This window comes from Leptothrix sp. (in: b-proteobacteria) (assembly GCF_965250675.1).
GTDB lineage: Bacteria > Pseudomonadota > Gammaproteobacteria > Burkholderiales > Burkholderiaceae_C > Sphaerotilus.
The window spans coordinates 834,559-890,981 of record NZ_CBDFPH010000001.1; the positions used below are offsets into that span (position 1 = coordinate 834,559).

The 56,423-nt window shown below is 67.1% G+C and carries 50 protein-coding genes (2 of these 50 only partly in view); 24 read left to right on the plus strand and 26 right to left on the minus strand.

Going from position 1 to position 56,423, the window contains the following annotated elements:
- From AC5IG3_RS03750 to AC5IG3_RS03780, 7 genes are all read right to left on the minus strand, one after another.
- Nucleotides 1–227, minus strand: partial view of a phenylacetate--CoA ligase family protein gene (locus AC5IG3_RS03750; RefSeq protein WP_491904937.1) — the 5' end (the start) only. 1,048 nt of this gene lie to the left of the window's left edge; only the first 227 of its 1,275 coding nucleotides appear in the window; the start codon lies at nt 225–227; the stop codon falls past the left edge of the window.
- Nucleotides 228–261: 34 nt separating this feature from the next.
- The gene (locus AC5IG3_RS03755; RefSeq protein ID WP_491904938.1) at nt 262–1,074 is read right to left on the minus strand and encodes an ABC transporter ATP-binding protein; all 813 of its coding nucleotides are present in this window, start codon (nt 1,072–1,074) and stop codon (nt 262–264) included.
- Between the two features lie 35 nt (nt 1,075–1,109).
- Entirely contained in the window at nt 1,110–2,438 is a 1,329-nt protein-coding gene (locus tag AC5IG3_RS03760) for an ABC transporter substrate-binding protein (RefSeq protein WP_491904939.1), read from the minus strand.
- 28 nt (nt 2,439–2,466) lie between these two features.
- On the minus strand, nt 2,467–3,531 hold the full coding sequence (locus AC5IG3_RS03765; protein ID WP_491904940.1) for a branched-chain amino acid ABC transporter permease: 1,065 nt from the start codon (nt 3,529–3,531) through the stop codon (nt 2,467–2,469).
- Nucleotides 3,532–3,676: 145 nt separating this feature from the next.
- Nucleotides 3,677–4,606, minus strand: coding sequence for a branched-chain amino acid ABC transporter permease (locus AC5IG3_RS03770; protein WP_491904941.1), 930 nt, complete (start codon nt 4,604–4,606; stop codon nt 3,677–3,679).
- 15 nt (nt 4,607–4,621) lie between these two features.
- Nucleotides 4,622–5,404, minus strand: a complete 783-nt coding sequence (locus AC5IG3_RS03775; RefSeq protein ID WP_491905039.1) for an ABC transporter ATP-binding protein — start codon at nt 5,402–5,404, stop codon at nt 4,622–4,624.
- Between the two features lie 11 nt (nt 5,405–5,415).
- Nucleotides 5,416–7,383, minus strand: coding sequence for an AMP-dependent synthetase/ligase (locus AC5IG3_RS03780; RefSeq protein ID WP_491905040.1), 1,968 nt, complete (start codon nt 7,381–7,383; stop codon nt 5,416–5,418).
- A gap of 129 nt (nt 7,384–7,512) precedes the next feature.
- Here AC5IG3_RS03780 and AC5IG3_RS03785 point away from each other — a divergent pair, with 129 nt between their 5' ends.
- On the plus strand, nt 7,513–8,241 hold the full coding sequence (locus AC5IG3_RS03785) for a Crp/Fnr family transcriptional regulator (RefSeq protein ID WP_491904942.1): 729 nt from the start codon (nt 7,513–7,515) through the stop codon (nt 8,239–8,241).
- A 9-nt stretch (nt 8,242–8,250) separates the two neighbouring features.
- On the opposite strand, the gene AC5IG3_RS03790 is transcribed toward AC5IG3_RS03785, so the two are convergent.
- The gene (locus AC5IG3_RS03790) at nt 8,251–10,173 is read right to left on the minus strand and encodes a PHA/PHB synthase family protein (protein WP_491904943.1); all 1,923 of its coding nucleotides are present in this window, start codon (nt 10,171–10,173) and stop codon (nt 8,251–8,253) included.
- A gap of 71 nt (nt 10,174–10,244) precedes the next feature.
- On the opposite strand from AC5IG3_RS03790, the gene AC5IG3_RS03795 reads away from it, so the two are divergent.
- Nucleotides 10,245–10,670 carry an HI0074 family nucleotidyltransferase substrate-binding subunit gene (locus AC5IG3_RS03795; protein WP_491904944.1) on the plus strand — a complete coding sequence of 142 codons (426 nt, stop codon included), beginning with the start codon at nt 10,245–10,247 and terminating at the stop codon, nt 10,668–10,670.
- Nucleotides 10,660–10,965, plus strand: coding sequence for a nucleotidyltransferase family protein (locus tag AC5IG3_RS03800; protein WP_491904945.1), 306 nt, complete (start codon nt 10,660–10,662; stop codon nt 10,963–10,965). Before AC5IG3_RS03795 ends, AC5IG3_RS03800 begins: the two co-directional genes overlap by 11 nt.
- Before the next feature lie 44 nt (nt 10,966–11,009).
- On the opposite strand, the gene AC5IG3_RS03805 is transcribed toward AC5IG3_RS03800, so the two are convergent.
- Nucleotides 11,010–12,038: an AAA family ATPase gene (locus AC5IG3_RS03805; protein ID WP_491904946.1), complete on the minus strand. Its 1,029-nt coding sequence runs from the start codon at nt 12,036–12,038 to the stop codon at nt 11,010–11,012.
- Nucleotides 12,039–12,249: 211 nt separating this feature from the next.
- On the opposite strand from AC5IG3_RS03805, the gene AC5IG3_RS03810 reads away from it, so the two are divergent.
- Nucleotides 12,250–13,434, plus strand: a complete 1,185-nt coding sequence (locus AC5IG3_RS03810; protein ID WP_491904947.1) for a WD40/YVTN/BNR-like repeat-containing protein — start codon at nt 12,250–12,252, stop codon at nt 13,432–13,434.
- A gap of 14 nt (nt 13,435–13,448) precedes the next feature.
- On the plus strand, nt 13,449–13,706 hold the full coding sequence (locus tag AC5IG3_RS03815) for a MoaD/ThiS family protein (protein WP_491904948.1): 258 nt from the start codon (nt 13,449–13,451) through the stop codon (nt 13,704–13,706).
- 18 nt (nt 13,707–13,724) lie between these two features.
- On the opposite strand, the gene gspF is transcribed toward AC5IG3_RS03815, so the two are convergent.
- From gspF to gspG, 11 genes are all read right to left on the minus strand, one after another.
- Nucleotides 13,725–14,945: a type II secretion system inner membrane protein GspF gene (gene gspF, locus AC5IG3_RS03820; RefSeq protein ID WP_491904949.1), complete on the minus strand. Its 1,221-nt coding sequence runs from the start codon at nt 14,943–14,945 to the stop codon at nt 13,725–13,727.
- Between the two features lie 103 nt (nt 14,946–15,048).
- Nucleotides 15,049–16,464 carry a type II secretion system ATPase GspE gene (gene gspE / locus AC5IG3_RS03825; protein WP_491904950.1) on the minus strand — a complete coding sequence of 472 codons (1,416 nt, stop codon included), beginning with the start codon at nt 16,462–16,464 and terminating at the stop codon, nt 15,049–15,051.
- A 13-nt stretch (nt 16,465–16,477) separates the two neighbouring features.
- Nucleotides 16,478–18,553: a type II secretion system secretin GspD gene (gene gspD, locus AC5IG3_RS03830; RefSeq protein WP_491904951.1), complete on the minus strand. Its 2,076-nt coding sequence runs from the start codon at nt 18,551–18,553 to the stop codon at nt 16,478–16,480.
- Between the two features lie 80 nt (nt 18,554–18,633).
- Entirely contained in the window at nt 18,634–19,566 is a 933-nt protein-coding gene (gene gspN, locus AC5IG3_RS03835; protein WP_491904952.1) for a type II secretion system protein N, read from the minus strand.
- 11 nt (nt 19,567–19,577) lie between these two features.
- Nucleotides 19,578–20,144, minus strand: a complete 567-nt coding sequence (locus AC5IG3_RS03840) for a type II secretion system protein M (RefSeq protein WP_491904953.1) — start codon at nt 20,142–20,144, stop codon at nt 19,578–19,580.
- Complete coding sequence (gene gspL, locus AC5IG3_RS03845; RefSeq protein WP_491904954.1) at nt 20,141–21,508, minus strand: type II secretion system protein GspL; 1,368 nt, start codon at nt 21,506–21,508, stop codon at nt 20,141–20,143. Before gspL ends, AC5IG3_RS03840 begins: the two co-directional genes overlap by 4 nt.
- Nucleotides 21,509–21,559: 51 nt before the next feature.
- A complete protein-coding gene (gene gspK / locus AC5IG3_RS03850; RefSeq protein ID WP_491904955.1) occupies nt 21,560–22,573 on the minus strand; it encodes a type II secretion system minor pseudopilin GspK in 1,014 nt (337 codons plus the stop codon).
- Nucleotides 22,570–23,253 (minus strand): PulJ/GspJ family protein, encoded by a 684-nt coding sequence (locus AC5IG3_RS03855; protein ID WP_491904956.1) that lies wholly within the window; start codon nt 23,251–23,253, stop codon nt 22,570–22,572. The genes gspK and AC5IG3_RS03855 overlap by 4 nt, the downstream gene beginning before the upstream one ends.
- Complete coding sequence (gene gspI / locus AC5IG3_RS03860) at nt 23,250–23,636, minus strand: type II secretion system minor pseudopilin GspI (RefSeq protein ID WP_491904957.1); 387 nt, start codon at nt 23,634–23,636, stop codon at nt 23,250–23,252. The genes AC5IG3_RS03855 and gspI overlap by 4 nt, the downstream gene beginning before the upstream one ends.
- On the minus strand, nt 23,620–24,123 hold the full coding sequence (locus AC5IG3_RS03865; RefSeq protein ID WP_491904958.1) for a pilus assembly FimT family protein: 504 nt from the start codon (nt 24,121–24,123) through the stop codon (nt 23,620–23,622). Before AC5IG3_RS03865 ends, gspI begins: the two co-directional genes overlap by 17 nt.
- A 19-nt stretch (nt 24,124–24,142) precedes the next feature.
- On the minus strand, nt 24,143–24,580 hold the full coding sequence (gene gspG / locus AC5IG3_RS03870) for a type II secretion system major pseudopilin GspG (RefSeq protein ID WP_491904959.1): 438 nt from the start codon (nt 24,578–24,580) through the stop codon (nt 24,143–24,145).
- Between the two features lie 213 nt (nt 24,581–24,793).
- On the opposite strand from gspG, the gene AC5IG3_RS03875 reads away from it, so the two are divergent.
- Nucleotides 24,794–25,357, plus strand: coding sequence for a hypothetical protein (locus AC5IG3_RS03875; protein ID WP_491904960.1), 564 nt, complete (start codon nt 24,794–24,796; stop codon nt 25,355–25,357).
- A 21-nt stretch (nt 25,358–25,378) separates the two neighbouring features.
- Here AC5IG3_RS03875 and AC5IG3_RS03880 read toward each other — a convergent pair whose 3' ends face one another.
- Both AC5IG3_RS03880 and ilvA read right to left on the minus strand, forming a co-directional pair.
- Complete coding sequence (locus tag AC5IG3_RS03880; RefSeq protein WP_491904961.1) at nt 25,379–26,479, minus strand: nicotinate-nucleotide--dimethylbenzimidazole phosphoribosyltransferase; 1,101 nt, start codon at nt 26,477–26,479, stop codon at nt 25,379–25,381.
- A gap of 59 nt (nt 26,480–26,538) precedes the next feature.
- Nucleotides 26,539–28,131, minus strand: coding sequence for a threonine ammonia-lyase, biosynthetic (gene ilvA / locus AC5IG3_RS03885; RefSeq protein WP_491904962.1), 1,593 nt, complete (start codon nt 28,129–28,131; stop codon nt 26,539–26,541).
- 404 nt (nt 28,132–28,535) lie between these two features.
- On the opposite strand from ilvA, the gene AC5IG3_RS03890 reads away from it, so the two are divergent.
- Nucleotides 28,536–28,958 (plus strand): OsmC family protein, encoded by a 423-nt coding sequence (locus tag AC5IG3_RS03890; protein WP_491904963.1) that lies wholly within the window; start codon nt 28,536–28,538, stop codon nt 28,956–28,958.
- Nucleotides 28,959–28,965: 7 nt separating this feature from the next.
- On the opposite strand, the gene coq7 is transcribed toward AC5IG3_RS03890, so the two are convergent.
- Complete coding sequence (gene coq7 / locus AC5IG3_RS03895) at nt 28,966–29,613, minus strand: 2-polyprenyl-3-methyl-6-methoxy-1,4-benzoquinone monooxygenase (protein WP_491904964.1); 648 nt, start codon at nt 29,611–29,613, stop codon at nt 28,966–28,968.
- A gap of 253 nt (nt 29,614–29,866) precedes the next feature.
- Between coq7 and AC5IG3_RS03900 the strand changes: the two genes are divergently transcribed.
- From AC5IG3_RS03900 to AC5IG3_RS03910, 3 genes are all read left to right on the plus strand, one after another.
- On the plus strand, nt 29,867–30,886 hold the full coding sequence (locus tag AC5IG3_RS03900) for a porin (protein WP_491904965.1): 1,020 nt from the start codon (nt 29,867–29,869) through the stop codon (nt 30,884–30,886).
- Nucleotides 30,887–31,077: 191 nt separating this feature from the next.
- On the plus strand, nt 31,078–32,328 hold the full coding sequence (locus AC5IG3_RS03905) for a porin (RefSeq protein WP_491904966.1): 1,251 nt from the start codon (nt 31,078–31,080) through the stop codon (nt 32,326–32,328).
- A gap of 289 nt (nt 32,329–32,617) precedes the next feature.
- Nucleotides 32,618–33,247 carry a DUF3047 domain-containing protein gene (locus tag AC5IG3_RS03910; RefSeq protein WP_491904967.1) on the plus strand — a complete coding sequence of 210 codons (630 nt, stop codon included), beginning with the start codon at nt 32,618–32,620 and terminating at the stop codon, nt 33,245–33,247.
- 34 nt (nt 33,248–33,281) lie between these two features.
- Here AC5IG3_RS03910 and lysA read toward each other — a convergent pair whose 3' ends face one another.
- Nucleotides 33,282–34,550, minus strand: coding sequence for a diaminopimelate decarboxylase (lysA, locus tag AC5IG3_RS03915; protein WP_491904968.1), 1,269 nt, complete (start codon nt 34,548–34,550; stop codon nt 33,282–33,284).
- A gap of 269 nt (nt 34,551–34,819) precedes the next feature.
- On the opposite strand from lysA, the gene cyaY reads away from it, so the two are divergent.
- Nucleotides 34,820–35,158 (plus strand): iron donor protein CyaY, encoded by a 339-nt coding sequence (gene cyaY, locus AC5IG3_RS03920; protein WP_491905041.1) that lies wholly within the window; start codon nt 34,820–34,822, stop codon nt 35,156–35,158.
- Between the two features lie 7 nt (nt 35,159–35,165).
- Here the strand turns inward: cyaY and AC5IG3_RS03925 are convergent, their stop codons facing one another.
- Nucleotides 35,166–37,529 (minus strand): penicillin-binding protein 1A, encoded by a 2,364-nt coding sequence (locus AC5IG3_RS03925; RefSeq protein ID WP_491904969.1) that lies wholly within the window; start codon nt 37,527–37,529, stop codon nt 35,166–35,168.
- A gap of 235 nt (nt 37,530–37,764) precedes the next feature.
- Between AC5IG3_RS03925 and AC5IG3_RS03930 the strand changes: the two genes are divergently transcribed.
- The 9 genes from AC5IG3_RS03930 to AC5IG3_RS03970 all read left to right on the plus strand — a co-directional run bounded on the left by AC5IG3_RS03930 (nt 37,765) and on the right by AC5IG3_RS03970 (nt 47,937).
- Nucleotides 37,765–38,865 carry a pilus assembly protein PilM gene (locus tag AC5IG3_RS03930; protein WP_491904970.1) on the plus strand — a complete coding sequence of 367 codons (1,101 nt, stop codon included), beginning with the start codon at nt 37,765–37,767 and terminating at the stop codon, nt 38,863–38,865.
- Complete coding sequence (locus tag AC5IG3_RS03935) at nt 38,862–39,503, plus strand: PilN domain-containing protein (protein ID WP_491904971.1); 642 nt, start codon at nt 38,862–38,864, stop codon at nt 39,501–39,503. The genes AC5IG3_RS03930 and AC5IG3_RS03935 overlap by 4 nt, the downstream gene beginning before the upstream one ends.
- 11 nt (nt 39,504–39,514) lie before the next feature.
- Complete coding sequence (locus AC5IG3_RS03940) at nt 39,515–40,219, plus strand: type IV pilus inner membrane component PilO (protein WP_491904972.1); 705 nt, start codon at nt 39,515–39,517, stop codon at nt 40,217–40,219.
- Nucleotides 40,216–40,752: a pilus assembly protein PilP gene (locus AC5IG3_RS03945; protein WP_491904973.1), complete on the plus strand. Its 537-nt coding sequence runs from the start codon at nt 40,216–40,218 to the stop codon at nt 40,750–40,752. Before AC5IG3_RS03940 ends, AC5IG3_RS03945 begins: the two co-directional genes overlap by 4 nt.
- 14 nt (nt 40,753–40,766) lie before the next feature.
- Nucleotides 40,767–42,938, plus strand: coding sequence for a type IV pilus secretin PilQ (locus AC5IG3_RS03950; protein WP_491905042.1), 2,172 nt, complete (start codon nt 40,767–40,769; stop codon nt 42,936–42,938).
- 36 nt (nt 42,939–42,974) lie between these two features.
- Nucleotides 42,975–44,924: an Ig-like domain-containing protein gene (locus AC5IG3_RS03955; protein WP_491904974.1), complete on the plus strand. Its 1,950-nt coding sequence runs from the start codon at nt 42,975–42,977 to the stop codon at nt 44,922–44,924.
- Between the two features lie 98 nt (nt 44,925–45,022).
- Complete coding sequence (locus AC5IG3_RS03960; protein ID WP_491904975.1) at nt 45,023–45,574, plus strand: shikimate kinase; 552 nt, start codon at nt 45,023–45,025, stop codon at nt 45,572–45,574.
- Between the two features lie 25 nt (nt 45,575–45,599).
- On the plus strand, nt 45,600–46,724 hold the full coding sequence (aroB, locus tag AC5IG3_RS03965) for a 3-dehydroquinate synthase (RefSeq protein ID WP_491904976.1): 1,125 nt from the start codon (nt 45,600–45,602) through the stop codon (nt 46,722–46,724).
- 10 nt (nt 46,725–46,734) lie between these two features.
- The gene (locus tag AC5IG3_RS03970; protein ID WP_491904977.1) at nt 46,735–47,937 is read left to right on the plus strand and encodes a deoxyguanosinetriphosphate triphosphohydrolase; all 1,203 of its coding nucleotides are present in this window, start codon (nt 46,735–46,737) and stop codon (nt 47,935–47,937) included.
- 7 nt (nt 47,938–47,944) lie between these two features.
- On the opposite strand, the gene cysK is transcribed toward AC5IG3_RS03970, so the two are convergent.
- Nucleotides 47,945–48,868: a cysteine synthase A gene (cysK, locus tag AC5IG3_RS03975; RefSeq protein WP_491904978.1), complete on the minus strand. Its 924-nt coding sequence runs from the start codon at nt 48,866–48,868 to the stop codon at nt 47,945–47,947.
- 146 nt (nt 48,869–49,014) lie between these two features.
- On the opposite strand from cysK, the gene AC5IG3_RS03980 reads away from it, so the two are divergent.
- The 4 genes from AC5IG3_RS03980 to AC5IG3_RS03995 form a co-directional block, all read left to right on the plus strand.
- Nucleotides 49,015–49,737 carry a transposase gene (locus AC5IG3_RS03980; protein WP_491904979.1) on the plus strand — a complete coding sequence of 241 codons (723 nt, stop codon included), beginning with the start codon at nt 49,015–49,017 and terminating at the stop codon, nt 49,735–49,737.
- 161 nt (nt 49,738–49,898) lie between these two features.
- The gene (locus AC5IG3_RS03985) at nt 49,899–54,677 is read left to right on the plus strand and encodes a glutamate synthase-related protein (RefSeq protein ID WP_491904980.1); all 4,779 of its coding nucleotides are present in this window, start codon (nt 49,899–49,901) and stop codon (nt 54,675–54,677) included.
- 14 nt (nt 54,678–54,691) lie between these two features.
- Complete coding sequence (locus AC5IG3_RS03990; protein ID WP_491904981.1) at nt 54,692–56,173, plus strand: glutamate synthase subunit beta; 1,482 nt, start codon at nt 54,692–54,694, stop codon at nt 56,171–56,173.
- A 150-nt stretch (nt 56,174–56,323) separates the two neighbouring features.
- Nucleotides 56,324–56,423: the 5' end (the start) of an ABC transporter ATP-binding protein gene (locus tag AC5IG3_RS03995; protein ID WP_491904982.1), read on the plus strand. 752 nt of this gene lie beyond the right edge of the window; the window shows 100 of its 852 coding nt (coding positions 1–100); it begins with the start codon at nt 56,324–56,326; its stop codon lies beyond the right edge, outside the window.

Here is a 56,423-nt window from a genome sequence, read left to right on the forward strand (position 1 = left end):
TCGCGCAGGCGCTTCTGGCGCTCCAGCAACTCGCTCTTGCGCGTCACCGGCAGCGTGGCCAGGGCGGCTCGGCTGTCGATCTGCGCCGCCTCCACGCCCGCCAGCGCCTCGGCCAGGGCCGGGGCGTGCTGCTGCGCGTGGCGGATCTGATGGCGCAAGGCCGCCATCAGCGCTGCCTCGCGCACGGCGGGCGGGCGGGTTTCCAGGGTGTCGTAGAACTCGGTCATGGCCATCCTTGCAGGCTGCACGAAGGTAGAAAGCTCAGGCCAGCCAGCGCTTGCGGCGCTTGTAGCTCTTGTTGTCCTTGAAGCTCTTGCGGTCGCCGCCACCCATGCCGAGGTAGAACTCCTTGACGTCCTCGTTCTCGCGCAAGTCCTTCGCGGCGCCGTCCATCACGATGCGGCCGTTCTCCAGGATGTAGCCGTAGTCGGCGTAGCGCAGCGCGATGTTGGTGTTCTGCTCGGCCAGCAGAAAGGTCACGCCCTCGCGCTGGTTGAGGTCCTTGACGATCTCGAACACCTCCTCGACGATCTGCGGCGCCAGGCCCATCGACGGCTCATCGAGCAGCACCATCTTGGGCGCGGCCATCAGCGCGCGGCCGATGGCGCACATCTGCTGCTCGCCGCCCGACGTGTAGGCGGCCTGGCTGGTGCGGCGCGTCTTCAGCCGCGGGAAGTAGTTGTAGACCTTCTCCAGCGTCTGCGCCACGGCGGCCTTGCCGTCGGTGCGGGTGTAGGCGCCGGTCATCAGGTTCTCCTCGATGGTCAGGTGCGCGAAGCAGTGCCGGCCTTCCATGACCTGCACCACGCCGCGGTTGACCATGTCCGAGGTGGACAGCCGCTCGATGCGCTCGCCGCGCAGCTCGATGCTACCCTTGGTGACGTCGCCGCGCTCGCCGGCCAGCAGGTTGCTGACCGCGCGCAGCGTGGTGGTCTTGCCCGCGCCGTTGCCCCCGAGCAGCGCCACCACCTTGCCCTCCGGTACCTGCAGGCTCACGCCCTTGAGCACCAGGATGACGTGGTTGTAGATGACCTCGATGCCGTTGACGTTCAACAGGATATTGGGTGTGCTCATGGGTGTACTCACGGCGGCGCGGGCTCCGGGCAGGTTCAGCTCTGGCAGTCGGCCGGCGCGCGGCGCGTCAGCTTCTTGTCGCTGGCGTACTTGTCGGCGGCCGCCTTGACCATAGGCTTGAGGATCTGCTCATCGGCCTGGTACCAGTCGGAGCTGAAGTTCCACTTGGCGCCGTCCCAGGTGTGCACGCGCGCCCAGGTCGAGCCCATGTGGTCCTGGCACGAGGTGCTGATGGGGCGCATCACGCCGCTGAAGCCCAGCGCGTCGAGCTTCTTCTGGTCGAGTGCCAGGTTCTCCAGGCCCCAGCGGACCTGCTCGCCGGTCATGACCTTGCCCTTGCCGAAGCGCTCCTGCGCGCGGCGCACGGCCTCGATGCCCAGCATCTGGATCATCAGGCCGCGGGTGTACAGCACGGAGCCGACTTCATCGCGCGGCCCGGTGCCCTGGCCCTTGTCGTGCACCAGCTTCAGGATGTCCTGGATCACCTTCGGGCTCTGGCCCGAGGTGTTGAGCGCCAGCGCGTTGTAGCCCTTGGCGCCTTCGCCGACGTCCTTGACGTCCGGTTCCGCGCCGGCCCACCAGACGCCGTACATCTTGTCGCGCGGGAAGCCGGTGGCCTGCGCCTCCTTGAGCGCGGTGGAGTTCATCACGCCCCAGCCCCACAGCAGCACGAAGTCCGGGCGCTGCTGGCGCACCTGCAGCCAGGCGGATTTCTGCTCCACGCCCGGCGCCGTCACCGGAATCTTGACCAGCTCGAAGCCGTGCATCTTGCTGCGCTCTTCCAGCGCGGGCATCGGTTCCTTGCCGAACGGGCTGTCGTGATAGACCAGCGCGATCTTCTTGCCCTTCAACTTGTCGAGCCCGCCTTCCTTCTTGCCCAGGTGCTGGATCAGCATGTCGGCGGCGGTCCAGTAGCTGCCCATCAGCGGGAAGTTCCACTTGAAGACGCCGCCATCCTGCGCCGCCGACAGGCCATAGCCCAGCGTGATGAGCGGAATCTTGTCGGTCGCGACCTTCTCGGTCAGTGCGAAGGTGATGCCGGTGGCCTGCGGGTCGATCAGGCTGGCGCCCTTGCCCTTGAGGCGCTCGTAGCACTCGACACCCTTGTCGGTGGCGTAGCCGGTCTCGCACTCCTCGAAGGTGATCTTGACGCCGTTCACGCCGCCGTCACGGGCGTTGATCAGCTTGATGTAGTCCTGCTTGCCGTTGGCCCATGGCACGCCGTTGGGCGCGTAGGGGCCGGTGCGGTAGACCAGCAGCGGGAAGTACTGCTCCTTGGCCTGCGCCATTGCAGCGGTGCTGAAACCACCGGCGAGCGTGGCGGCGGCAAGCGTGGAAACCAGGGCGATGGACTTGAGGTTCATGGTTGTCTCCGGGGGTGAAGTCAGGGATTCAGTGGGGGAAGGGCCACAGCCGCAGCTTTTCCTTGGCGATCGACCACAGCCGGGCCAGGCCGTGCGGCTCGACGATCAGGAAGAACACGATCAGTGCGCCGAAGATCATCGACGTCAGGTGGGCCGCCAGCGCGGTGTCGATGGGGATGCCGAACCAGTACGGCGCGTTGTCCAGCACGATCGGCAGCAGCACGATGAAGGCCGCGCCGAAGAAGCTGCCCATGATCGAGCCCAGCCCGCCGATGATCACCATGAACAGCAGCTGGAACGAGCGGTCGATCGAGAACGCCGCCGGCTCCCACGAGCCCAGGTGCACGAAGCCCCACAGCCCGCCGGCCACGCCGACGATGAAGCTGCTGACCGCAAACGCGGTGAGCTTGGCGTAGATCGGCCGGATGCCGATCACCGCGGCGGCCACGTCCATGTCACGCATCGCCATCCACTCGCGGCCGATGTTGCCGCGCACCAGGTTCTTGGCCAGCAGCGCGAACACGCTCAGGAAGCCCAGGCAGAACAGGTACTTCTGTACGGGGGTGTCGATCGGCAGGCCCAGCACCTGCAGCCCCGCCACGCTCACCGAACCCGACGACGAGTCGTTCGTGAACCACTTGATGCGCAGGAACGCCCAGTCGGTGAAGAACTGCGCCGCCAGCGTCGCCATCGCCAGATAGAGGCCCTTGATGCGCAGGCTCGGAATGCCGAACAGCACGCCCACGGCGGTCGAGCACACGCCGCCCAGCAGCAGCGAGGCGATCAGCGGCATGCCCTCGATGCGCACCGAGAAGTTGTAGGCCGCGTACGCGCCCACCGCCATGAAGGCGCCGGTGCCCAGCGAGATCTGGCCGCAGTAGCCCACCAGGATGTTCAGCCCCAATGCCGCCAGCGACAGGATCAGGAAGGGAATCAGGATGGCGCGGAACAGGTACTCGGACGCTGCCAGCGGCACCACCACCGTCGCCAACACCAGCAGCAGGCCGAGGGCGATGCGGTCCTGGCGGATCGGGAAGATCTGCTGATCGGCGCGGTAGCTGGTCTTGAATTGGCCGTTTTCACGATAGATCATGGCGTTGCCTCATTGGCATCGAGTGCCGAAACACCTTTGGCAGGCGCGAAGTCTTTGGCGAGGTCCAGGCGTGGAGCCGGCTTTGCCGGTCCGCTGCCTGAGCCCCCTCGGGGGGCAGCGAGCGAAAGCGAGCGTGGGGGCTTCGTCATACGCGGTCGATGATCTTTTCGCCGAACAGCCCTTGCGGCCGCACGACCAGGAAGAACAGCGCCAGCACATAGGCAAACCAGATCTCGATGCCGCCGCCGAACATCGGGCCGATGTAGACCTCGCTGAGCTTCTCGCCCACGCCGATGATCAGCCCGCCGATGATGGCGCCGGGCACCGAGGTCAGCCCGCCCAGGATCACCACCGGCAACGCCTTGAGTGCCACCAGCGAGAGCGAGAACTGCACGCCCAGCTTGCTGCCCCAGATCACGCCGGCCACCAGCGCGACGAAGCCGGCGACCGACCACACGATCACCCAGATGCGCCCGAGCGGAATGCCGATCGACTGCGCCGCCTGGTGGTCGTCGGCCACGGCGCGCAGCGCGCGGCCGGTGGCGGTCTTCTGAAAGAACAGGCTCAGCGCGCCCACCAGCGCGGCGGCGATCAGCGCGGCGTAGAGGTCTTCCTGGCTGATCAGCACGCCGCCCTGGAACACGCTCTCGAACAGGAACATCGGGTCCTTGGGCAGGCCGACGTCGATCTTGTAGATGTCCGAGCCGAACAGCGTCTGGCCGAAGCCGTCCAGGAAGTAGGTGATGCCGAGCGTGGCCATCAGCAGCGTGATGCCTTCCTGGTTCACCAGCTTGCTGAGCACGAAACGCTCGATCACCCAGGCCACCACGATCATCACGCCCATGGCCAGCACGAAGCCGATCAGGTTGGCCAGCAGCTTGCTGTCGAAGCCCAGCAGTTGGGGCGCCCATTCGCTGAAGCGCGCCATGGCGAGCGCCGCAAACAGCACCATCGCGCCCTGCGCGAAGTTGAAGACACCGCTGGCCTTGAAGATCAGCACGAAGCCGAGCGCGATCAGCGAATACAGCATGCCGGCCATCAGGCCGCCGAACAGTGTTTCTAGAAAGAATCCCATGGCGATGTTCCTGGCTCAGTGGCTGGTGCCGAGGTAGGCGCGAATGACGTCTTCGTTCGCGCGGACTTCGTCGGGCGTGCCGTCGCCGATCTTCTTGCCGTAGTCGAGCACCACGACGCGGTCGCTGATGTCCATCACCACGCCCATGTCGTGCTCGATCAGCACGATGGTGGTGCCGAACTCCTCGTTGACGTCGAGGATGAAGCGGCACATGTCCTGTTTCTCCTCGACGTTCATGCCGGCCATCGGCTCGTCGAGCAGCAGCACCTGCGGCTCCATCGCCAGCGCGCGGCCCAGGTCGACGCGCTTCTGCAGGCCGTAGGGCAGGCGGCCCACCGGGGTCTTGCGGAAGGCCTGGATTTCGAGGAAGTCGATGATGTGCTCGACGAACTCGCGGTGCTCGCTCTCTTCACGCGCGGCCGGGCCCCAGCGCAGCGCCTGCATGAACAGGTTGCACTTCATCTTCATGTTGCGGCCGGTCATGAGGTTGTCGATCACGCTCATGCCCTTGAACAGCGCCAGGTTCTGGAAGGTGCGCGCCACGCCCATCTCGGCCACTTGCCGGCTGTTCATGTGGCTGAAGGTCTGGCCGCGAAACGAGATCTGGCCCTCCTGCGGCACGTACACGCCGTTGATGCAGTTGAGCATGCTGCTCTTGCCGGCGCCGTTGGGGCCGATGATGGCGCGCACCTCGTGCTCGCGCACGTCGAAGCTGATGTCGGTCAGCGCCTTGACGCCGCCGAAGCGCAGGCTGATGTTGCGCACGTCGAGGATGACGTCGCCCGTCTTTTTGCCCATCTCGTTAGCGCTCATGCTGCCCTCCGGACTGCGGGGAAGACCCGGGCATCACTGATCGCCAGCGTGGCCGAGACGCTGCCGCTGCGGCCGTCCTCGAACTTCACTGCGGTCTCGATGTACTGCTCGGTCTTGCCGCCGTAGAGCGCCTCGACCAGCACGCCGTACTTGTCGTTGATGAAGCCGCGCTTGACCTTGCGGGTGCGCGTCATTTCGCCGTCGTCGGCGTCGAGTTCCTTGTGCAGCACCAGGAAGCGGCTGACCTGGCTGCCGGCCAGCAGCGCGTCCTGCGCCAGGTCGGCGTTGACCTGCTCCAGGCAGTCGCGGATCAGCGCGTAGACCTCGGGCTTGCCTGCCAGGTCGGTGTAGCCGGCGTAGGGCAGGTTGCGCTTTTCGGCCCAGTTGCCCACGGCTTCGACGTCGATGTTGACGAAGGCACAGACGCGTTCGCGCTTGTCGCCAAACGCCACCGCCTCCTTGATGAAGGGGAAGAACTTGAGCTTGTTTTCGACGTACTTGGGCGCAAACATGGCGCCGTCGTTCGGGCCGCCCATCAGGCGGCCGACGTCCTTGACGCGGTCGATGATCTTGAGGTGGCCGCTGGCGTCGATGAAGCCGGCGTCGCTGGTGTGGTACCAGCCGTCGGCGGTCAGCACCTCAGCGGTGGCGGCGGGGTTCTTGTAGTACTCGCGCAGCAGGCCGGGCGACTTGACCAGGATCTCGCCGTTGTCGGCCAGCTTGACCTGCACGCCCTCGATCGGCACGCCCACCGTGTCGGCGCGGGCCTGGTGGTCGGGCTGCAGGCAGACGAACACGGCGGTCTCCGTCGAGCCATAGAGCTGCTTCAAGTTGATGCCGATCGAGCGGTAGAAGGTGAACAGGTCCGGCCCGATCGCCTCGCCCGCCGTGTACGCCACCCGCACGCGGGAAAAACCCAGCGTGTTGCGCAGCGGGCCGTAGATGCACAGGTTGCCCAGCGCGTAGTGCAGCCGGTCGAGCGTGCTCACGGTCGTGCTGCCGCCCTTTTTCCCATCCAGCAGCGCCGGGCCGACGCGCCGCGCCAGCGCCATGAAGTGGTGGAAGAGTCGCTTCTTGATCGCACCGGCGTCCTCCATGCGGATCATCACGCTGGTGAGCAGGCCCTCGAAGATGCGCGGCGGCGCGAAGTAGTAGCTCGGGCCGATCTCCTTCAGGTCGATGGTGACGGTGGCGGCCGACTCCGGGCAATTGACCACGTAGCCGCACACCAGCCACTGCGCGTAGCTGAAGATGTTCTGGCCGATCCAGGCCGGCGGCATGTAGGCCAGCACTTCTTCGCGGGCGCCGAGCTGGTCAAAGCGGGCGCCGGCGCCGGCGCGATCGATCAGGCTGGCGTGCGTGTGCACCACGCCCTTGGGGTTGCCGGTGGTGCCGGAGGTGAAGAACATCGCGGCCACGTCGCTGGCCTGCAGGCGCTGCAGCGCGGCGTCGAAGAAGCCGGGGTGTTGTGCGGCGTGGGCGCGGCCGGCATCGATCAGCGCATCCAGGCTGGCCAGGCCCGGCTCGTCGTACTTGCGCAGGCCGCGCGGGTCGTCGAACCAGATGCGGCCGGCGTCCAGCAGCGGGCATTGCGCGCGGATCTCCAGCAGCTTGTCGACCTGCTCCTGGTCCTCGACCACCGCAAACGCGACCTCGGCGTTGTTGAGCGGGAAGACGAACTCGGCGCCCACCGCATCCTGGTACAGCGGCACCGGAATGGCGCCCAGCACCTGCGCGGCAATCATGCTGGCCGACAGGCGCGGGCGGTTGTCGCCCACCACGATGACGTGCTGGCCGCGCTGCACGCCGGCTGCGGCCAGGCCACCGGCCAGGTCGCGCACCAGCGCAGTCAGCTGACCCCAGCTCAGGGTCTGCCAGATGCCGTAGACCTTTTCACGCAGCGCGGGGGCATCCGGTCGCTGGCGGGCGTGTTCTAGCAACAAGTCGGGGAAGGTGGACAGCACCAGGCGCTCCTGTATCGGTCTGCGTTGCATGCTAGGGCCATCTTTGACGCCGTCTTGTCATTCGGACGACAATCCTAGGGAGAGTCCCGGCCGGGCTTTCCCGTGCCTGCCGCCTACCGTGAAGCCGCCATGAGCGAATCCGCCTCACCCCGCCCGATCAACTTGCGCCAGCGCGCCCGCGCAGCCCACCCCGATGAACTGGCCGCCATTCCGTGGCTGCGCGTGCTGAACGCCGACGAGCGCGCGCGCGCTGGCGCTGAACTGCGCGTGGTCGAGGCCGAGGTGGGCGAGTTCGTCTGCAAGATCGGCCGGCCGGCCAATTACTGGTTCGGCGTCATCGACGGCCTGCTCAAGATGAGCAACGACAGCAGCGTCGGTCCGTCCATCACCTTCATCGGCGTGCCGCCCGGCGCGTGGTTCGGCGAGGGCACGCTGCTCAAGGGCGAGCCTTACCGCTACAACATCGAGCCGCTGCGCCAGAGCGTGGTCGCCGGCCTGCCGGTCGAGACCTTCCGGGGCCTGCTCGACAGCAGCATCGCCTTCAACCGCTACCTGATGAACCAGCTCAACGAGCGGCTGGGCCAGTTCATTGCCGCGCGCGAGGCCGACCGCCTCAACGATCCCGACACGCGGGTGGCCCGCAGCCTGGCGTCGCTGTTTCACCCGGTGCTCTACCCGAGCGTGGGCACGGTGCTGCGCATCACGCAGCAGGAGCTGGCCTACCTGGTCGGGCTGTCGCGCCAGCGTGTCAACGAGGCGCTGCGCGGCCTGCATGACGCCGGTCTGATCCGCATCGAGTACGGCGGGCTGCGCCTGCTGGACCTCACGGCCTTGCAGGCGCGCGCGCGAGGCGCCTGATGGCGCTGATCAGTCCGGATAGCGCACGTGCACGTAATGGCCGGGCGCGTCGTCGAGCGCATTGGCCGCTGCAATCTGGCGCGCCGGCACGGTCTGGCCGCTGCCATGTGCGATCAGCCACTCGTGCCAGGCCAGCCACCATGAGCCCTCAAAGCGGTCGGCGCATTCCAGCCAGTGTTCCGGCGGGCACCAGGGGTCTTCCGCCCCCGTGGTGTGCATCTGGAAGTGGCGGTGGGCGTGGCCGGGTTCCGAGACGATGCCGGCGTTGTGGCCGCCGCTGGTCAGCACGAAGGTGAGCTCGGTCTCGGTCAGCCGGTGCAGCTTGTAGACCGACGGCCACGGCGAGACGTGGTCCTTGAGCGTGCCGACCGCGAACATCGGCAGCCGCACGTCGCCCAGCGAGACGGGCCGGTCCTCGACCTCGAAGCGGCCCTCGGCCAGCTGGTTGTGCAGGTAGAGCTTGCGCAGGTATTCGCTGTGCATGGTGGCGGGCATGCGCGTGACGTCGGCGTTCCAGGCCATCAGGTCGTTGGGCGCGGCGCGCTCGCCCAGGAAGTACTCGCGCATGCGGATCGACCAGAGCAACTCGCGCGAGTGCAGGAACTGGAACGAGCCGGCCATCTGCTGGCCGGTCAGGAAGCCGCGCTCGGCCATCATGTCCTCCAGCAGTTCGACCTGCGCGGCGTCGATCAGCAGGCCCAGCTCGCCCGGCTCGCTGAAGTCGGTCTCGGCCGCCAGCAGCGACACGCTCGCCAGCGGCGGCAGCACGTTGCGGTCCGCCGTGCGGGCTATGCGCGCCAGGGCCGCGGTGGCAATCGCCAGCAGCGTGCCGCCCAGGCAGTAGCCGGTCGCGTGCACCGGCACGCCGCCGGTGAGGCGGCTGATGGCGGCCAGTGCGTCGAACACGCCCAGCTTCAGGTAGTCGTCCAGATCGAGCATGGCGTCGCTCTCGTCCGGATTGCGCCATGACAGGATGAAGACCGTGTGCCCCTGCGACACCAGCCAGCGCACCATCGAGTTCTCGGGCGAGAGGTCGAGGATGTAGTACTTCATGATCCAGCTCGGCACGATGAAGATCGGCTCGGCCTGCACCTGCGGCGTGGTCGGCTGGTACTGGATCAGCTCGATCAGGTGGTTGCGCCACACCACCTTGCCGGGCGTGCACGCCACCTCCACGCCGGGGCGGAAGTGCTGCGTGGCCTCGCTCAGCGGCGCCAGGCCGTGCTCGCGGCGCCAGTCGTCCAGCGCGTGCCGGGTGCCCTGCAGCAGGTTGGCGCCCCGCTGCTGCAGCGTAGCCTGCCAGACCTCGGGGTTGGACCACGGCCAGTTGCTGGGCGAAAGCAGGTCGAGCCCCTGGCGGGCGAAGAAGTGCGCGCGCTCGCGCCGGTAGCGGTCCATGCCACGCACCGACAGCGCGTCGTCCCACCAGGCCTCGGCCTCGTGCTGCAGCCGCGCGGCGGCCGAAAACGGCCAGTGCGCCCAGACGTCAGCCCGAAAGCGTGGGTCGGCTGCGGTGGCGCGCGGCGGCAGCGCGCTGGCGGCTGCGGTTGAGTTTGCGGATGCCGTGTCAGCGTCTGGCTCATGTGATGGAAACAGCGCCCGCCACGCGCCCGCCTGAGCGTCCACCGCCAACCGGGCGCTGGTGCCCGGCGCGGCGGCCATGTGCATGGCCCAGTCGGCCCACGACAGCGCCAGCGAGATCGGCGACAAGCCGCCCGTCAGCCGACCCGCCGCCGCATGCGCGCTGCGATCCAGCGCGCGGGCCTGGGCCCGGCGCGTGGAGGTGCTGTCATGCAAAGGCGCCTCAATCTGCGGATGCGCCTGACTGCGCTCGTGCAGATGGGGGCCGTGCGGGTGGGGTACCTGCAGGGGCGCCGTCTGCGGCGTGATTTGAGGGGTGATCTGCGGCGTGGGCGTGGCGGATTTCTTCATCCCCGATTGATAGCACGGCTGCGTGACGCGGACTTTGACGCAAGGCGCAAGCTGCACGGACAATCCCCGGCATGGACAAACCCGGCATCGATTTCACCGCCTTGCGCCGAGCGCTGGCCATGCTCGATGAGGCCTTGCAGTTCTGGCAGCAGCAGCCCGAAGGCACGGCGTTGAAACCCCACCTGCGCTTGGCGGTGCTGCAATCGTTCGAGTTCAGCTACGAGTTGTCGCTGCGGCTGCTGCGCCGTGTCCTGATCGAGCGCGCCGAGGCTGCCGATCTGGTCGTCGACCTGTCTTTCCAGGATTTGCTGCGCAAGGCGGCCGATGCCGGGCTGCTGGGCGACCCGGCGCGCTGGCGCGAATGGCGCGAGATGCGCAACGCGACCCGCCATGCCTACAACGAGGTCAAGGCGCAGGCGGTGGCCGAAGCCGCAGCCCGTTTTGCGCTGGACGCCGCGGCCTTGCTGGCTGCCATGGAGGCCAGTGGTGAGCGCTGACCTCATGCTCACGCCTGCGCAGGCGCAGCGGGTGCGATGGATCGTCGATCAGGTGCTGAACGGTGCCGAGGTCTGGGTCTTCGGCTCGCGTGCCACTCACCGCGCCCGGCCGTTCTCGGATCTTGACTTGCTGATCACCCGGCCCGCCTACCTGAGCTGGGCGCAGCGTGCTGCCTTGCGCGACGGCTTTGAGGCCAGCGACCTGCCGTTTCGGGTCGACGTGGTCGAGGCCGAAGGGCTGGACGCCGGCTTCGCGGCGCGCGTGATGGCAGAGCGCATCGCGCTGCCGGGTTGACCGATCCTGGGTGGCAGGCGGGGCCGCAGCCCCTCAACGCACCCTCAGTGCACAAACCCGATCGGCGCGCGCTTGCCTGCACCAGCGTCGGGCAGGTCGGCGGGCGTGACGCACCCGCGATGGGCGAGCTTGGCGTTGCCGAAGGCCGTCATCCAGGCGCGGCGCATTTCGCGCGGGGCGAGTTCGGTCATGGCGTCGAGCATGTCGTCGCCCGGCTCGGGCTCGAAGCGGTGGCCCCAGTCGTGGCTGCCGCGCAGGCCCTGGTAGAGCCGCCGGGCGATGCAGCGGGCGGCGGCGCGGTCGGGCATCTGCACTTCGTAGACGTTCATGCGATTGAGGATGGGCTCGGGGATGGCCCGGCCGTCGTTGGCGGTGGCGACCCAGATGACCTGGCTGGCGTCGATCGGCACCTCGGCGAACTCGTCGGTGAAGCTGTGCGCGGTGTCGTGCTCCAGCAGGCTGTAGAGCGAGCCGAGCGGGTCGTAGGCGTGCTCGCCGCTGGCCTTGTCGATCTCGTCGATCACCATCACCGGGTTGGCGTACTGGCCGTCGACCAGGGTCTCGAACACCTTGCCCGGCCGCGCGCCTTTCCACTGGCTAGACGCGCCGCTCAGCACCCAGCCGGCGGTCAGCGAACTCATGGACACAAACCCCATGCCGGTGCCCAGCAACTGCGCCATCTCGCGCGCAAAGTGGGTCTTGCCGACGCCGGGCGGGCCCAGCAGCAGCATGGGCGTGATCTCCAGCGCGTCGTGGCTGTCCTCGCACAGGGCGAGCTGGCGCTTGACGTCATCGAGCACCGGGTGGAAGTTGGGCAGGCTCTCGTAGAGGTGGTCCATCACCGGCAGCCCCGAGGGCTTGACCTGGAAGCGCTCCGGGCCTTTCTCCAGCATGCGCTCGTAGGTGGCGCGCAGGTTTTCATGCTCCTTGGCCGGCAGCTTGTACAGCCGCTGCTCGATATCTCCCAGCCGGTAGACCGAGCGCATGTGCGCAATCGGGATCGACGCCCCGGCGCCAGCAGGCGCGACAGGTTGGAAGGGCACCAGGTCGGTGGACAACAGGCTGCGGTTCATGCGGACCTCCAGTCACGGATCAAGTCAATTCAGTGGCTCTATTGAACCCATGCATGAGCAGTGCCAAGCGCCGGAGTAAGCCCCGGTTTGCGGGTCAAACCTGCGGGTCTGAACCGACTGGACGCCGCCCAGGGCGCGCGTCACACTGACGGCCCGTGCGCCGCTGCCTCCGCTGCCAGGCGCCTTGTTCGATCAGATGCCAGGAGTTGTGATGGCCCGAACCCCCCGCCCCGCCCGCAAGCCCGCCCCGACGGCCACCGTCGTGTTGATCGCCACCCGCAAGGGCGCCTGGCTGCTGCACGGTGACACCCGGCGCAAGACCTGGCGGCTGGACGGGCCGCACTTCCACGGCCACATCGTCAACCACCTGATGCTCGACCCGCGCGATGGCCGCACCCTGCTGGCTGCCGCCAAGACCGGCCATCTGGGGCCGACGATCTTCCGCTCCACCGACCTCGGCCACACCTGGAAGGAAGCCGAGCGCCCGCCCGCCTTCACCAAAGCCCCTGAAGGCGAGAAGGGCCGCAGCGTCGACCACACCTTCTGGCTCACGCCCGGCCATGCCAGCGAGCGCGACACCTGGTATGCCGGCACCTCGCCGCAAGGCCTGTTCCGCAGCGAGGACGGCGGCGTCACCTGGACCGGCCTGCCTGGTGTCAACGACAACCTGCAGATGCGTCCGTGGATGGGCACGGTGCAGGATGGCACGCCCGATGGCCCCAAGCTGCACTCCATCCTGATCGACCCGCGCGATGCGGCACACCTGTATTTCGGCATGTCGGGCGGCGGTGTGCACGAGTCGACCGATGGCGGTGCGACCTGGCAGACGCTGATCGACGGACTGGAGGTGGTCGAAGGCTTCAGCGGGGACGAGCCGACCTTCCACGACCCGCACCGCATCGCACTCTGCCCCAGCCACCCCGACCGGCTCTACCAGCAGAACCACTGCGGCATTTATCGGATTGATCGCGATTCGCGCCGCACGCCCGACACCTGGAAGCGCATCGGCCGCAAGATGCCCAAGGCGGTGGGCGACATCGGCTTTCCGCTGGTCGTGCACCCGCGCGACGCCGACACGGCCTGGGTCTTTCCGATGGACGGCACCAGCGTCTGGCCGCGCACCAGCCCGCAGGGCCGGCCGGCGGCGTACGTCACCCGCGACGCCGGCAAGACCTGGCAGCGCCAGGACAACGGCCTGCCAACTGAGCAGGCCTGGTGGACCGTCAAGCGCCAGGCTTTTGCCCTGGACGCCTGCACCAAGGTCGGTCTCTACCTGGGCACCAGCAGCGGCGAGCTGTGGGTTAGCGCCAACGAGGGCGAGCGCTGGCGCTGCATTGCCCGCCATCTGCCGGAAATCTACGCGGTCGAGGTGGCCGCATTGGCCGTGCCGGCCTGAAAAAGGCGCAAGTGATGAAGGTGCTGATCCCCAGTTCGCTGCGCTCCTACACCGGCCAGACCTGGGTCATGGCCGAGGGCGCCACGCTGGCCGAGCTGCTGCTCGATCTGGAGCGGCAGTACCCGGGATTCCGCTTCCGCATGGTCGACGAGCAGGACCGGCTGCGCTCGCAGATGCGCGTGTTCATCGACGGCCATGCGGTGCACGATCTGGCCCGGCCGCTGGCGGGTGTCGATGCCGTGCACATCGTGCAGGCACTCAGTGGTGGTTGAGACGCCAGCGGCAGCCGGCTATTTCACCCACGTATTGAGCTGAATGATCGGCAGCAGCACCGCCAGCACGATCAGCATCACCGCGAAGCCCATCACCACGATCAACAGCGGCTCCAGGATGGTGGCCATCTGCATGGCGCGGCGCTGCACCTCGGCGCCGAGCTGGGTGGCCGCGCGCTGCAGCATGGTCGGCAGCTCGCCGGTCTGCTCGCCCAGGCGGGCGAACATGGCCAGCAGGCCGGGGAAGCGCTTCTTGGCCGCCAGGGCCGAGGCCAGCGGCGCGCCTTCGCGCACCTGCGCCAGCGCATCGAGCGCATCGGCGCGCATGGCGGTGTTGGAGAGCGTTTCGGCCGCCGCCTGCAGCGCCTTCAGGATCGGCACGCCCGAGCCGGCCAGCATCGCCAGCGTGCCGGCAAAGCGCGCCGCGTTGTAGCCGCGCGCCAGCTTGCCGACCAGCGGCAGGTTGAGGAAGGAGGCGTCGAGCCGCTCGCGCGTGGCCGGGTTGCGGCGGGCCACGGTGTAGAGGCCCGCGGCCGCGCCGACGGCGATCAACATCAGCCAGCCCCACTGGCGCAGAAAGCCGCTGATGGCGAGCATCGCGCTGGTCAGGAAGGGCAGCGCGCGCTTGCCGCCGACGAACACCTGCGCCACCTGAGGCACCACGTAGGTGACCAGGAACACCACGATGACCACTGCCACCAGCGAGACGATGGCCGGGTAGAGCGCCGCACCGATCAGCTTGGCCTGCAGCGCCTGACGCTCTTCGAGGTCATCGGCGAGCTTTTCCAGCACGCGGCCGAGCTGGCCGCTCTGCTCACCGGCGCCGACCACAGCGCGGTAGACCTCGTCGAACTCGCGCGGCGCACCGGCCAGCGCGCGGGCAAACGGCGAGCCGGCGTTCACCTCGGCGCGCAGGTGGGCGAGCATTTCGCGCTGGCGCGGCTCTTCGGCCTCATCGGCCAGCGCGGTGAGCGCCCGCTCCAGCGGCAGGCCGGCGGCGACCAGACCTGCGAGTTGGCGCGTCCAGATCGACAGCGTGGTGGCGGTGAACACGCGCCGGCGCAGCGCCATCGGGCTGGCGAGGGCGGTGTCGGCGGCGTTGGCCAGCAGGTTGACATCGAGCGGCACCAGCGCGCGGGCGCGCAACTGGGCGCGCACGGCGCGGGCGTTGTCGGCCTCGATCAGACCGGTCTGGGTCTTGCCGTCGGCGGTGAGGGCTTCGAACTTGTAGGCGGGCATGGATGTCAATCAGCGCGGGCAGCCCGCCGCCGGGCCGCCCCAAGGCGGGCTGAGCCCCCGTGGGGGGTGGCGAAGGGTCGGAGACACAAGCCTGGGGGCACCATCATTCGCGCGTGACGCGCAACAACTCTTCCGGCGAGGTGATGCCCTGCGCCACCAGCCTTGCGCCGTCTTCGCGCATGGTCTTCATGCCGCCTTGCTCGGCGGCGGCGAAGAGCTGCGACTCGGCGGCGCGGTTGTGCACCAGCGCGCGCACCTTGTCGTCGGCGACCATCAGTTCATAGATGCCGGTGCGGCCGCGGTAGCCGGTGTGGCCGCAGGCGTCGCAGCCCACCGCATGCCAGCGTCCGTTGTCGCCCGGCCGCTTGCAGTCATTGCAGAGCTTGCGCACCAGCCGCTGCGCCAGCACGCCGATCAGGCTGGAGCTGAGCAGGAAGGGCTCGATGCCCATGTCGGTCAGGCGGGTGACGGCGCTCGGCGCGTCGTTGGTGTGCAGCGTGGCCAGCACCAGGTGGCCGGTGAGTGAGGCCTGCACGGCGATCTGTGCGGTTTCGTGGTCGCGGATCTCGCCGATCATGATCACGTCCGGGTCCTGGCGCAGGATGGCGCGCAGCGCCTTGGCAAACGTCAGGTCGATCTTGGCGTTGACCTGGGTCTGGCCGATGCTGGGCAGCTCGTACTCGACCGGGTCTTCCACCGTCAGCACGTTGGTGGTGCTGGTGTCGACCTGCGCCAGGCCGGCGTAGAGCGTGGTGGTCTTGCCCGAGCCCGTGGGGCCGGTGACCAGCACGATGCCGTGCGGCTGCGTCAGCAGGTCCGAGAAGCGCGCCAGCGTGTCGCCTTCCATGCCGAGGTTGGCCAGGCTGAACTTGGCCTCGCCCTTGTCGAGCAGGCGCAGCACGGCGCGCTCGCCGTGCACGCCGGGCAGCGTGGAGACGCGCACGTCGATCGCCTTGCCGCCGATGCGCAGCGAGATGCGGCCGTCCTGCGGCAGGCGCTTCTCGGCAATGTCGAGCTCGGCCATGATCTTGAGCCGGCTGATCAGCGCGGCGTGCAGCGCCTTGTTGGGCTGCACCACCTCTCTGAGCGTGCCGTCGACACGGAAGCGCACCGCGCTGGAACGCTCGTACGGTTCGATGTGGATGTCGCTCGCGCCGTCCTTGGCCGCCTGGGTCAGCAGCGCGTTGAGCATGCGGATGATGGGCGCGTCGTTGCTGGCTTCGAGCAGGTCTTCGACCGCCGGCAGGTCCTGCATCATGCGGGAAAGATCCACGGCGGACTCGACCTCGCCGACCACCGCCGCCGCGCTGGATTCGCCGCCGGCATAGGCTACGGCGATGCGCTTGGCGAGGGATTCGGCACCGTCGCGCTCCAGCGCATCGAGCGTGTAGAGCCGCTGCACTTCAGCCAGCGCGCTGAGCGAGGCGCTGCGTTCGGCCCAGAGCACGAGGCGCTCGCCGTCGTCCTCCAGCAGCAGTTGCTGGGCCTTGGCCCAGGCGTAGGGCAGGGGATAGCGCATGGCGGGGGGCGCCTCAGGGCTTGGCGGTGGGCGCCGTGCCCGCCGCATCGGCCGGGCGCTTGATCTCGGGCAGCACCGCCGATTCATTGATGCCCAGCACGCTGGAGGCACGCGGCTGGCCGCCGGTCTGCTGGGCGCGGATGGCCTCGTAGCGGTCGAGCGTGAGCGCGTCGGCATCCTGCTGGCTGCGCATCACCACCGGGCGCAGGAAGACCAGCAGGTTGCTCTTCTTGCGCGTGCGGTTCTCGGCGCGGAACAGGTTGCCGAACAGCGGAATGCTGGCCAGGCCGGGCACGCGGTCTTCGCCGCTGGCGTAGTCGTCTTTCAGCAGGCCGCCCAGCACCATGATCTGGCCATCGTCGACCACCACGGTGGTCTCGATCGAGCTCTTGTCGGTGGTCGGGCCGGCGGTCGACGAGGTGCTGGTGGCGACCACGCTGGAGTTTTCCTGGTAGATCACCATGCGCACCGTGCCGCCTTCGCCGATCTGCGGCTTGACGCGCAAGGTCAGGCCGACGTCCTTGCGCTCCACCGTCTGGAACGGGTTGACCGTGCTGCCGGTGCTGCCGCTGTTGGCATAGGTGCCGGTGATGAAGGGCACGTTCTGGCCGATGACGATCTTGGCTTCCTCGTTGTCGAGCGCCACCAGATTGGGCGTCGAGAGGATGTTGGCGCCGGTGTTCGATTCCAGGAAGCGCGCCAGCGCGCCCAGCGTGTAGACGCCGTTGATGGCCTTGATCAGCCCCAGGTTCAGGCCGGCGCCGGGAATGGCCGTGCCGGTGGCGCCGTTGACCGCCAGGTTGATGATGTTGTTGCCCGCGCCGGCCGTGCCGTTGCTATAGTTGGTGCCCACCGCCAGGCCGTATTTGTTGCCGTCGCGGCCCAGCAGTGTCTGCCACTGGAAGCCGAATTCGGCCGCCTGCTGCGCGTCCATCTTGACGATCATCGACTCGACGTAGACCTGCGCGCGGCGTGCGTCCAGCTGGTCGATCACGCCGCGCAGCTGGCGGTAGACCGGCTCCGGCGCGCTGATGATGAGCGAGTTGGTGGCCGCATCCGCCTGGATGAAGCCGCCGGTGGATGGATTGGCCGACGCTGCCACGGGCGTGGTCGACTGCACGGAGGCGGTGGCGTTGGCCGTGCCGCCCAGCGCGGGCGTGGTGGCGGCCAGCGGCGAGGCGCCCGTGCCGCTGCTCTGGCCGGAAGTGCCTGCGCTGGCGCCGTAGGCCGCGCGCAGCACCTGGGCGAGCTTGCTGGCGTCGGCGTTCTTCAGGTAGACCACGTAGATGTTGCCGGCCGGCCCGCCGCTTGGGTTGGGGCGGTCGAGCTTGGCGATCACCCCGCGCACGGCGGCCAGCCGCGCGGCGTTGGGTGCGCGGACCAGCAGCGAGTTGGTGCGCGAGTCCGCCACCACCGACACTGCGCCGCCCGCGCCCGCCACGCCCGGCGCGGTGCCGCTGGCGTCGGCAAAGCGCTGCACCATCTGCGCCATGTCGCCGGCCACGGCGTGCTGCAGCGGCACGATTTCCACGTCGGTGGCCGCCGGCACATCGAGCGCGGCAATGATCTTCGCCAGCCGCTGCAGGTTGTCGGCGTAGTCGGTGATGACCAGGCTGTTGTTGCCCGGGTTGGCGTTGATGGTGTTGTTGGGCGTGATCAGCGGGCGCAGCACCGCCACCAGGTTGTTGACGTTCTCGTGCTGGACCTTGAACACCTGCGTGATGATCTGGTCGCCCTTGCGCACGACCGAGCCGACCGAGACGCTGCCGCTCTGCAGCTTGGCCTCGGCCTCGGGCACGACCTTGAGCAGCCCGGCCACGTCGACCACCGCAAAGCCCAGCCCGCGCAGCGTGGCCAGGTAGTTGAGGAAGGCCTCGCGCTGGGTCAGCGGCTGCTCGCTGTAGAGCGTCATGGTGCCCTTGACGCGCGGGTCGACCAGGATCTGCCGGTTGACGATGGCCGCCATGGCGCGCGAGACGGCTTCGATCTCGGCGTTGACGAAGTTGAGCGTGACGTTGCTCTCGCGTGCCTTGCCGCGCGCGGCTGCTGTGCTGTCCTGCTTTTGCGCCCAGACGGGCAGGCTGGACATCAGCAGCGCGGCACTCAGGACCGCTGCGGTGAGCCGCAACGGGCGATGGCGCGCTAGGGGGGAAGGGCGCAGCGTCATGGTCATCCGATCGAGAGTACGGACCGCGCGCCGTCGCGCCGTCCGATGATGTTGAGCAGGTTGTCGAGCGCGGCCTGATCGTCAGGCGCGGCGCTGGCTTCGCCGCGCAGGCGCAGGCCGCTGGCGCTCCAGCTGCCTTCGCCCTGCAGGCGCAAGGCGCCGTCGAGGGTGTCGAGCCTGACCTGCGGCGTGCCGGAGGCGGCGTCCGTGCTGATCTGCAGCCGGTAGCTGCCCAGGCGCGGCAGCGTGCTCAGGCGGGAGGAGAAGTCGCGCAGCTCCAGCTCGGCGCTGCCGCTGAGCACGAAGCGGCCCTGCACCCAGTCGAGCGCCAGGTCGCGTGTGCTCAGGCGCAGCGCGCCGCCCGGCTGCAGCGTGTTCCACGGCGTGCCCAGCCCGACCAGCCAGGCGGCCGGCCACTGGGCGATGGCGTTGTCAACCGTTGTGGCGCTGCTGCTCTGTGCGTTGTTCTGCGCCAGCGTCGCCCGGAAGCGGCCCCAGCCGGGTTGCAGCTGCAGCGCCAGACCGGCGGGCAGGCAGCAGTCCTGGTTCAGCGTCAGGCGCAGGCCGGGCGGGCTGGCGCTGGGGCGCAGCGTCCAGCCCATGCGGCCGGGCAGCGCGAGCGCGTCGCGGCTGCCTTCGCCGGCGGCCAGCACCAGCACGGCGTTGCCGTTCCAGATGCTGCCTTGCGCGTCGGCCAGCAGCACGCGGTCGTGCGTGGCCGCAGCCACGGCGGATGCCAGCCAGCTGGCCGGTGCAAAGATCACCAGCGCCACCAGGGCGCCGAGCACCGCGCCGAAGCGCGCCCAGCGCCGTGACCGGGCGGCGTCCGCCGCCCAGCCCACCGCCAGCACGGCAGCCTGCCGCGCCGGCTTGAGCCAGCCAAGCTCGGGCCGGGCGGCCTTGAGGCGGTTCTTGAACGCGGAGGGGCGGGCCATGTCGTGCGGCTTCAGGGGCCGTTGCCCAGTTGCACGACCACGGTGCCGCTGTAGCCCTTGCCGGCGGTGGCCGCATTGGCTGCGGGTGTGGTGGCCGGCGCGGTGACGGGCGAACCGCTGCGGCTGACCTGCAGTTCGATCACCCGGGCGCGCGCGCCGCTGCGGATCTCGGCCAGCCAGGCGGTCAGCGCGGCAGGATCGACGTTGCTGAGCGTGACCGTGGCGCGGCCTCCCGCCAGGTTGAGCCGCGCCCCGGCGCCGAGCCGCTGGGTGGATGAGCGCAGCGCGGCTTCGGCCTGCTCGGGCGCCACCGGCGGCAGGGCGCGCAACTCACGCGCCTCGGCGGCCAGGGCCTGCATCTCAGCCACTTGCGCATCCAGTGCCGCGCGTTGGGCCGGCGCGGTCTGCAGCGTGCGCCAGGCGGGTTGGATGGCGATGTTCCACACCAGCAGCAGGCCCACGGCGGCCAGGGCGAGGCCGAGCGCCAGCCGTTCGCGCGGCGCCAGCGCCAGCCAGCGCAAGGTGAGCTGGTCGCGGGCGGTTTGCAGCGCCGGGGGCAGGGTCATCGAAAGTTTCATCGCGGCGCTCCGGTCGGGGTGGCCGCTGTGGTGTTGGCCACTCGCGCACGGCGCAGGGTGACGAGACCGGCGCCACTCTCGACCTGCCAGCCGCTGCTGCCCAGGCTGTCGCGCAGGCGCTGGATCTGCGCTTCGCCCAGGCCGGGCGCGCCCAGGCTGAGCTGCTGGTTCTCGAAGCGCACGGTCTGTACCGGCAGGGCTTCGGGCCAGGCGCTGGCAGCGGCTTGCAGCATGGGTTCCAGGTCGGTGTCACCAGCGCGGCCGGCGGCGGCGCGCAGGGTTTCGTTTTCGCGCCGCATCTGCAGCGGGGCGTCCAGGATGGCGCGCACCTGCGGGTGGGTGCTGCGCATCACGGCCAGGATGCTGTCGCGGCGGGTCTGCAACTCGGTGCGCTGCTGCCAGGCCCAGGCGTTGAGCCCGACCACCTGCACCGCCAGCAGGCCGGCCAGGCCCCAGCGCACCGGCGCCCAGGCGGGGGTGCGCAGCTGGCGCAGGCCATCGCGCAGCCAGGCGGCGCCACGGTGGTGCGGCGCCAGCTCGAACTGGCGCAGGTTCCAGCCGCCTTGCGCGGCCTGCAACAGGCGCTCGGTGGCGGTCACGACGTGCACCGGCTGGCCCAGCCAGGCCTCGGCGGCCTGCACCAGCGCCGGGCTGGCGCTGCAGTGCAGATCGGCGGGCAGCGGCTCGGGCAGCAGCGCGCGGGCGAGCGTGCCCTGCATCGGCCAGCACGCCGCGCCAGCCGCATCGGCCCAGCTGACTAGCGCGATGTCGTCTGCGCCGTGGTCGGCCGGCAGGCCGGCAGCCGCATGAATGTGGACGGTGGCCGAGGCGGCGGCGAGCGCCAGCTTGCTGGGCTGGAATGTGGAGGCACGCCCTTCGCGGGCTGTTTCGGCGGAGGCCGAAGGCGCGCCGCTGGCCGCCAGCGGGCTGAGTTGCGGCGCGATGCGGTCGACCTGCAGGCCGTGGGCTTCCAGCGCCTCGATCTGGGCGGTCAGCCAGGCGCGGTCGATGGCGGCGACCCAGCAGGCGTTGCCGGCCTGGGCGCCGGGCTCCAGCGCCAGGTGCAGGGTCTCAGGCTCATCGAGCAGCGTGTCTTCCAGCACGCCACCCAGCGCAGCCCGCAGCCGGGCGGCGGGTGCCTTGGGGCAGGTGATGCGGTGGTAGGCGATGTCGGTGTCCGCCACCACCGCGACCACGCTGGTCGCCTTGGGCAGCAGGCTGGGCGCGCAGTGGCCCTGGGTGCTGGCGTGCCGGCCGTCCTGGCTCAGCACGTAGGCGAGTTCGGTGGAGCTACCCGCAGCCGCAGTCGGGTTGCCTGAGCCCAGGCGTCTTCGAGTCGGCAGTTGAACGATCAGAAAGCTCATGGGCACAGGTGGCAGGCGTTCGAAAGATTGTAGGGTGGGCCTACCGGCAGATCAGGGCGGGTTGCCCCCGCCCGGGCCGGTCATGGCGTCGGCCCGCAGACGGGTGCGGCGCAACACCCGCACGTCGCGCGTCTGGGCCTGGCGCTCCAGCAGCGAACGCTGTGCCACCACGGTCTGCTCCAGCCGCAGCGCGCCGTCGACCTCGAAGTAGCGCGTGTTGATGCTGACCCGGCGCGCATCCAGCTCCACCGCCGGCCCGAGCAGCGACCGCGCCTCTTCCAGCGTGCGCAGCGGGTTACGCAGGCGGGCCTGCACCAGGCGCTCGGCGCTGGAGAGGTCGACGCCCGGCAGCACGGCGGCGATCACTTCCTTGGGCGCGGTGTTGAGGTTGACCGCCGTGACCACCGGCAGCAGCGTGACGTAGGGGCGCAGCCGGGCGACGGTGGCGGCGTCCAGCCCGAGCCAGCCGAGCTCATCGACGCTGGGCGGCAGGATGGGCATGGCCGATGACGTGTCTGCGGTGGCTGTGCCGCCCACGTCGATCGACGTGCCCGGCGTGGCCTGCTTGAAGGCGTTGCCCAACTGCTGCGCCAGGCTCTCGCCCAGGCCGATGCTCAGGCACAGCTGCGTCAGCGTCTTGAGCTCGGCGGGCTGCAGCTTGCCGTCCTGCACCAGGTTGCGCAGGTTGTAGCGGGCCTGGGCGTCGCGGATGACGCCGGAGAAGAAGGCGTCGGGCGCGTCATCGGTGCGATCGCGCTCGGCGGCCAGAAAGGTCGACAGGCGCGATTCGGCCAGCGGTACGGCCCACGGCTCGCCCAGGTGGTCGACGCCGCTGCTGCGCGCGTCCTCGCGCAGGATCAGCCGCGCCCAGTCGAGCGCGCCGTTCAGGATCCACTGCGACTGGGTCTGCGCCCGCTCGGCGGATTCCACCTGCACGGCCTGCCACTGCTGCCAGACCATGCCGGCCGACAGCGTGGCGATCACCGTGACGATGATCATGGCCGTGAGCAGCGCGGCGCCGCGCCGGGGCTGGCGTGGGCGTGATGGCGTCGGGCGTGGCGTCATGGGTGCACCAGCTGCATTTCGCGCGTGACGGTGCCGTTGGCGGCGCCGCCGGGCTCGAAGTTGATCAACATGCGCACGCCGTCGGGCAGCACGTCGCGGTTGATGGCGGCCGTGACCGGCGCGGGCACGCCGCTGGCGGTCAGTTCGGGCGCCTGCATCTGCTGGTCGGCGCTGGACTGCGCGTTGCTCCAGGCGTTGCTGCTGGCGTAGAAGAAAAACACCTGCCAGCCGAGCACGTGGTCGAACAGCTGCAGGCTTTCGGCCTCATTGCCGAGCAGCTGGAAGCTGCGCAGCCAGGTGTCCTGGAGTGCGGCGATGTCGCGCACGGGTGCGGCGGCCCAGCGTTCGAGCTTGCGCCCACGCAGCGTCCAGGCCACCACCTGCACGCCTTCGGGCTGGCGCCGCGTCATGCGCAGCGTGGCGCCATCGAAGGCCAGGCCGGGCACGATCTGGGTGTCGAAGCTCTCGCGCAGGTCGATCTCCCACTGCGTCAGCGCCGACTGCAGCCGCAGCAGGCCGTCGAGCTTGCCCTGCGCGACCGTGCGGCTGCGCATCACCATGTCGACGCCCTGCCAGGCCATGCCGGCCATCAGCGCCAGGATGAAGAGCGCGATCAGCACCTCGATGAGGGTGAAGCCGCGCGCGGCGCGACGCCGGTGCGTGATCGATGGCAGTTTCAATTGCGCCCCAGCACGGTGGAGATCTGCACCAGCGGCACGTTGGCGTCGTTGGCCACGCGGGCGTCGACGCGGCGGAAGTTCGGGTTGGGCGTGGGCCGCACCACCAGCTGGCCGCGGTAGGTCTGGCCGGCCTGCTCGCATGTGAAGTCGTTGTCGCCCACCGGCGGAAACTGGCGCTGCAGGCGCAACTCGGTCAGCTGGTTGTCGGCGCACCACTGCGCGGCCAGTACGTCGGCCAGGCGCTGGGTGTTGCCGGTGAGCGCGCCGGCGGCCTTGGCGCCCGCGGCCAGCGTGACGGCGACGATGGCCAGCGCCACCAGTACCTCGATCAGCGTCAGGCCGTGGCGTGCAAAAGCGGCAGAGGACTTATTGCGGGCGCGCATTGCCGCTCCCTTCATCCAGCACGGCGAACGGCGCCCAGCCATCGGTGGCGAGCGTGATACGGCGCTCGCCCAGGCGCAGCACCAGCCGCTGCGCGCCGATCACCGGCTCGGGCCCGAGCAGCAGGCCGCGCTGGCGCGGGGGCAACTCGACCACCGGCGCATCGGTGCCACCGTCCAGCCAGCGGCCGGGCAGCTTGGTGCTGGCGGGAATGCCTTCGAAGTGGAAGTCATCGGGCGTGGTGTTCTCGGGCGTCATGACCGCCAGCGCCACGGCGGGGTCCGGCCCCGGTACCCAGACGACCGGCACCCCCAGCACGCGCGCTTGCGTGCGGCCGGCTTCGAGCAGGGTGGCCAGGCGGCTGGCCTCGCGCTCCAGGCGTGTGTTGGACGGGTCGGGCAGCGACAGGCTGACCACGGCGCTGGCCATCGCGATGATGGCCACCACCAGCAGCAACTCGATCAGCGTGAAGCCGGCGCGGCGGCGCACCGGCCGCCGCCGGCGCGGCTTACTGCCAGGAGCCGAGATCGGCATCCTTGCCCTCGCCGCCGGGCTGGCCGTCCGCGCCGAAGCTGAATACATCGATCTCGCCCTTCACGCCCGGGTTGGCGAACTGGTAGGGGCGGCCCCACGGGTCGTTGGGCAGCTTGTCGAGGTAGGGCTTCCAGTTGGACGGCACCGGCGCGGCAGTCGGCTTGGCGACCAGCGCCTGCAGACTCTGGTCGGCGCTGGGGTAGCGCTGGTTGTCGAGCTTGTAGAGCTTGAGGGCCTGCATCAGGTTGTTGATGTCGGTGCGCGCGGCGGTGACGCGGGCGTCGTCGGCGCGCTCCAGCACATTGGGCACCACCAGCGCGGCCAGCACGCCGATGATGACCAGCACCACCATCAACTCGATCAGGGTGAAGCCGCGTCGGGCGGCATGGTTCAGGCGTTGAAGGCTCTTCATCGGGGCGTCGGGGTGGCGTCGTGAGGTGAGTGAAGTGGGGTGCGGGACCAAGCCGGTCGATCATAATCGGCAGCACGAGTGCGGGTGTTTCCACCGGTTCATCCACCAGATTCACGCGCCAGATTCATGCTGGCATCTTCATTGAGAGCTATGACAGTACGTTGGTCGGCAGGGTGGGCTGGGTTGGTGTGGTTGGCGTTGGCTGCCAGCGCCGTGTTCTGGGGTTTGCGCCTGGGCACGCGCAGTGCGCCGATGCCGCCCCAGGCGCGCACCGTGGCCGTGGACCAGGCCGCGCGCGGCGACGTGCTGCGCCTGCTGGCCGGCCCGGCTGCCACGTCGGCCACGGTGGTGGCCGAGCCGCAGATCGCCAGCCGCTTCCGTCTGATCGGCGTGATGGCGGCCGCCAACGAGCGGTCCGCCTCGGCGGGGCTGGCGCTGTTGAGCATTGATGGCAAGCCGGCCCGCGCGATTCGTGTTGGCGCGGTGGTCGAGGGTGACTGGGTGCTGCAGAGCGTCAGTGCGCGACGGGTGGAAATCGGCCCGGCTGGCGGCCCGGCCGTGGCGGGGCTGGACCTGGCGCCGTTGCCGGCTGCAGCCACCGGCCAACTGGGCGCCGGTGTGGGTGTCACCGTGGGGTCTGGCGGCGTGAACGGTACGCCTGCGCCGGGCGTGTCACCCGGCATGACGTTGGGCGTGCCGCCTGGGCTGCCGGGCATCCCGCCCCCGCCTGCCAATCTGGAAATCGATGCGTCGATGGCGCCAGCCGTGATCCGCTGAAGGATCGGTTCAGCGCGAGCGTCAGGCGCCCGGCTGGGTCAGCGCGTAGCGAAAGTTCTCGGCGTCTGCGCCCGGCGTCTGGGTGAGATCGGCGTGCGTGTCGGTGTCGCTCACATCGCTGAGCAGCGCGGCGGCGGCATGGACGAGCGGCCAACTGAGCGCGATGCCGGTGCCGTCCAGGCTCTCCAGCCCCAGCGTCAGCAGCGCCGTGCTCTGAAAGCCTGACAGCACCGTGTCCAGCCCCGGGTGTTCGGTGCTGCGGCAGAACACGCAGTAGTCGGGCACGGGCCCGGCAATGTGGGTGGCGACGATCAGCGCCGCGCAGGCGGCGAGGCCGTCGATGAGGATCAGGCGCTGCTGCTCGGCGGCCTTGAGCAGCGCGCCGACCATCATTGCGGTCTCGAAACCACCGTAGGCGGCCAGGATTTCGACCGGATCATCCAGCCCGGTGTGGCGTGCCTGTGCGGCTTGCAGCGCGGGCATGAGCGCGCTCAGCGGTGCGCTGCCGGTGACGCTGCGCTGGGGCAGGCCGGGTTGCACGATTTCTGCCAGCGTCAGGCCCGTCAGGTGGCTGATCAGCAGTGCGGCGGTCTCGGCCGAGCCAACGCCCAGGCCCGCGCAGCCGATGGCGTCGCCGGGCAGGTCTTCGGCGATTTCGGTGCCGGCGCGGATGGCCGCGTTCACCTGATCGAGGCTCATCGCCTGCGTCATGCGGCAGTGGCGCGTGCCGTGGGCAATCTTGCGCGACAGCACGCCTGGCCGCGCCGGCAGCGGCGTGGCCAGGCCGGCGTCGACGATCTGCAACTGCAAGCCCTGCTGGTACGCCAGCACCGGCAGCGCGACGCGGTGGTGCAGGATGTCTTCGACCATGGCCGTGCTGTTGCGCGCCAGCGGCGCCGCGATGTCGACCGCCAGGCCGTGGTCGCCGGCAAAGATCAGCAGTTGCGGCGCTTGCAGACGGGGCCGCAGCGAGTTGCGGATCAGGCCGATGCGCACCGCCAGCGCGTCGAGTTCACCGAGCCGGCCGCCACGCTCGGCCCGGCGTTCCAGCTTGAGCTTGAGCGCCTGTTCGAGCGAGGGCCGCGAGGTGGACGCAACCAGGGGGGAGGATTCGATGGGCATGGGCGGTGGCGCGGTGGGCGGATCAAGCGGCTGAGGCGGATCTCGCGCAACCTCGCCACTCAGCGCAGAAACAGACGGTACACCGGGTTGTCGGTCTCTTCGACGCAGGGATACGCCAAGGTGTCCAAGAATTGCCGGAAGCTCGCCCGATCCGCGCGCGGCACCTGGATGCCCACCAGGATGCGGCCGTAATCCGCGCCCTGGTTGCGGTAGTGGAACAGGCTGATGTTCCAGTCCGGATGCATGCTGTGGAGGAAGCGCGTGAGCGCGCCCGGCCGCTCGGGGAAGACGAAGCGGAACAGCCGCTCGTTGGCCGCCAGCGGCGAGCGCCCGCCGACCTGGTGCCGCACGTGGTCGCTGGCGAGTTCGTCGTGGCTCAGGTCGACCGCCGCCAGGCCGTTGTCGCGGAACAGCGTGGCGATCTCGGCCGACTCACCCGCCTGGCGCGTGTTGAGGCCGACGAAGATGTGCGCCTGCTGCGCGTCGGAGATGCGGTAATTGAACTCGGTGACGTTGCGCGGGCCGATCAGCTCGCAGAAGCGCCGGAACGAGCCGCGCTCCTCGGGCAGCGTCACCGCGAACAGCGCCTCGCGCTGCTCGCCGACCTCGGCCCGCTCGGCCACGAAGCGCAGGCGGTCGAAGTTCATGTTGGCGCCGCAGGTGATGGCCACCAGCGTCTGGCCGGTGCAGCCGGTGCGCGCCACGTACTGCTTGATGGCGGCCACGCCGAGCGCGCCCGCCGGCTCGACCACCGAGCGCGTGTCCTGGAACACATCCTTCATAGCCGCGCAGACGGCGTCGGTGTCGACGCGCATGAACTCGTCGACCAGCGTGCGCGCCATGCGGAAGGTTTCCACCCCCACCTGCTTGACGGCGGTGCCGTCCGAGAACAGGCCCACGTCGCCCAGGCGCACGCGCTTGCCGGCCTCGACCGAGCGCGCCATGGCATCCGAGTCGGTGGTCTGCACGCCGATGACCCGGATTTCCGGGCGAACCGCTTTCAGGTAGGCCGCCACGCCCGAGATCAGCCCGCCGCCGCCGATGGCCACAAAGATCGCGTCGATCGGCCCCGGGTGCTGGCGCAGGATTTCCATCGCGATGGTGCCCTGGCCGGCGATCACGTCCGGGTCGTCGAAGGGGTGCACGAAGGTCAGGCCCTGGTCGGCCGCCAGCGTCATGGCGTGGTCGTAGGCATCGTTGTAGCTCTCGCCGTGCAGCACGACGTCACCACCGAGCGCGCGCACGGCGTCGACCTTCAGTTCGGGCGTGGTCACCGGCATCACGATCAGCGCACGGCAGCCGAGCTTGCGCCCGCTCAACGCCACCCCCTGGGCATGGTTGCCGGCCGAGGCACAGATGACGCCGCGTGCGCGCTGCTCGGCGCTCAGGTTGACCATCTTGTTGTACGCACCGCGCAGCTTGAAGCTGAACACCGGCTGCGTGTCCTCGCGCTTGAACAGCACGGTGTTGCCGAGCCTGGCTGAGAGCTTCTGTGCCACACCCAGATCCGTCTCCCGCGCCACGTCATAAACACGGGCGTTCAGGATGCGCGGCAGGTAGCTCGACAGCATCGCCTGCTGCGCGGGCGTCGGCTTGAAGGTCTTGGCAGCGGTGCTGGGGGCAGGGGTCTTCGGTCGGCGCGCAGTGGGCATGGGATGGACGGGCGCGGAAGGCCGGCAAGGTGAATGAAATCGTGACGAAATAGCCCGAAATCATAAGCGAGCGCCATGATGGCGCCTTGGCGTGCTTGTGGACCGATGCCGTGCCGCGCGGGCAAAAAAAAGCCCGAGGCGTACACCTCGGGCTTAATCCACCTTTTAGAGAAGGGTGGAGGAGACAACTGGTCAAGAATCTTGGCGTAGGCAGCAGTCGGACGTCTTTGTCTTGCTGTTTTGACATCAGGGCTGTCAAGTATTGACAAGAACCTGTTGCTGCCTCAATAGGTTTTATTCTAGTCGGGCTTTGTGTGGCTGTGCAACGAACCACTGCTGTTTGTTACACCGACGTACGGCCGGCACAATCGGCGCCTGTCCATTCAACCCACGGCGCACTCAAGATGGAATGCACGATCAACTGGATGCCGGCCTCCGGCATGGCGTTTTCTGCCGAAACCGGCAGCGGCCACCTCATCACGATGGATGGCGCGCCCGAAGGCGGCGGCCGCAACCTGGCGCCGCGCCCGATGGAAACCTTGCTGGCCGGCGCGGGCGCCTGCACCGCCTATGACGTGGTGCTGATCCTCAAGCGCGGCCGGCACCAGGTGCAAGGCTGCCAGGTCAAAGTGCTGGCCGACCGTGCCGACACCGACCCGAAGGTCTTCACCCGCATCGTGATGAAGTTCATCGTCACCGGCGTCAGCCTGCCCGAGCCCGCCGTACAGCGCGCGGTGCAGATGTCGTACGACAAATACTGCTCCGCGACCGCGATGCTGGCCAAGACGGCCGAGATCGTGCTGGAAACCGAGGTCGTGCAGGCCTGACGCTTGATCAGATGCGCTGGGCCGTCGTCGTCATGACCTTGGCGGCGGCGCGCATGAGCCAGCGCACCGGCGCGGGTGGCGCCACGCCGCCGCGGTCTAGCGCTTCGCGGGCATGACGGGCTTCGTCTTCGGCCATTTGCGCCACCACCGCGCGTGAGGCGTCGTCGTGCGCCGGCAGGCGGTCCAAGTGGCCTTGCAGGTGATGTTCCACCTGATGTTCGGTCTCGATCACGAAACCCAGGCTGGTGCGCGTCCCCATGCGCCCGGCGGTGTAGCCGATGGCGAAGGCGCCGGCATACCACAGCGGATTCAGCAGCGACGGCCGTGCGCCCAGCGCCCGCAGCCGCTCTTCGGTCCAGGCCAGGTGGTCGGTTTCCTCGCGCGCCGCAGCCTCCAGGTGATCACGCAAAGCGGGGTCGGGTGTTGCCAGGGCCTGGGCGTTGTAGAGCGCTTGCGCGCACACCTCGCCCACATGGTTGACCCGCATCAGCCCGCCCGCCAGGCGGCGCTCCTCGGCGCTGAGTTCCGGTGCGTCGCTTGTGTCGTTGCGTGGCTGAGGCATCGGTCGGCGGGCGTGATGCTGGCCCCACACAGTGCGCAGGCTCTGGTCGGCAGCGGCCAGCCAGTGATCAAGGGCGGATAAATGTCGAGTCATGGCTGCAGAGATTGAGAATATTTCACTGTTATGTCATCTGGCGCACGGCTTGCAAGCGGTATCGGTGCTAGCGAAAACGCATGTGTTGCACAGGGGCAACGACTTCTGTCGTTTACGTAGCGTCCCGCTTGGCAAGGCTTGTGGCGCTCTGGTGGAATAGTGCCAGCTTCCGAAAAGGAGGCGGGTCTGAACCGGTGTTATTCATCGATTCCTCAGCCTCAGATCAAGTTAGACCAACCTAGGAGTTCGCTTCATGAACAAGACTCTCATCGCTCTCGCCGTCCTGGCTGGCTTTGCTGGCGCCGCCGCCGCTCAATCGTCGGTGACCCTGTCGGGCAACGTTGATGCAGGCATCCGTCGCGCCAACAGCGACACCTCCATGACTGGCGCCGGTTCGTCGCGCAACAACATCACGTTCTCGGGCGTGGAAGATCTGGGCAACGGCAACAGCGCCTTCTTCACCCTGAACCACCGCTTCAACCTGCAGAGCGGCGTGCAGAACGGCCAAAACGGCGTGGCTGCTTCGGTGACCACCGGCGCAACTGCTGACACCGCCGCATCGTTCTACCGCAATGCCTTCGTCGGCCTGAAGAACACCAAGATCGGTGACATCCGCCTGGGTCGCATGCTGATGCCCAACCAGGAAATCAACGGCAACTACGACGCCTTCGGCACCAACACCGTGGGCAGCGTCCACATTGATGGCCGTTCGCTCAACGTGGCAACCGCCTCGCTGCGCTCCAACAGCACGGTGTACGTGCGTACCGCCAACTTCGGTGGCTTCGTCGGTCACGCTGCCGTGGCAGCCCAGGACGGCGCTGGCACCCAAGTCGGCAACAAGGTCAAGCCGCAAGGTTTCGGCGCTGAATTCGCTTTCGGCCCGGCCAGCGTCGCTGCAACGTACGACCGCAACGGCAACGACCTCGACACCGTCGGCCTGTACGCCAAGTACAACGCTGGCTTCGCTGTCCTGTTCGCTCAGTACGAGAAGAACGACGACATCACCATCGCCACGACGACCAAGCCGACGGACACGCGCGTCTCCGTGAGCGCCCAAGTGCCTTACGGCGCGTTCACTTTCAAGGCCGGCTACCGCGAAATGGATATCAGCAACGTTGCTGGCAAGGCCAAGAAGGCTGGCGTTGGTCTGGAATACGCGCTGTCCAAGCGCACCATGATCTACTCCGACTTCAGCAAGGCTGGCGGTGCAGAAGTGACTTCGGCTACGGCTCGCAAGGAACAGTTCGACATCGGCGTCAGCCATAAGTTCTGATTGACGCCCAGCGTCAACAGGCTTAATGCTTGAATGCACAAGCCGCCCTCCGGGGCGGCTTTTTCGTTTCAGGCGCTGATGTGGCAGAAACTCAGGGAAAGCCTGCGTGGCAGCTTGGCAACACGCGTCACCCGGACGGATTGCGCTGGCTCAAAATAGCACGACCGTTTTATTTAACGAGGAAGACTTTCATGAAAAGACAAATCCTGGTGTGGACGCTGCTGGCCTCTGCATGCGCCGCCGCCTATGCACAAAGCCCGGAGGGCGTGCAGGTCTACGGTCTGGTCGATGCTGGGTTCAACCGCGTCACCGGCCTCAAGGGCGGCACCAACAACCAGATCGTCAGCGGCATCATGGATGGCTCGCGTCTGGGTGTGCGGGGCAATGAAAACATCGGTGGCGGCTGGCGTGCGCTGTTCACGATGGAAAGCCGGCTCGAACTCAACAACGGCACGGTCAGCAACCGCCCGGCGTCGGGCACGCAGTTGCCGGATCGCCTCAACAATGCCGTCATCCTGGGCTTGCCGTCCGCACTGCAGCCAGCGGTGTCAGGCGTGGCAGCATCGATCGGCAATTCCGTGGGCGTGAACGTACGCGGTGGATTCTGGGACCGGCAGATCTATGCGGGCCTGGTGACGCCGGTCGGCGCCATCCTGGCGGGTCGTCAGTACACGCCGGGCTATGAGGCGGTGGTCAACTTCGACACCCTCAAGGCCCAGTCCAGCCTGCAGCTGGGCCAGGTGGCGGCACTGCCGTCGGCGGTAGACATCCGCGTCGACAACGCGCTGTCGTACCGCATCCAGCAAGGCCCGATCACGGCCAGCGCAATGTGGGCGTTCGGTGGTGTCAGTGGCTCCCCTTCGGCGCGCCGTCTGTGGGGCGTGCAAGGTGTTTATCGCACCGAGGCCTTCTCGGTGGGCGGCGGCTACAACACCCGCAACAACGAGTTGGGCGAGAAGTCGCTCTCCACGCTGGTGCTGGGCGGCACGGCAGCCATCGGCCCGGGCACGGTATCCACCGCGTTTGCGAGCGTCAAGGACGATCACCCGACTGATGTCTCGACCATCAGCACCACCCTGCAGGGCCAGGGCGCAACGGCCGCCCAAGGCGCGCTGGTGCAAAACGCTTTCGTGTCCGGCTTGAAGCAGGATGCGCACCTGATGCACATCGGCTACACGCTGGTCACCGGTGCGCTGACGTCTTATGTGGCCTACAGCCGCCTGGATGACAAGACGCAGTGGAATGCGGATGTCGAGTCCTTCGGCGTGGCCTACAGCTATGCGCTGTCCAAGCGCACCGACATCAATGCGGTGGTCGCGCGCTTCCACAACAAGGGTCTGGCACAAGCCGCACCGGGCGGCGCCGGTTTCCTGGGTGGCGTGACGGCGACGGCCGGCACCAGCTCCAACAACCTCGCGCTGGGCGTGCGTCACCGGTTCTGATGGTTTGCACATCACGCCGGGCTTGTACGCGAAGCGTGCATTCCGGCACAATCTGACGTGAATCAAACCAGCCGCCGAGCCCTCGCTCGGCGGCTTTTTCATGTCACAAGCCAAGCCGTGCGCCGGGGTCGAATTGAAAGATGCAACATCAGTGGAGATGGCTCAGGGATGGGCGCGTTGGGGTCGCCTCTCCGTGATCGTCTCCATGGTCGGCATTGCTGCCGGATGCGCGCAGCTTGCGCCGGTGCCTGACGCAACTGTGCCTCGCGCGCCTGCCAGCACGGCTTCATTGCCCGCGCCCTGGCAGGCCTTCTTGCTGCCGGGCAAACGCAGCACGCGCTACACCCAGCTCATGCAGGAGGGCCGGGAGGTGGTGCATGCGCAGGCAGATTCATCGGCCAGCATGTGGCGGCGCCCCATGCGCGTGGAGCCCGTGCAGCTCGATCAAGTCCAGTTCAGCTGGAAGGTGCCGGCCCTGATGGACAAGGCCGACCTCACGCAGGGGGATACCGAGGACGCTCCGGTCCGCGTGGTGCTGGCGTTCGAGGGTGACGCCGACAAGCTCTCCATGCGCAATCGCATGATGTTCGATCTGGCCGAAACCCTGACCGGCGAGCGCCCGCCCTACGCGACGCTGATGTATGTGTGGGACAACCGCGCGCCGGTCGACAGCGTCATCACCGCCGCGCGCAGCGACCGCATCCGCAAGGTGGTGGTCGAGTCGGGCGGCCGCCGCTGCCGCAACTGGCTGAACTATCAGCGTGACGTGGTGGCCGACTTTCGCCGCGCGTTCGGGGAAGATCCCGGTGCGCTGATCGGCGTGGCCGTCATGACCGACAGCGACAACACCCAAAGCCAGACCGAGGCGTTCTACGGCCCGATCAGGCTGATGGGTAAATCCGGGCTGGCGCTGAACTGAGCGCCGGCTTGGGTGGCGGCTGGCGCGTGGCTGATCAGTCGATCAGCTTTTCGTCCGCGTAGAGTGACTCAATGCGCTCGCGCTGGCGGATCAGCGTGGCGCGGGCGCCGTCCACCATCACTTCGGCCGCGCGCGGGCGGCTGTTGTAGTTGCTGGCCATCGACATGCCATAGGCGCCGGCCGAGACGATCGCCAGCGTGTCGCCGGGCTGCACGGCCAGCGCGCGGTCACGGCCGAGCCAGTCGCCGGACTCGCACACCGGGCCGACCACGTCCATGAGTTGCGCTGGCGCGTCGCGCTCCACGCACGGCACGATGCCCATCCAGGCCTCGTACATGGCCGGGCGCATCAGGTCGTTCATGGCAGCGTCGACGATGCAGAAGTTCTTGTCCTCGCCGGGCTTGAGGTAGAGCACCTCGGTCAGCAGCACGCCGGCGTTGCCGACCAGCGAGCGGCCCGGCTCCATCAGGATCTCGCGCTGGCTGTGGCCGCGGGCGTCGATGCGCGCCAGCAGGGCGCCCACCAGCGCGTCGGCCGTGGGCGGCTGCTCGTCGGTGTAGGTGATGCCCAGGCCGCCGCCCAGGTCGAGATGGTGAATGGCGATGCCGGCGGCTTCCACCGCTTCGACCAGGTCCAGCACGCGGTCGAGCGCGTCCAGATAGGGCGAGATCTCTGTGATCTGCGAGCCGATGTGGCAATCGATGCCGTGCACCGCAATGCCGGGCAGCGTGGCGGCGTGCTGGTAGACGGCCAGCGCCCGGTCGTGCGCGATGCCGAACTTGTTGCCCTTCAGGCCGGTGGAAATGTAGGGGTGTGTCTTGGCGTCGACGTCCGGGTTGACGCGCAGGCTGATCGGTGCCCGCACGCCCAGGTCGACGGCCACCTGCGACAGCACGTCCAGCTCGGCCTCGCTCTCGACGTTGAAGCAGCGCACGCCGACCTGAAGCGCCATGCGCATCTCCGCACGCGACTTGCCCACACCCGAGAACACCACGCGCGAAGCCGGGGCGCCCGCAGCGAGCGCGCGCTGCAACTCACCCGCCGAGACGATGTCGAAACCGCAACCCGCCTGCGCAAAGGTCTGCAGCACGGCCAGACTGGAATTGGCCTTGACCGCATAGCAGATCAGGTGCGGCCGGCCCGCCAGCGCACGCTGATAAGCGCCCAGCGCATCGCGCATGGCGTTGCGTGAGTAGACGTAGAGGGGCGTGCCGTGCTGCTGCGCCAGATCTGCCAGGCGGCAGTCTTCCAGGTGCAGATCGGTGCCGCGACGGGCCAGGAAGGGTTCGCCAGGAAGTTTCATCGTGTGGGTGTGGAAGAGGGGGAGGAAGCCGGGCTGGCGGAAGCGGGGACTGATGCGGAGACCGGTGCGGCGTGGGGTGCGGTTCTGAACAGCGGCCCCTTTTGTCCGCAGCCGATCAGCAGCACGCCGGACAGGCCGGCGCACAGCAGCCAAGACCCTGGTCGGATGGGGGCCGGGGCCGGCGCTAAACTGGTTTTTGCTCTTTTGAACATCCAAGAATTTTAACGACCATGACTCAGACGATTCCCCCTGCCGTACCCACCACGCCGCTGAGTGACGCCGAGTACCACCGCCTGACCGGTCAGGCGCTGGCGGCCATCGAGACGCTGATTGACCGCTGGCTTGATGACGACGTGGTCGACATCGACGCCCAGCGCACCGGCGGCCTGCTGGAGTTGAGCTTTCCCGGCGGCAGCAAGATCATCATCAACACCCAGCCGCCGCTGCACGAGTTGTGGCTGGCCGCGCGGGCTGGCGGCTACCACTACCGCTGGAGCGAAGGGGCCTGGCGCGACACCCGCACCGGTGAGGATTTCTTCGTTGCGCTGTCGGTGCAGGCGTCGGCTCAGGCCGGCTTGACGCTGAGGTTCGAGCCACCCGCCGGTTGAGCTTGCCTCAGTTGCGGAACAGGTCGAGGATGCTCTTGCGCTCCTCGGTCGCCGGTGGCTCTACCGGCTTGTCATCCAAGCCCAGCGACGCCACGCCATTGCCGTGTGTGTTTTCCTCGAAGTACCACTCACCGCCGACGTTGACCACGCCTTCAGGCGCGCTGTATTCACTGACCGGCACGCCCTTGAGCGCGTAGCTCATGTAATCGATCCACACCGGCAACGACAGGCCTCCGCCGGTTTCGCCATTGCCGAGCTTGCGCGGCTGGTCATAACCGATCCAGACCACGGCCACCAGTTTGGGATTGAAGCCTGCAAACCACGCGTCCATCGAATCATTCGTGGTGCCGGTCTTGCCGTACAGGTCGGGCCGTTTGAGGGTTTGCTGGGCTTTGGCGGCCGTGCCGCTGCGGGTCACTTCCTGCATCAGGCTGTTCATCACGAATACATTGCGAGAATCAATCGCGCGCAGGCTTTCATCGAGCACCTGGGGCGTTGCCTGTGTGATGATCTTGCCCCGGTTGTCGGTCACGCGGCTGATGAGTTGCGGATTGACGCGATAACCGCCGTTGGCGAACACCGAATAAGCGCTCGCCATTTGCAGCGGCGTGACGGAACCCGCGCCGAGCGCCATCGTCAGATAGGCCGGGTGTTTTTCGGCTTCGAAGCCGAAACGCGTGACCCATTGCTGCGCGTAGTCTGCGCCGATGGCGTCCAGCAACCGGATCGAGACCATGTTTTTCGATTTCGCCAAACCCCGGCGCAGCGACATCGGGCCTTCGAACTGGCCGTCGTAGTTCTTGGGCTCCCAAGGCTGGCTGCCGGTGACGCCGGCATCGAAGAACAGCGCCGCGTCATTGACCACCGTGGCCGGGCCGAAACCCTTTTCCAGTGCCGCCGAATAAATGAAGGGCTTGAAGCTCGAACCCGGTTGACGCCAGGCCTGCGTGACGTGATTGAACTTGTTCTTGGTGTAATCGAAGCCGCCCACCAACGCGCGAATCTCGCCGGTCTGCGGGTCGAGCGACACAAAAGCGCCTTCCACTTCGGGCAGTTGCGCCACGGACGCGTCGTTCTTGCTGCCCTTGATGATGCGAATCACCGCGCCGGGTCGAATCTGTATCTTGGCACTCGCCTGGGCCGACAGCGCCGAGGCCACCCCGCGCAGGCCTTCGCCGCTGATGCTCAGGACTTCGCCGCTCTGCAGGATGACCACCACTTTTCTGGCACTGGCTTCGGTGACCACGGCGCTGCGCAGTTCGTCCTGGTCGGGATGCTCGTCCAGTGCTTCGGCCACACGGGTATCCAGCGCCTTGGGGTCGGCCGGCAGGTCGATATAGGCTTCCGGGCCGCGATAAGGTTTGCGACGCTCGAAATCCAGAATCGCCTTGCGCAGTGCGCGGTAGGCGGCCGCTTGATCGCCCGCTCGAACCGACAGGTAGACGTTCAATCCACGCGAATAGGTGTCTTCGCCGTACTGTGAAAAAACAAGCTGGCGGGCAGATTCTGCGACATATTCTCCGTGAGCCACTGTTTCACGGGGCGGTTGATAAACAAGGACCTGCGCCTGGGCCTGATCGCGCTGGTCGGCTGTGATATAGCCGTTCTCGAACATGCGCTCGATGATGTAGCGCTGCCGGGTTTCCGCCCGCTTGCGATTGACGATCGGGTTATAGGCCGATGGGGCTTTGGGCAGGCCGGCCAGCATGGCGGCTTCTGCGATGGTGATATCTTTGAGCGGTTTGCCGAAATAGATTTCACTGGCAGCGGCAAAACCATAAGAACGCTGCCCCAGATAAATCTGGTTCATGTAGACCTCAAGAATCTTCGGCTTGCTCAGCAAGGTTTCTATCTTGAGGGACAGCAAGATCTCGTAGATCTTGCGTGTGAGTGTTTTTTCAGTGGGCAGGTAGAAGTTGCGTGCGACCTGCATCGTGATGGTCGAGGCGCCCTGGCTGCGCGCTTCACGCAGGTTCTCCAGACCGGCACGCAGCACGCCGACGTAATCGACGCCGCCATGCTTGTAGAAACGCGCATCTTCGATCGCCAGCACGGCGTCCTGCATGATCTTAGGGATTTCCTCAATGGGCAGGTAGTTGCGGCGCTCTTCGCCGTATTCGCCCAGCAGCACACCTTCGGTGGACAGAACCCGCAGCGGCAGCTTGGGCCGGTAATCCACCAGGCTATTGATCTCGGGCAGTTTCGGATAGGCCATGGCCAACGCAATGCCCAGCAGAATCATGCCGGCGAGCACCCCGGCCGCAATCAGGCCAACCACCCACAACGCCGAGCGCACAAGTCGGGTGCCGACGTGGTGTTCTGCGTCGGCCGACGCGCGCGCGGAGGCGGTAGATTTGTAAGGGTCTGTCATGAGAAAAAGATGAGCTGCAGGCCAAAGATTATAGGAAGCGTCCCCAGCCTTGTCGCAGGGGTTGGAGCTCTTGCGACAAGGCCAGAATGTGGCGTCTGTCGAAGGCGATTTCGTCAGGCGCGCGCAACGAGCGTACAGGGTAAAAACTGGAAAAATCTTGGTGGCTCAACGACTTTGTTGATAGCATTCAAGTCAATTATTAACAGTCCGCCGTCAGTGAATGCGTCAATTTTGAATGCGGGTTTTGGGGAAGCAAGTGAGTCTTCTTGACATCCTCCTAGGGCGAAAGCATGCCGCCTTGCTCGGGCTGGACATCAGCTCTTCCAGCGTCAAGCTGGTGGAGTTGGGGCAGACCGCAGGTGGCGAGTACATCGTCGAGCGCCTGGCCAGCGAGCCCTTCGAGAAGGGCTGGATCACTGATGGCCAGATCGAGAAATTCGACGAAGTGGCTGACGCAGTACGTCGCGTCGTGGTCAAGAGCGGCACGCGCACCAAGCAGGTCGCCATGGCGATGCCGCAGTCTGCCGTGATCACCAAGAAGATCGTGCTGCCCGGCGGGCTGCGCGAGGAAGAACTCGAGCTTCAGGTCGAGGCTGAGGCCAACCAGTACATTCCGTTTTCGCTCGATGAAGTGAGCCTCGATTTCTGCGTGATCGGCCCCAGCGCCGATGCGGTGGGCGATGTCGATGTGCTGATCGCCGCTTCGCGCAAGGACCGCGTGCAGGACCGCCAGGGCCTGGCCGAGGCTGCAGGCCTCAAGCCCGTGATCCTGGACATCGAATCGAACGTGTCGCGCCTGGCGATCGGTCGTGTCATCCAGACCTTGCCCAACGAAGGACGCGATGCGCTGGTGGCGCTGTTCGAGATCGGCGCCGACACCACCAGCCTCAAGGTGCTGCGCGATGACGAGATCCTCTACGACCGCGATCAGGCATTTGGCGGGGCGCAGCTCACGCAGCTGATCTCGCGCCAGTACGGCCTGTCGTTCGAGGAGGCCGAGAACAAGAAGCTCGCTGGCGATCTGCCCGAGGACTACGAGGCCTCGCTGCTGGCGCCCTTCGTCGACAGCCTGTCGCAGGAAGTGGGCCGCGCGCTGCAGTACTTCTTCACCAGCACGCCACACCACAAGGTGCACTACGTGATGCTCTCCGGCGGCACGGCCACGCTGCCGGGCCTCAAGGATCGCGTGACCGAGCTGACCGGCTTTGCCGCCTCGGTCGTCAACCCCTTCGAGGGCATGAAGATGGGCGCAACCATCCGCGAGAACAAGCTGCGCCGCGAGGCGCCCGCCTATCTGACCGCTTGCGGGCTGGCGATGCGAAGGTTCCTGCAATGATTCTCATCAACCTTCTGCCGCACCGGGAAGAAAAGCGCCGGCGCCGCAAGCACGCCTTCTTTGCGGGCCTGGGGCTGGCGGCCCTGGTGGGCGTGGTGCTCGCTGGCGTCTGGTATCTGGTACTGATGGAGATGACGTACGCGCAGCAGTCGCGCAATCAGTTCCTGCAGTCAGAGATCAAGCGGCTGGAGAGCCAGATCAAGGACATCGCCTCGCTCAAGAGCGAGATCGAGGCCCTGAAGGCGCGCCAGAAGGTGGTCGAAGACTTCCAGATCGACCGCAACATGCCCGTGCACATGCTCAACGAACTGGCGCGCCAGACGCCCGAAGGCGTCTACCTGTCGTCGGTGCGGCAAGAGGGCCAGCAGGTGTCGGTGGCGGGCGTGGCGCAGACCAACGAACGCGTGTCGGAGTTTTTGCGCAATACTGCCTACAACTCGGCTTGGCTGGAGCGGCCTGAACTGGTCGAGATCAAGGTGGCGCCCGTCAATACGGCCACGCGCGAGCCCAAGCGCCTGTTCGAGTTCTCGATGCGCGTGACGCTCAAGCGCCCACAGGATCAGGCCGCAGCAGGGGCATCGGCTCCTGCATCCGCCACTGCTGCACCGCTGCCGCCGCGTGCGGCTTCGGCATCTTGAAGGCAACAGCCATGGCCAATTCGAGCGGTTTCAACATCGATCTGGAAAGCACCTTCGCCGATGCTGCCGACCAGTTCCGCGACCTCAACACCAGCGAGCCGGGGCAGTGGCCCATCCTGCCCAAGATTGCCGCCTGGGTGCTGGCGGGCATCGTCATGCTGGTGGTGAGCTGGTTCGGGTTGCTGGCGGGCGTCACGGATGAGCTCGATGCCGAGAGCAACCGCGAAATGGCGCTCAAGAGCGAATACCGCGTCAAGCTGACGCAGGCGATCAACCTTGACGAATTGCGCAAGCAGAAACTGCAGGTGCAGGAATACGTCACCCAACTGGAGCGCCAGCTGCCCGGCAAGGCCGAGATGGACGCGCTGCTGTCGGACATCAACCAGGCGGGCCTGGGCCGCGGCCTGCAGTTCGAGCTGTTCCGCCCCGGACAGGTGATGGTCAAGGACTACTACGCCGAGTTGCCGATCGCGCTGCGCGTCACCGGTCGATACCACGACATCGGCGCCTTCGCGGCGGACGTGGCCAACCTCTCGCGCATCGTGACGCTGCACAACCTCGTGATCACCAGCACCTCGCCCGCCACGGCTGCCCCCACCGGTCAATTGGCGATGGAGGCCACCGCGCGCACCTATCGCTATCTGGATCCGCTGGAGGTCGAACTCAGCCGCAAGACCAAGGTGCCTGCGGCCAAGAAGGCCGGAGGTGCACCATGAAGCACGCGCTTGCCATGGTGTGCTGCGCGCTCATGCTGAGTGCCTGCAGCAATCAGCATGAGGAGCTGCAGGCGTGGATGGATCAGCAGCGGCGTGAGGTCAAGCCTCAGGTGTCGCCGCTGACGCCACCGCGCAAATTCGATCCACAGCCTTACGCTGCGGCTGCATGGGTCGAGCCCTTTGCTGCACAGAAGCTGCAAGTGGCGCTCAAACAGGAGTCGCGTCAGCCCAGTTCTCTGCTGGCGGGTGAACTCAATCGGCGGCGCGAGCCGCTGGAGGCCTATCCGCTGGATGCCCTCAACATGGTGGGCAGCGTGGTGCGTTCGGGGCGTTCTTACGCGCTGATCAAGGCGGACAAGCTGCTCTATCAGATCAAGGCGGGCGACTACATCGGCCAGAACTACGGCCGTGTCACCCGCATCACGGAAACCGAGATCGCATTGCGCGAAATCGTGCAGGACACCGTGGGCGAGTGGGTCGAGCGCGTCACGACGCTCAGCCTGCAAGACCGCGCGCAGGAGAAAAGTCAATGAACTACAACGAGGGGATGACCCCCAGACTCAACGGGCGTGCACGCCTTGCGACGTTGCTCCTGGCTTGCGTACTGCCGCTCACCGGATGGGCGCAGACCGTGATCCAGGGCGTCAGCGCCAGCCAGCAGGCCGGCACCGAAACACTGCGCATCGAACTCAGTGAACCTCTCGTCAACGCGCCCCGTGGCTTCGTGCTGCAGACGCCTGCGCGCATCGCGTTGGACCTGCAGGGCGTGACCAACGGCAGCGGTCGCGGCAACCACGAACTCAACCTGGCCAACGCCCGGTCGATGGTGCTGGCGCAGGCCGGAGACCGCACGCGTCTGGTGCTCAACCTGCGCCAGGCCACGCAGTACCGTACCGAGCAGCAAGGCCGCGTGCTGCTGGTCATCCTGGAGCCTGTTCCCTTGGCGGCAGCCACTGCGGCGGGTGCCACGCCCGCCGAGGCCCCGGCGGTGCATTTCGCCGACAGCCAGAACCGCCAGCCCGAGCGCATCCGCGACATCGACTTCCGTCGTGGCCGCGATGGCGCCGGTCGCGTCGTGGTCGATCTGCCCAGCACGCAAGTGGGGGTCGACATCCGCCAGCAAGGCCAGAACCTGGTGCTGGAATTTCCGCGCGCCACCGTGGCTGACACGCTGCGCCGCCGTCTGGACGTGACCGATTTCGGCACGCCCGTGCAAGCTTTCACCACCACACAGGCGGGCGACCGCGTGCGCATGGTGGTCGAGCCACGCGGCAACTGGGAGCACAGCGCCTACCAGACCGACACCCAGTTCGTCCTCGAAGTGCGGCCGCAGAAGGTTGATCCGCAAAAGCTCACGCAAGGCCCGGGCTTCAACGGCGACAAGCTCTCGCTCAACTTCCAGAACATCGAAGTGCGCGCGCTCCTGCAAGTGATCGCTGACTTCACCAACTTCAACATCGTCACCAGCGATACCGTCGGTGGCAGCGTCACGCTGCGCCTGAAGGACGTGCCCTGGGATCAGGCGCTCGACATCATCCTGCAGGCCAAGAACCTGGGTGTGAAGAAGTCCGGCAACGTGCTTCTGATCGCGCCCAAGGAAGAGTTGGCTGCCAAGGAAAAGCAGGAACTGGAGTCGCGCAAGCAGATTGCCGAACTGGAGCCGCTGCGCACCCAGAGCTTCCAGCTCAACTACACCAAGTCCGAGGAAGTGGCCAAGAGCCTGACCGGCCAGCAGACCGGTGCCACGTCCACGGGCGCCAACCCCACGCGCATTCTGTCGCCGCGCGGCAGTGTGATCTTCGAGTCGCGCACCAACCAGATCTTCGTCTCGGACATTCCGACCAAGCTCGAAGAGGTGGCGCAACTCATCGCCAAGATCGACATCGCCGTGCGCCAGGTGATGATCGAAGCCCGCATCGTCGAGGCCGAGGACACCTTCGGCCGCACGCTCGGCATCAAGCTGGGTGCGACCGATCTGCGCGGCGTCAACGGCGGCGTACCGGGCTACTCGCTGGGCGGCGGCACGCGTGCGGCAGTGGGCGGCAATTACTCGTCCATTGGCGACACCACGCTGCAGTCGGCCACGGGTTCGCTGTACTCCAACTCCCAGTTCGTCAACCTGCCGGGCAACACCAGTGGTAGCGCTTTCGGCGGATCGTCGGCGGCCACGTTCGCGCTGTCGCTGTTCGGTGCGGCGTCCAACCGTTTCCTGAACCTCGAACTCTCCGCGCTCGAATCCGAAGGCAAGGGCAAGCTGGTCTCCAGCCCACGCGTGGTCACGGCCGATCAGGTCAAGGCCTTGATCGAGCAGGGTACCGAACTGCCCTACCAGACCGGTGGCAACGTCAACACCGCGCCGTCGATCGCGTTCCGCCGTGCCACGCTCAAGCTCGAAGTCACGCCCCAGATCACGCCTGAAGGCAACATCATCATGGACGTTGATGTCAACAAGGACAGCGTCGGCCAGCAGACCCTGGCGGGTTTCGCCATCAACACCAAGCACGTCAAGACCCAGGTGCTGGTGGAGAACGGCGGCACGGTGGTGATCGGCGGCATCTTCGAGACAGTCGAAAACGAGTCCGTCAACAAGGTGCCCGTGCTGGGTGACATTCCCTACCTGGGCGCGCTCTTCCGCAACAAGACCCGCACGTCCAACAAGACTGAATTGCTGGTGTTTCTGACGCCGAAGGTCATTACGGATCGGAATGCGGCGCGTTGAGCGCCCATCCGCTTCCATACATCCAAGGGATGAAAGATGAAGATGTCGGTGAATTGGTGGGTCGCTGCGGCGCTGGCGCTGGGTTTGGCGGGTTGCGGTGGTGGCGGCTCCGATGCGGGCTGCAGCGTCTTCGGCTGTGCAAGCACGGGTGATGGCGCAGCATCGTCATCGTCTGGCACGGGCACGGTGGCTACTTCCTCGGCGGGTACGGTCGTGCTGTCGCTGTCGAGTTCAACCATCAGCGCCTCGACGCCGGGCACGGTCACGGCCTTGGCCAAGAACGCTGATGGAACGCCCGCGGTCGATACCCTGGTGACGTTCGCCGTCACCAACTCCAGCGCATCCGTTTCCCCCGCACGGGTCAAGACAGATGCGCAAGGCAACGCCTCCACCACGCTGACGCCCACATCCGGTGCCATCGGCGCCGATTACGTGACGGCATCTGCTGAAGTGGGCAGCAGCGCCACAGCCTTGAGCACGCGTGCTGTCTTCACGGTGTCGTCGGTCACGACTCAGCTGACGGCGATCACCCCCAGTCCTGCCAGCATTTCCGCGTATGGCGCCTCGGTGATCACGGCAACTGTTACGGGTGCCTCCTCGTCGTCACCTGTGACGGTGACCTTCTCTTCGACGTGCGCAGGTGCTGCAACACCGCAGGCCGTTCTTTCGCCCACGACGGTCACGGTCACTGGCACCACCGCCAGTACGACCTATCAAGACAAGGGCTGCGGCTCGACGGACCGCATCAGTGCCTCCATCAACGGCACCAGTGCGGTTCAGCGCACGGACTTGGTGGTGGCCGCTCCGGTGGCGCAGTCGCTGGAGTTTGTCTCAGCCAGTCCCGCGACCATTTGCCTGGCGGGCAGTGGGTGCCCGGTGTCGTCGTTGGTGAGCTTCCGGGTCCGGAACCAGAATGGCGATCCGGTGTCGGGCATTCAGGTCAATTTCGCGCTCGATTTCCCCAATGTCGCGTCGCTCCAGCAGACATCGGTTCCGACCAACCAGAGCGGCGTTGCTGAAGTCTCCGTGACTGCCAAATCTGTTCCGTCACCGCTGCGTGTGCGTGCATCCGTGGACTTGGCCGGTGGCGGGACGCTTTCGACGGTCTCCAACGTTCTGGCGATCAATTCCGGCCTGCCGACCAGCCGCGCCGTGAGTTTCGCGGCGGACAAGTACAACGTCGATGGTCTTGAGATCGACGGCACGGTCAGCAACATCCGCGTGCAACTCAATGACCGGTTCGGCAATGCCGTTCCCGACGGCACGGCGGTGAGCTTCGTGGCCGAGGGTGCCAGTGTCATTCCCGCGCGCTGCGTGACGACTGAGGGCGTCTGCAGCGTGAAATTCGTATCGAGCAACTTCAGGCCTGATAACGGGCGGGTCACTGTCGTGGCTTATGCGCAAGGTGAGGAGTCGTTCGACGACACCGACGGCAACAACGTCTACACGTCCGGAGAAGCCATCGATCAAATCGGCAAGGTATTCATCGACAAGAACGAGAACGGCAGTCTGGACGGCGCTTTAGGCGAGTACATCGTCGGGGACGATCCGAACGGCCTCTGGGATGGCAACGCTTATGTGCGCGCCTCACGGGTATTCACCTTGTCCAGCAGTGCAGCTGTGCCGCGATTGTTCAATGTCGGGGGGGGCGCATGGTCGGCCGCTACGTTCCAGCCCACCACGGCCAACTGCCGTGTGCAACAGATCTTGTTCTTGCGTGACTCCAACACGGTCGCTGACGCCTTGGGTGGCAATCCGGTGCCTGCAGGTGCAGTGTTGTCGCTATCGACCAAGGCGAATGGCGCATCGGTCAGCATTGATGGCACGCCGGTCAGCAGTTTGACCACGGCACCAACACGTCATGTCGTGACCGTTGAACTCAGCGATTGCGGCACGCCATTGGTGTCTGGCGGTGCGCTGGATCTGACGATTCAGATGCCCAATTCGGGTCCGAAATACATCATCCCCATCGGTACGGTCCAATAGCGGCTGGAAACTACAACAGCAACGCCTTGAGTCCGAACTTCCCTGGTGCAGCGGCCCAACATGATGTGGCGCCGCGCAGATCCATCTCCCTCGTCGCCATGCCCGGCGCCGGCAAGTCCACCGCCGGACGCCACTTGGCGCATGCGCTGAACGTGCCGTTTGTTGACGCTGATACCGAGATCGAGCGTCGCATCGGCTCGTCGATACGGGCATTTTTCGAGCGCGAGGGCGAACCGGCCTTTCGTGATCTGGAGGCGAACGTGATTGCCGAACTGGCGCAGGGCGGGCAGCAGATCGTGCTGGCCACGGGCGGTGGCTCGGTGCTGCGGCCGGCTAACCGCGAGGCGCTGCGCGAGGGCACCACGGTGGTCTATCTGCGCGCCAACCCCGAGGAGCTGTTTCGCCGTCTGCGCCACGATACCCAGCGGCCGCTGCTGCAGGTGAGTGACCCGCAGCGCAAGCTGCGCGAGCTGTTCCGGGACCGCGACCCTCTCTACCGCGAGACAGCGCATTTCGTGATCGAGACGGGCCGGCCGTCGGTGGGCACGCTGGTCAACATGATCCTGATGCAGCTGGAGTTGGCCGGTCTGGTCGACCCGCAACGCGTGCCGTCCAGCGTGCTGCCCAAGGCGCCGCGACCGCTGGCCTGAAGGGGGCGCCGCTAAACTGCGGCGCATGAATCAAGCCTCTCTTTCTGCAGTTTCTGTTGTCCCGGCGCCCGCCCGCGTGACGGTCGCGCTGGCCGAGCGCAGCTACGACATCCTGATCGGCAGCGGCCTGCTGCAAGACGCCGCCAGCTGGACCGGTCTGCCCAAGTCGGACACCGCCCTGGTCGTCACCAACACCACGGTTGCGCCGCTGTATGCCGCGCAGGTCGAGCAGGCGCTGCAACGCCACTACCGCCGCGTGCTGCGCGTCGAGTTGCCCGATGGCGAAGCGCACAAGGACTGGCAGACGCTCAACCTGATCTTCGATCGCCTGCTGGCCGAAACCTGCGACCGCAAGACGGTGCTGGTGGCCGTGGGTGGCGGCGTGATCGGCGACATGACCGGCTTTGCCGCCGCCTGCTACATGCGCGGCGTGCCCTTCGTGCAGGTGCCGACCACGCTGCTGGCGCAGGTCGACTCCTCCGTGGGCGGCAAGACCGCCGTGAACCACCCGCTGGGCAAGAACATGGTGGGCGCGTTCTACCAGCCGGTGCGGGTGATCTGTGACCTGGACACGCTCGACACCCTGCCGCAGCGCGAGATTGCCGCTGGCCTGGCCGAGATCATCAAGTACGGCCCGATTGCCGACGCCGAGTTCCTGAGCTGGATCGAAGCCCACGTCGACGCCCTGGTGGCGCGCGACAAGGTGGCGCTGGCGCATGCGGTGCAGCGCTCGTGCGAGATCAAGGCGGCGGTGGTGGGCAGCGACGAGCGCGAGAGCGGCCTGCGCGCCACGCTCAACTTCGGTCACACCTTCGGCCACGCCATCGAAGCCGGCCTGGGTTATGGCGAGTGGCTGCATGGCGAGGCCGTGGGCTGCGGCATGGTGATGGCGGCGGACCTGTCGGTGCGCCTGGGGCTGATGCCGGCCGAGTTTCTGCCACGCGTGAAGGCGCTGTGCGAGCGCGCTGGCCTGCCCGTACGCGGCCCGGCGCTGGGCGTGGACCGCTACCTGGAGCTGATGCGGCTGGACAAGAAATCCGAGGCTGGCGAAATCCGCTTCGTCGTGATCGACGCGCTCGGCAGCGCCCGCATGCAGGCCGCGCCCGATGCGCTGGTGCGCGAAGTCATCGCCGCCCACACGGCTGGATGAGGCGGCCGCGATGAAGGTTGCCGCCGTGGTTCCTGCTGTTGTTTCGGCTGCCGTTCCGGCTGTTATTCCGGTTCTTGCCGGCTTGTCGCCCTGGGCGTCTGACCCGTTGCGCAGCCTGGGGCGCCGCTATCCGGAGCCTGCCGCGCCCACGCGCAACCCGTTCCAGCGCGACCGGGACCGCATCGTCCACAGCACGGCGTTCCGGCGCCTGGTCTACAAGACGCAGGTGTTCCTGAACCACGAGGGCGACCTGTTCCGCACCCGGCTGACGCACACGCTGGAGGTGGCGCAGCTGGGCCGTTCGATCGCGCGCAGCCTGGGGCTGCATGAGGATCTGGTCGAGGCGGTGGCGCTGGCGCATGACCTGGGCCACACGCCGTTCGGCCATGCCGGGCAGGACGCGCTGCATGCCTGCATGAAGACGCATGGCGGCTTCGAGCACAACCTGCAGAGCCTTCGCGTGGTCGACGTGCTGGAGCAGCGCTACGCCAACTTCGACGGCCTGAACCTGAGCTTCGAGACCCGCGAGGGCATCCTCAAGCACTGCCCGCTGCGCGTGGCGCGCTGGATCGAGGCGCACGAGCCCGGCGGCATCGGCCGCCGTTTCATCGACCGCACCCAGCCAAGCCTCGAAGCGCAACTGGCCAATCTGGCCGACGAGATCGCCTACAACGCGCACGATGTGGACGACGGCGTGCGTTCCGGACTGATCACGCTGGAGCAGGTCTGCGAGTTGCCGCTGCTGGCCGAGCACCGCGATGCCGCGCTGCGCGAGCACCCGCAACTCGCCCAGGCCAAGCAGCGCCGGCTGTTGTACGAGACGCTGCGCCGCATGCTGTCGGCCCAGGTCTATGACGTGATCGACGCCACGCAGGCGGCCATCGCACAGCACCGGCCCGCCAGCGCGGAAGAGGCGCGCCAGCTGCCGCCGCTGGTGCAGTTCAGCCCCGCCATGCGCGCAGCCAGCACGCAGCTCAAGCGCTTTCTGTACCGCGAGCTTTACCACCATCCGCAGGTGCTGGAGATGACCGACCGCGCCCAGCGCGTGGTGCGCGAACTGTTTGCGGCCTACGTGGCGCAGCCGACTGAAATGCCCGCCGACTACGCCCAGTCCCCGCTGCCGCACCGCACGGTGGCCGACTATATCGCCGGCATGACGGATCGGTTCGCGATCCGTGAGCATGAGCGGCTGACGGGGTTGCGGCTGTTCTGAGCGGGCTTCAGCCCTCGGTCGGCAGGAAACCCTCGATCGACAGGTAACGCTCGCCGGTGTCGTAGTTGAAGCCCAGCACGCGAGCACCCGCGCCCAGTTCAGGCAGCTTCTGCGCGATGGCCGCCAGCGTGGCGCCGCTGGAGATGCCGACCAGCAGGCCTTCCTCACGGGCGCTGCGGCGCGCCATTTCGCGGGCAGGCTCGGCGTCGACCTGGATCACGCCGTCGAGCAGTGCGGTGTGCAGGTTCTTCGGGATGAAGCCCGCGCCGATGCCCTGGATCGGGTGCGGGGCTGGTGCGCCGCCGCTGATCACGGGCGAGGCGGCCGGCTCGACCGCAAACACCTTCAGGTTCGGCCAGGCGGCTTTGAGCACCTGCGCGCAGCCGGTGATGTGGCCGCCGGTGCCGACGCCGGTGATGAGTGCGTCCAGCCCGTCAGGAAAATCGGCCAGGATTTCCTGCGCGGTGGTACGCACGTGCACGGCGATGTTGGCCTCGTTCTCGAACTGCTGCGGCATCCAGGCGCCGGCTGTTTCAGCCACGAGGGCCTGGGCCTTGGCGATGGCGCCTTTCATGCCTTCGGCGCGAGGCGTCAGCACGAACTGCGCGCCGTAGGCCAGCATCAGGCGGCGGCGCTCGATGCTCATGCTGTCGGGCATCACCAGCACCAGCTTGTAGCCCTTGACGGCCGCGACCATCGCCAGGCCGATGCCGGTGTTGCCCGAGGTCGGCTCGACGATGGTGCCGCCGGCCTGCAGCGCACCGCTGGCCTCGGCCGACTCGACCATGGCCAGGGCAATGCGGTCCTTGATCGAGCCGCCCGGGTTGCTGCGCTCGGACTTGATCCAGACCTGCGCCTCCGCGCCGAACAGGCGGTTGATGCGGATGTGCGGCGTGTTGCCGATGGTGGCGAGAACGTTGGCTGCTTTCATGCGAGTGCTCCTGATCGGTTTTGGGGTGAAACGTGTGCGCGGTGAAACATCAGGCTGCATGGTGCCCGGCGAACGGGTGGATGTCGACTGGCGATCACAATCAAGCTTGCTACCTGTCCGCATACCTGCCCGCACTGTGTCCATCCATGGCCCGCCTGCCCCGACTTGCCTTGCCCGATCTGCCGCACCACGTCATCCAGCGCGGCCACAACCGTCAGCCGGTTTTCATGGACGATGAAGACCGCCGCGCCTATCTGGATGCGCTGCGCGAGGCCGCCGCGCAGAACAAGGTGGCGGTACACGCCTATGTGCTGATGGACGAGCACGTGCACCTGCTGCTGACGCCGCCGAGCGCCGAAGCCCTGAGCCGGCTGCTGCAGGCGCTGGGGCGGCGCTACGTGGCGGGGTTCAATCGGCGCCATGGCCGGGTCGGCACGCTCTGGGAGGGTCGTTTTCGCGCCACGGTGCTGGAGCCCCAGCCCTGGCTGCTGGCCTGCGCCCGTTATATCGAACAGAACCCGCAGCGCACCGGCCTGGTGACGCAGGCGGTGGACTGGCCCTGGTCGAGCGCCGCGCACCACCTGGGCCGCCGGCGCGACCCGATCATCACCGAACCCGCGCTGTTCTGGGCGCTGGGCAACACCCCGTTCGAGCGCGAGTTGGCGTGGCGCCATCTGCTGGATGAGCCGCTGCCCGCTGCACAGGTCAGTGCGCTGACCGACAGCGCCCTCAAGGGCTGGGCCCTGGGCTCGGGTGCGTTTCTTGCAGAGATCGGCGGCTCGACTGAGCGGCCACTGGGTCCACGTGCCCGGGGTCGACCGGTGCGCGCACTGCCGCAGGGCGGTGCAGACGGATCGGTGCTGTCATGAACCAATTCGGTGCGATGTGCGTCGATGAGTCTGTCCCCATTTAAATCGGGTCGTTGCAAGGATCAATTTTTAATTGAGTCTGACCCCAATTATTATTTCTTGAAGCTTACGCTGCACTGCAGTAAATTGCGTGCGTTTTCAGTCATCGCTAGGAGTGCGCCATGAGCCAGGCAGCCTCGGGACCCGAGTCCCAAGTCCCTACCACCCGTTCCGAGATCGCCGCGCTTGCCGCCGGCGGTCTGTATGACCCTGCCAACGAGCATGACGCCTGCGGCGTCGGTTTCGTCGCGCACATCAAGGGCCAGAAAGCGCACTCGATCGTCGAGCAGGGTCTGAAGATCCTCGAAAACCTCGACCACCGCGGCGCCGTGGGCGCGGACGCGCTGATGGGCGATGGCGCCGGCATCCTGATCCAGATTCCCGACGAGTTCTTCCGCGCCGAAATGGCCGCGCAAGGCGTTGCGCTGCCGCCGCTGGGCGAGTACGGCGTCGGCATGATCTTCCTGCCCAAGGAGCATGCCAGCCGCCTGGCCTGCGAGCAGGAAGTCGAGCGCGCCATCAAGGCTGAAGGCCAGGTGCTGCTGGGCTGGCGCGACGTGCCGGTGGACAAGGACATGCCCATGTCGCCCACCGTGCGCACCACCGAACCGGTGATCCGCCAGGTCTTCATCGGCCGTGGCGCCGACGTGATCGTGCCCGACGCGCTCGAACGCAAGCTCTACGTCATCCGCAAGACCGCCTCGGCCGCGATCCAGGCGCTCAAGCTGACGCACAGCCGCGAGTACTACGTGCCCAGCATGTCGTGCCGCACCATCATCTACAAGGGCCTGCTGCTGGCCGACCAGGTGGGCAAGTACTACCTCGACCTGCAGAACCCGGCCTGCACCTCGGCGCTCGCCCTGGTCCACCAGCGTTTCAGCACCAACACCTTCCCCGAGTGGCCGCTGGCCCACCCGTACCGGATGGTGGCGCACAACGGCGAGATCAACACCGTCAAGGGCAACTTCAACTGGATGCGCGCCCGCGAAGGCGTCATGAAGTCGCCGGTGCTGGGTGACGACCTGCAGAAGCTCTACCCGATCAGCTTCGAAGGCCAGTCGGACACCGCCACGTTCGACAACGCGCTGGAGTTGCTGACGATGTCGGGCTACTCGCTCGCCCACGCCGCGATGATGATGATCCCCGAGGCCTGGGAACAGCACACCACGATGGACGAGCGCCGCCGCGCGTTCTATGAATACCACGCCGCGATGATCGAGCCGTGGGACGGCCCGGCCGCGATGGTCTTCACCGACGGCAAGCAGATCGGTGCCACGCTGGACCGCAACGGCCTGCGCCCGGCGCGCTACATCGTCACCGACGACGACCTGGTCGTGATGGCCTCGGAAACCGGCGTGCTGCCGATGATTCCCGAGAACAAGATCATCAAGAAGTGGCGCCTGCAGCCGGGCAAGATGTTCCTGATCGACTTCGAGCAGGGCCGCATCGTCGACGACGAGGAGCTGAAGAACCAGTTCGCCTCGGCCAAGCCCTACCGGCAGTGGATCGAGAACGTGCGCATCAAGCTCGACGCCATTCCGGCCGACGGCGCTGCGCCCGTGGCGACCGAGTCGCTGCTCGACCGCCAGCAGGCGTTCGGCTACACCCAGGAAGACCTCAAGTTCCTGATGGCGCCGATGGCAGCCACTGGCGAAGAAGGCATCGGCTCGATGGGCAACGACAGCCCGCTCGCCGTGCTCTCGGACAAGAACAAGCCGCTCTACAACTACTTCAAGCAGTTGTTCGCGCAGGTCACGAACCCGCCGATCGACCCGATCCGCGAAGCCATCGTGATGTCGCTCAACAGCTTCATCGGCCCCAAGCCCAACCTGCTCGACATCAACGCGGTCAACCCGCCGATGCGTCTGGAAGTGGCGCAGCCGGTGCTGGACTTCGCCGACATGGCGCGCCTGCGCGGCATCGAGGCCCACACCGGCGGCAAGTTCAAGAGCTACACGCTCAACATCACCTACCCGCTGATCTGGGGCCATGAGGGTGTCGAGGCCAAGCTCGCTTCGCTGTGCGCCGAGGCCGTGGACGCGCTCAAGGGCGGCCACAACATCCTGATCATCAGCGACCGGGCGATGGACCGCGCCCACGTGGCAATTCCCGCGCTGCTGGCGCTGTCGGCCATCCACCACCATCTGGTGCGTGAAGGCCTGCGCACGACCGCCGGCCTGGTGGTCGAGACCGGCTCGGCGCGCGAGGTGCACAACTTTGCCGTGCTGGCGGGCTACGGCGCCGAAGCCGTCCACCCCTACCTGGCGATGGAAACGCTGGCCGACCTGCACAAGGACCTGGCCGGCAACCTGAGCGCCGACAAGGCGATCTACAACTACGTCAAGGCCGTGGGCAAGGGCCTGTCGAAGATCATGTCCAAGATGGGCGTGTCGACCTACATGTCCTACTGTGGCGCGCAGTTGTTCGAGGCCATCGGCCTGAACCGCGACCTGGTGGCCAAGTACTTCCGTGGCACCCCGACGCAGGTCGAGGGCATCGGCGTCTTCGAAGTGGCCGAGGAAGCGATCCGCAACCACCGCGCCGCCTTCGGTGACGACCCGATCCTTGAGACCATGCTCGACGCCGGCGGCGAATACGCCTGGCGCGCGCGCGGCGAAGACCACATGTGGACGCCGGATGCCATCGCCAAGCTGCAGCACAGCACGCGCTCGGGCAAGTTCGACACCTACAAGGAATACGCCCAGATCATCAACGACCAGAACAAGCGTCACCTGACGCTGCGTGGTCTGTTCGAGTTCAAGCTCGACCCGAGCAAGGCGATTTCCGTTGATGAAGTCGAGTCGGCGGCCGAGATCGTCAAGCGCTTCGCCACCGGTGCCATGTCGCTGGGCTCGATCAGCACCGAGGCGCACAGCACGCTGGCGCTGGCGATGAACCGCATCGGCGGCAAGTCCAACACCGGCGAAGGCGGCGAAGATCCGGCGCGTTATCGCAATGAGTTGAAGGGCATCAAGATCACCGATGGCACCAAGGTGTCGGACGTGATTGGCACCAAGGTCATCGAAGCCGACTACGCGATGAAGGACGGCGACAGCCTGCGCTCGAAGATCAAGCAGGTTGCGTCCGGCCGCTTCGGTGTCACGACCGAGTACCTGGTCTCGGCTGACCAGATCCAGATCAAGATGGCCCAGGGCGCCAAGCCGGGCGAGGGTGGCCAGCTGCCGGGCGGCAAGGTCTCCGAGTACATCGGCCGCCTGCGCCACTCGGTGCCGGGCGTGGGCCTCATCAGCCCGCCGCCGCACCATGACATCTACTCGATCGAGGATCTGGCGCAGCTGATCCATGACCTGAAGAACGTCAACCCGGCATCGAGCATCAGCGTCAAGCTGGTCTCCGAAGTGGGCGTGGGCACCATCGCTGCCGGCGTGACCAAGTGCAAGGCCGATCACATCGTGATCGCTGGCCATGACGGTGGCACGGGCGCTTCGCCCTGGTCGTCGATCAAGCATTGCGGCACGCCCTGGGAACTCGGCCTGGCCGAAACCCAGCAGACCCTGGTGCTGAACCGCCTGCGTGGCCGCGTGCGCGTGCAGGCCGACGGCCAGATGAAGACCGGCCGCGACGTCGTCATCGGCGCGCTGCTGGGCGCTGACGAGTTCGGCTTCGCGACCGCGCCGCTGGTGGTCGAGGGCTGCATCATGATGCGCAAGTGCCACCTCAACACCTGCCCGGTCGGCGTCGCGACGCAGGATCCGGTGCTGCGCAAGAAGTTCACCGGCAAGCCCGAGCACGTCGTCAACTTCTTCTTCTTCATTGCTGAAGAAGCGCGCCAGATCATGGCGCAACTGGGCATCCGCAAGTTCGACGAGCTGATCGGCCGTGCCGACCTGCTCGACACCAAGAAGGCGATCCAGCACTGGAAGGCCAAGGGCCTGGACTTCAGCCGCATCTTCCACCAGCCGGCCGTGCCGGCCGAGGTGCCGCGCCTGCACGTGTCCGAGCAGGACCACGGCCTGACCAAGGCGCTGGACGTCAAGCTGATCGAGAAGGCCCGCGCGGCGATCGAGAAGGGCGAGAAAGTCCAGTTCATGGAAGACGTGCGCAACGTCAACCGCTCGGTCGGCGCCATGCTGTCGGGCGAGCTGATCAAGCACCACCCGGACGGTCTGCCTGACCAGAGCATCTTCGTGCAGATGGAAGGCACCGGCGGCCAGAGCTTCGGCGCTTTCCTGGCCAACGGCATCACCTTCTACCTGATCGGCGAGTCCAACGACTACACCGGCAAGGGCCTCTCGGGCGGCCGCATCGTGGTGCGTCCGTCGATCGAGTTCCGCGGCGACGCCGCCAAGAACATCATCGTCGGCAACACGGTGCTGATCGGCGCGACCAGCGGCGAGGCCTTCTTCCGCGGCGTGGCCGGCGAGCGTTTCGCCGTGCGCCTGTCGGGTGCGACCACGGTGGTCGAAGGCACCGGCGACCACGGTTGCGAGTACATGACCGGCGGCACGGTGGCGGTGCTGGGCAAGACCGGCCGCAACTTCGCGGCGGGCATGTCCGGTGGCGTGGCTTATGTGTACGACGAGGACGGCAGCTTCGCCAGCCGCTGCAACACCGCGATGGTGGCGCTCGACAAGGTGCTGACCGCCGCCGAGCAGGAAGCCGGCGTCGACCTGGCGCTCTGGCACAAGGGCCAGACCGACGAGGCGCTGCTCAAGAAGCTGGTCGAGGATCACCACCGCTGGACGGGCTCGCTGCGCGCCCGTGACATTCTGGACAACTGGAGCGAAGCCCGCGCCAAGTTCGTCAAGGTGTTCCCGCACGAGTACAAGCGCGCACTCGGCGAGATGAACGCCACCAAGCAGGCCGACGCGACCATCGCCAAGGCCAAGGGCAACGACCAGGGCGACAAGAAGTCCCCGAAGTCGGTTCCGGCAAAGTAAGGAGTCAGGCAATCATGGGTAAGGTCACAGGTTTCATGGAGTTCGAGCGCCTCGAAGAGGGCTACGAGCCAGTCGAGAAGCGCGTCAAGAACTACAAGGAGTTCGTCATCGGCCTGAAGGCCGACGACTCCAAGGTGCAGGCTGCACGCTGCATGGACTGCGGCACGCCGTTCTGCAACAACGGCTGCCCGGTCAACAACATCATTCCGGACTTCAACGATCTGGTTTATCGCGGTGACTGGAAGAACGCCATCACCGTGCTGCACAGCACCAACAACTTCCCCGAGTTCACCGGCCGCATCTGCCCCGCCCCGTGCGAGGCGGCCTGCACGCTGAACGTGAACGACGACGCGGTGGGCATCAAGTCGATCGAGCACGCGATCATCGACCGCGCCTGGGCTGAGGGCTGGGTCACGCCGCAGCCGGCCAAGGTCAAGACCGGCAAGAAGGTGGCGGTGGTCGGCTCCGGCCCCGCCGGCATGGCCGCTGCGCAGCAGCTGGCACGCGCTGGTCATGACGTGACGCTGTTCGAGAAGAACGACCGCGTCGGTGGCCTGCTGCGCTACGGCATCCCCGACTTCAAGATGGAGAAGACCCACATCGACCGTCGCGTCAAGCAGATGGAAGCCGAAGGCGTGGTCTTCCGTACCGGCGTGCTGGTCGGCGCGCTGCCCAAGGACACCAAGGTCACCAACTGGGCGACCGAGACCGTGACGCCCGAGCAGCTCAAGGCCGAGTTCGACGCCGTGCTGCTGACGGGCGGCTCCGAGCAGAGCCGCGACCTGCCGGTGCCTGGCCGTGACCTGAACGGCGTGCACTTCGCGATGGAGTTCCTGCCGCAGCAGAACAAGGTCAACCACGGCGGCAAGGTCGACGGCCAGATCATGGCCACGGCCAAGAACGTGATCGTGATCGGTGGCGGCGACACCGGCAGTGACTGCGTCGGCACCAGCACCCGCCACGGCGCGGTCAGCGTGACGCAGTTCGAGGTCATGCCCCAGCCGCCGGTGGAAGAAAACCGCCCGATGACGTGGCCGTACTGGCCGCTCAAGCTGCGCACCAGCTCCAGCCACGACGAGAGCCAGGACAAGGGCATCCTCCATCGTGAGTTCGCGGTGTCGACCAAGGAATTCATCGGCGAGAAGGGCAAGCTCACCGGCCTCAAGACCGTGAACGTCGAGTTCAAGGACGGCAAGCTGGTCGAGATCGCCGGCTCCGAGAAGGAATACAAGGCCGACCTCGTGCTGCTGGCGATGGGCTTCGTCAACCCTGTGGCGACCGTGCTGGATGCCTTCGGCATCGAGAAGGACGCCCGCGGCAACGCCAAGGCCGGCGTGGACGTTGTCGGTGGCTACAAGACCAACGTCGACAAGGTCTTCGTGGCGGGCGACATGCGCCGCGGCCAGTCGCTGGTGGTGTGGGCGATCCGTGAAGGCCGCCAAGCCGCCCGCTCGGTCGACGAGTTCCTGATGGGCAGCAGCACGCTGCCGCGCTGAACGAACGTACTTCGCGTTCCTCAAAAAACCGCCTTCGGGCGGTTTTGTTTTGTTTGGCCTTTTCAAGACAGAAAAACGGCGGCTTGGTACTTTCCCCTATCATTCGCCCGGTCGTGAATCTCATCACGGTCTGGTTTGATCATCCGCAACGTGCCTCTGCCGCTTCCCTCCTTCATCGCTCCGCCGGTTTCGCCTGCACTGGTCGAGTTGCGTCACGTGACCTGTGGTTACGGCGATCGCATCATCCTGC

Excerpts from the sequence above, each read along its gene's own strand:
- AC5IG3_RS03755 (WP_491904938.1), bottom strand. The coding sequence starts at position 1,074 with ATGAGCACACCCAATATCCTGTTGAACGTCAACGGCATCGAGGTCATC.
- AC5IG3_RS03760 (WP_491904939.1), bottom strand. The coding sequence starts at position 2,438 with ATGAACCTCAAGTCCATCGCCCTGGTTTCCACGCTTGCCGCCGCCACG.
- AC5IG3_RS03765 (WP_491904940.1), bottom strand. The coding sequence starts at position 3,531 with ATGATCTATCGTGAAAACGGCCAATTCAAGACCAGCTACCGCGCCGAT.
- AC5IG3_RS03770 (WP_491904941.1), bottom strand. The coding sequence starts at position 4,606 with ATGGGATTCTTTCTAGAAACACTGTTCGGCGGCCTGATGGCCGGCATG.
- AC5IG3_RS03775 (WP_491905039.1), bottom strand. The coding sequence starts at position 5,404 with ATGGGCAAAAAGACGGGCGACGTCATCCTCGACGTGCGCAACATCAGC.
- AC5IG3_RS03785 (WP_491904942.1), top strand. The coding sequence starts at position 7,513 with ATGAGCGAATCCGCCTCACCCCGCCCGATCAACTTGCGCCAGCGCGCC.
- AC5IG3_RS03790 (WP_491904943.1), bottom strand. The coding sequence starts at position 10,173 with ATGAAGAAATCCGCCACGCCCACGCCGCAGATCACCCCTCAAATCACG.
- AC5IG3_RS03795 (WP_491904944.1), top strand. The coding sequence starts at position 10,245 with ATGGACAAACCCGGCATCGATTTCACCGCCTTGCGCCGAGCGCTGGCC.
- AC5IG3_RS03805 (WP_491904946.1), bottom strand. The coding sequence starts at position 12,038 with ATGAACCGCAGCCTGTTGTCCACCGACCTGGTGCCCTTCCAACCTGTC.
- AC5IG3_RS03810 (WP_491904947.1), top strand. The coding sequence starts at position 12,250 with ATGGCCCGAACCCCCCGCCCCGCCCGCAAGCCCGCCCCGACGGCCACC.
- AC5IG3_RS03815 (WP_491904948.1), top strand. The coding sequence starts at position 13,449 with ATGAAGGTGCTGATCCCCAGTTCGCTGCGCTCCTACACCGGCCAGACC.
- gspF (WP_491904949.1), bottom strand. The coding sequence starts at position 14,945 with ATGCCCGCCTACAAGTTCGAAGCCCTCACCGCCGACGGCAAGACCCAG.
- gspE (WP_491904950.1), bottom strand. The coding sequence starts at position 16,464 with ATGCGCTATCCCCTGCCCTACGCCTGGGCCAAGGCCCAGCAACTGCTG.
- gspD (WP_491904951.1), bottom strand. The coding sequence starts at position 18,553 with ATGTCCAGCCTGCCCGTCTGGGCGCAAAAGCAGGACAGCACAGCAGCC.
- gspN (WP_491904952.1), bottom strand. The coding sequence starts at position 19,566 with ATGGCCCGCCCCTCCGCGTTCAAGAACCGCCTCAAGGCCGCCCGGCCC.
- AC5IG3_RS03840 (WP_491904953.1), bottom strand. The coding sequence starts at position 20,144 with ATGAAACTTTCGATGACCCTGCCCCCGGCGCTGCAAACCGCCCGCGAC.
- gspL (WP_491904954.1), bottom strand. The coding sequence starts at position 21,508 with ATGAGCTTTCTGATCGTTCAACTGCCGACTCGAAGACGCCTGGGCTCA.
- gspK (WP_491904955.1), bottom strand. The coding sequence starts at position 22,573 with ATGACGCCACGCCCGACGCCATCACGCCCACGCCAGCCCCGGCGCGGC.
- gspI (WP_491904957.1), bottom strand. The coding sequence starts at position 23,636 with ATGCGCGCCCGCAATAAGTCCTCTGCCGCTTTTGCACGCCACGGCCTG.
- gspG (WP_491904959.1), bottom strand. The coding sequence starts at position 24,580 with ATGAAGAGCCTTCAACGCCTGAACCATGCCGCCCGACGCGGCTTCACC.
- AC5IG3_RS03880 (WP_491904961.1), bottom strand. The coding sequence starts at position 26,479 with ATGCCCATCGAATCCTCCCCCCTGGTTGCGTCCACCTCGCGGCCCTCG.
- ilvA (WP_491904962.1), bottom strand. The coding sequence starts at position 28,131 with ATGCCCACTGCGCGCCGACCGAAGACCCCTGCCCCCAGCACCGCTGCC.
- AC5IG3_RS03890 (WP_491904963.1), top strand. The coding sequence starts at position 28,536 with ATGGAATGCACGATCAACTGGATGCCGGCCTCCGGCATGGCGTTTTCT.
- coq7 (WP_491904964.1), bottom strand. The coding sequence starts at position 29,613 with ATGACTCGACATTTATCCGCCCTTGATCACTGGCTGGCCGCTGCCGAC.
- AC5IG3_RS03900 (WP_491904965.1), top strand. The coding sequence starts at position 29,867 with ATGAACAAGACTCTCATCGCTCTCGCCGTCCTGGCTGGCTTTGCTGGC.
- AC5IG3_RS03905 (WP_491904966.1), top strand. The coding sequence starts at position 31,078 with ATGAAAAGACAAATCCTGGTGTGGACGCTGCTGGCCTCTGCATGCGCC.
- lysA (WP_491904968.1), bottom strand. The coding sequence starts at position 34,550 with ATGAAACTTCCTGGCGAACCCTTCCTGGCCCGTCGCGGCACCGATCTG.
- AC5IG3_RS03925 (WP_491904969.1), bottom strand. The coding sequence starts at position 37,529 with ATGACAGACCCTTACAAATCTACCGCCTCCGCGCGCGCGTCGGCCGAC.
- AC5IG3_RS03930 (WP_491904970.1), top strand. The coding sequence starts at position 37,765 with ATGCGGGTTTTGGGGAAGCAAGTGAGTCTTCTTGACATCCTCCTAGGG.
- AC5IG3_RS03935 (WP_491904971.1), top strand. The coding sequence starts at position 38,862 with ATGATTCTCATCAACCTTCTGCCGCACCGGGAAGAAAAGCGCCGGCGC.
- AC5IG3_RS03940 (WP_491904972.1), top strand. The coding sequence starts at position 39,515 with ATGGCCAATTCGAGCGGTTTCAACATCGATCTGGAAAGCACCTTCGCC.
- AC5IG3_RS03945 (WP_491904973.1), top strand. The coding sequence starts at position 40,216 with ATGAAGCACGCGCTTGCCATGGTGTGCTGCGCGCTCATGCTGAGTGCC.
- AC5IG3_RS03950 (WP_491905042.1), top strand. The coding sequence starts at position 40,767 with ATGACCCCCAGACTCAACGGGCGTGCACGCCTTGCGACGTTGCTCCTG.
- AC5IG3_RS03955 (WP_491904974.1), top strand. The coding sequence starts at position 42,975 with ATGAAGATGTCGGTGAATTGGTGGGTCGCTGCGGCGCTGGCGCTGGGT.
- AC5IG3_RS03960 (WP_491904975.1), top strand. The coding sequence starts at position 45,023 with ATGCCCGGCGCCGGCAAGTCCACCGCCGGACGCCACTTGGCGCATGCG.
- aroB (WP_491904976.1), top strand. The coding sequence starts at position 45,600 with ATGAATCAAGCCTCTCTTTCTGCAGTTTCTGTTGTCCCGGCGCCCGCC.
- AC5IG3_RS03970 (WP_491904977.1), top strand. The coding sequence starts at position 46,735 with ATGAAGGTTGCCGCCGTGGTTCCTGCTGTTGTTTCGGCTGCCGTTCCG.
- cysK (WP_491904978.1), bottom strand. The coding sequence starts at position 48,868 with ATGAAAGCAGCCAACGTTCTCGCCACCATCGGCAACACGCCGCACATC.
- AC5IG3_RS03980 (WP_491904979.1), top strand. The coding sequence starts at position 49,015 with ATGGCCCGCCTGCCCCGACTTGCCTTGCCCGATCTGCCGCACCACGTC.
- AC5IG3_RS03985 (WP_491904980.1), top strand. The coding sequence starts at position 49,899 with ATGAGCCAGGCAGCCTCGGGACCCGAGTCCCAAGTCCCTACCACCCGT.
- AC5IG3_RS03990 (WP_491904981.1), top strand. The coding sequence starts at position 54,692 with ATGGGTAAGGTCACAGGTTTCATGGAGTTCGAGCGCCTCGAAGAGGGC.